Origin of the sequence: Salinicoccus sediminis (assembly GCF_000986795.1) — a bacterium.
GTDB lineage: Bacteria > Bacillota > Bacilli > Staphylococcales > Salinicoccaceae > Salinicoccus > Salinicoccus sediminis.
Genome location: NZ_LAYZ01000002.1, coordinates 228,929 through 286,599 on the forward strand (window position 1 = coordinate 228,929; position 57,671 = coordinate 286,599).

General features: G+C 46.7%; 56 protein-coding genes and 4 pseudogenes (2 of these 60 running past the window's edge). 32 read left to right on the plus strand and 28 right to left on the minus strand.

Annotated features, from left to right (window positions below):
• Positions 1 to 1,045, plus strand: partial view of an amidohydrolase gene (locus WN59_RS04900; RefSeq protein ID WP_046513529.1) — the 3' portion only. Its footprint begins 227 nt before the window's first position; 1,045 of the gene's 1,272 nt are visible here — the last part of the coding sequence; its start codon lies off the left edge, out of view; it ends in the stop codon at positions 1,043 to 1,045.
• A 48-nt stretch (positions 1,046 to 1,093) separates the two neighbouring features.
• On the opposite strand, the gene WN59_RS04905 is transcribed toward WN59_RS04900, so the two are convergent.
• The gene (locus WN59_RS04905; protein WP_046513532.1) at positions 1,094 to 2,437 is read right to left on the minus strand and encodes a YjiH family protein; all 1,344 of its coding nucleotides are present in this window, start codon (positions 2,435 to 2,437) and stop codon (positions 1,094 to 1,096) included.
• 115 nt (positions 2,438 to 2,552) lie between these two features.
• On the opposite strand from WN59_RS04905, the gene WN59_RS04910 reads away from it, so the two are divergent.
• The 4 genes from WN59_RS04910 (at position 2,553) to WN59_RS13880 (ending at position 5,300) form a co-directional block, all read left to right on the plus strand.
• On the plus strand, positions 2,553 to 3,716 hold the full coding sequence (locus tag WN59_RS04910; RefSeq protein ID WP_046513535.1) for an aminotransferase class I/II-fold pyridoxal phosphate-dependent enzyme: 1,164 nt from the start codon (positions 2,553 to 2,555) through the stop codon (positions 3,714 to 3,716).
• A gap of 176 nt (positions 3,717 to 3,892) precedes the next feature.
• The gene (locus WN59_RS13700) at positions 3,893 to 4,042 is read left to right on the plus strand and encodes a hypothetical protein (RefSeq protein WP_197073388.1); all 150 of its coding nucleotides are present in this window, start codon (positions 3,893 to 3,895) and stop codon (positions 4,040 to 4,042) included.
• 125 nt (positions 4,043 to 4,167) lie between these two features.
• Complete coding sequence (locus WN59_RS13875) at positions 4,168 to 4,263, plus strand: hypothetical protein (protein ID WP_269430671.1); 96 nt, start codon at positions 4,168 to 4,170, stop codon at positions 4,261 to 4,263.
• Entirely contained in the window at positions 4,260 to 5,300 is a 1,041-nt protein-coding gene (locus WN59_RS13880) for a sodium:solute symporter family transporter (protein WP_269430672.1), read from the plus strand. The genes WN59_RS13875 and WN59_RS13880 overlap by 4 nt, the downstream gene beginning before the upstream one ends.
• Before the next feature lie 115 nt (positions 5,301 to 5,415).
• On the opposite strand, the gene WN59_RS04920 is transcribed toward WN59_RS13880, so the two are convergent.
• The 7 genes from WN59_RS04920 to WN59_RS04950 are packed head-to-tail and all read right to left on the minus strand — an operon-like array spanning position 5,416 to position 11,851.
• Positions 5,416 to 6,267, minus strand: coding sequence for an SDR family oxidoreductase (locus WN59_RS04920; protein ID WP_046513539.1), 852 nt, complete (start codon positions 6,265 to 6,267; stop codon positions 5,416 to 5,418).
• Positions 6,264 to 7,337, minus strand: coding sequence for a mannonate dehydratase (gene uxuA / locus WN59_RS04925; RefSeq protein WP_046513544.1), 1,074 nt, complete (start codon positions 7,335 to 7,337; stop codon positions 6,264 to 6,266). The genes WN59_RS04920 and uxuA overlap by 4 nt, the downstream gene beginning before the upstream one ends.
• Before the next feature lie 18 nt (positions 7,338 to 7,355).
• On the minus strand, positions 7,356 to 8,372 hold the full coding sequence (locus WN59_RS04930) for a zinc-binding alcohol dehydrogenase family protein (protein WP_046513548.1): 1,017 nt from the start codon (positions 8,370 to 8,372) through the stop codon (positions 7,356 to 7,358).
• An 18-nt stretch (positions 8,373 to 8,390) separates the two neighbouring features.
• Positions 8,391 to 9,665, minus strand: a complete 1,275-nt coding sequence (locus tag WN59_RS04935) for a TRAP transporter large permease (protein ID WP_046513552.1) — start codon at positions 9,663 to 9,665, stop codon at positions 8,391 to 8,393.
• Positions 9,662 to 10,147: a TRAP transporter small permease gene (locus tag WN59_RS04940; protein ID WP_046513555.1), complete on the minus strand. Its 486-nt coding sequence runs from the start codon at positions 10,145 to 10,147 to the stop codon at positions 9,662 to 9,664. The genes WN59_RS04935 and WN59_RS04940 overlap by 4 nt, the downstream gene beginning before the upstream one ends.
• Positions 10,144 to 11,154, minus strand: coding sequence for a TRAP transporter substrate-binding protein (locus tag WN59_RS04945; RefSeq protein WP_052747275.1), 1,011 nt, complete (start codon positions 11,152 to 11,154; stop codon positions 10,144 to 10,146). The genes WN59_RS04940 and WN59_RS04945 overlap by 4 nt, the downstream gene beginning before the upstream one ends.
• Positions 11,155 to 11,176: 22 nt before the next feature.
• On the minus strand, positions 11,177 to 11,851 hold the full coding sequence (locus tag WN59_RS04950) for a GntR family transcriptional regulator (protein ID WP_046513559.1): 675 nt from the start codon (positions 11,849 to 11,851) through the stop codon (positions 11,177 to 11,179).
• An 88-nt stretch (positions 11,852 to 11,939) separates the two neighbouring features.
• Between WN59_RS04950 and allD the strand changes: the two genes are divergently transcribed.
• From allD to WN59_RS04965, 3 genes are all read left to right on the plus strand, one after another.
• On the plus strand, positions 11,940 to 12,953 hold the full coding sequence (allD, locus tag WN59_RS04955) for an ureidoglycolate dehydrogenase (RefSeq protein WP_046513562.1): 1,014 nt from the start codon (positions 11,940 to 11,942) through the stop codon (positions 12,951 to 12,953).
• A gap of 153 nt (positions 12,954 to 13,106) precedes the next feature.
• Positions 13,107 to 14,246 (plus strand): 5-methyltetrahydropteroyltriglutamate--homocysteine S-methyltransferase, encoded by a 1,140-nt coding sequence (locus tag WN59_RS04960; protein WP_408005388.1) that lies wholly within the window; start codon positions 13,107 to 13,109, stop codon positions 14,244 to 14,246.
• A gap of 137 nt (positions 14,247 to 14,383) precedes the next feature.
• Entirely contained in the window at positions 14,384 to 15,424 is a 1,041-nt protein-coding gene (locus WN59_RS04965; RefSeq protein ID WP_231577138.1) for a M42 family metallopeptidase, read from the plus strand.
• A gap of 48 nt (positions 15,425 to 15,472) precedes the next feature.
• Here WN59_RS04965 and WN59_RS04970 read toward each other — a convergent pair whose 3' ends face one another.
• The 6 genes from WN59_RS04970 to WN59_RS04995 form a co-directional block, all read right to left on the minus strand.
• Positions 15,473 to 16,855, minus strand: coding sequence for a DHA2 family efflux MFS transporter permease subunit (locus tag WN59_RS04970; protein ID WP_046513568.1), 1,383 nt, complete (start codon positions 16,853 to 16,855; stop codon positions 15,473 to 15,475).
• Between the two features lie 296 nt (positions 16,856 to 17,151).
• Positions 17,152 to 18,339, minus strand: coding sequence for a cation:proton antiporter (locus WN59_RS04975; RefSeq protein ID WP_046513571.1), 1,188 nt, complete (start codon positions 18,337 to 18,339; stop codon positions 17,152 to 17,154).
• A 44-nt stretch (positions 18,340 to 18,383) separates the two neighbouring features.
• A complete protein-coding gene (locus tag WN59_RS04980) occupies positions 18,384 to 19,301 on the minus strand; it encodes a DUF5996 family protein (RefSeq protein WP_046513574.1) in 918 nt (305 codons plus the stop codon).
• A gap of 116 nt (positions 19,302 to 19,417) precedes the next feature.
• Positions 19,418 to 19,870, minus strand: a complete 453-nt coding sequence (locus WN59_RS04985) for a hypothetical protein (RefSeq protein WP_046513577.1) — start codon at positions 19,868 to 19,870, stop codon at positions 19,418 to 19,420.
• On the minus strand, positions 19,867 to 20,673 hold the full coding sequence (locus WN59_RS04990) for a DUF3100 domain-containing protein (protein ID WP_046513580.1): 807 nt from the start codon (positions 20,671 to 20,673) through the stop codon (positions 19,867 to 19,869). Before WN59_RS04990 ends, WN59_RS04985 begins: the two co-directional genes overlap by 4 nt.
• A 25-nt stretch (positions 20,674 to 20,698) precedes the next feature.
• Positions 20,699 to 21,874, minus strand: coding sequence for an amidohydrolase (locus WN59_RS04995; protein ID WP_046513583.1), 1,176 nt, complete (start codon positions 21,872 to 21,874; stop codon positions 20,699 to 20,701).
• Positions 21,875 to 22,050: 176 nt separating this feature from the next.
• On the opposite strand from WN59_RS04995, the gene WN59_RS05000 reads away from it, so the two are divergent.
• Positions 22,051 to 22,467: a very short patch repair endonuclease gene (locus WN59_RS05000; protein WP_046513587.1), complete on the plus strand. Its 417-nt coding sequence runs from the start codon at positions 22,051 to 22,053 to the stop codon at positions 22,465 to 22,467.
• Positions 22,468 to 22,840: 373 nt separating this feature from the next.
• Here the strand turns inward: WN59_RS05000 and WN59_RS05005 are convergent, their stop codons facing one another.
• Entirely contained in the window at positions 22,841 to 24,115 is a 1,275-nt protein-coding gene (locus WN59_RS05005; RefSeq protein ID WP_231577119.1) for a MutH/Sau3AI family endonuclease, read from the minus strand.
• 153 nt (positions 24,116 to 24,268) lie between these two features.
• On the opposite strand from WN59_RS05005, the gene dcm reads away from it, so the two are divergent.
• The 7 genes from dcm (at position 24,269) to WN59_RS05040 (ending at position 31,729) form a co-directional block, all read left to right on the plus strand.
• A complete protein-coding gene (gene dcm / locus WN59_RS05010; RefSeq protein WP_046513591.1) occupies positions 24,269 to 25,507 on the plus strand; it encodes a DNA (cytosine-5-)-methyltransferase in 1,239 nt (412 codons plus the stop codon).
• A 184-nt stretch (positions 25,508 to 25,691) separates the two neighbouring features.
• The gene (locus WN59_RS05015) at positions 25,692 to 25,928 is read left to right on the plus strand and encodes a hypothetical protein (RefSeq protein WP_046513597.1); all 237 of its coding nucleotides are present in this window, start codon (positions 25,692 to 25,694) and stop codon (positions 25,926 to 25,928) included.
• Complete coding sequence (locus tag WN59_RS05020) at positions 25,891 to 27,897, plus strand: hypothetical protein (RefSeq protein WP_156172393.1); 2,007 nt, start codon at positions 25,891 to 25,893, stop codon at positions 27,895 to 27,897. Before WN59_RS05015 ends, WN59_RS05020 begins: the two co-directional genes overlap by 38 nt.
• On the plus strand, positions 27,881 to 28,744 hold the full coding sequence (locus WN59_RS05025; protein WP_046513603.1) for a hypothetical protein: 864 nt from the start codon (positions 27,881 to 27,883) through the stop codon (positions 28,742 to 28,744). The genes WN59_RS05020 and WN59_RS05025 overlap by 17 nt, the downstream gene beginning before the upstream one ends.
• Positions 28,737 to 29,510, plus strand: coding sequence for a DUF6339 family protein (locus WN59_RS05030; protein WP_052747277.1), 774 nt, complete (start codon positions 28,737 to 28,739; stop codon positions 29,508 to 29,510). The genes WN59_RS05025 and WN59_RS05030 overlap by 8 nt, the downstream gene beginning before the upstream one ends.
• Positions 29,511 to 29,692: 182 nt before the next feature.
• A complete protein-coding gene (locus WN59_RS05035) occupies positions 29,693 to 31,180 on the plus strand; it encodes an aldehyde dehydrogenase family protein (RefSeq protein WP_156172394.1) in 1,488 nt (495 codons plus the stop codon).
• 18 nt (positions 31,181 to 31,198) lie between these two features.
• Entirely contained in the window at positions 31,199 to 31,729 is a 531-nt protein-coding gene (locus WN59_RS05040; protein ID WP_046513611.1) for a helix-turn-helix domain-containing protein, read from the plus strand.
• A gap of 44 nt (positions 31,730 to 31,773) precedes the next feature.
• Here the strand turns inward: WN59_RS05040 and WN59_RS05045 are convergent, their stop codons facing one another.
• Genes WN59_RS05045 through WN59_RS05065 form a run of 5 tightly spaced genes read right to left on the minus strand, consistent with a single transcriptional unit; the run spans position 31,774 to position 36,089 of the window.
• Entirely contained in the window at positions 31,774 to 32,886 is a 1,113-nt protein-coding gene (locus WN59_RS05045) for a M24 family metallopeptidase (RefSeq protein ID WP_046513615.1), read from the minus strand.
• Positions 32,887 to 32,890: 4 nt separating this feature from the next.
• Positions 32,891 to 34,075, minus strand: coding sequence for an NAD(P)/FAD-dependent oxidoreductase (locus WN59_RS05050; protein ID WP_046513618.1), 1,185 nt, complete (start codon positions 34,073 to 34,075; stop codon positions 32,891 to 32,893).
• Positions 34,068 to 34,400: a (2Fe-2S)-binding protein gene (locus tag WN59_RS05055; protein ID WP_046513621.1), complete on the minus strand. Its 333-nt coding sequence runs from the start codon at positions 34,398 to 34,400 to the stop codon at positions 34,068 to 34,070. The genes WN59_RS05050 and WN59_RS05055 overlap by 8 nt, the downstream gene beginning before the upstream one ends.
• Positions 34,397 to 34,672: a (2Fe-2S)-binding protein gene (locus tag WN59_RS05060; RefSeq protein WP_046514337.1), complete on the minus strand. Its 276-nt coding sequence runs from the start codon at positions 34,670 to 34,672 to the stop codon at positions 34,397 to 34,399. The genes WN59_RS05055 and WN59_RS05060 overlap by 4 nt, the downstream gene beginning before the upstream one ends.
• A gap of 52 nt (positions 34,673 to 34,724) precedes the next feature.
• Positions 34,725 to 36,089, minus strand: coding sequence for a sigma-54 interaction domain-containing protein (locus tag WN59_RS05065; protein WP_046513626.1), 1,365 nt, complete (start codon positions 36,087 to 36,089; stop codon positions 34,725 to 34,727).
• A 140-nt stretch (positions 36,090 to 36,229) separates the two neighbouring features.
• Here WN59_RS05065 and WN59_RS05070 point away from each other — a divergent pair, with 140 nt between their 5' ends.
• Genes WN59_RS05070 through WN59_RS05090 form a run of 5 tightly spaced genes read left to right on the plus strand, consistent with a single transcriptional unit; the run spans position 36,230 to position 41,495 of the window.
• Complete coding sequence (locus WN59_RS05070) at positions 36,230 to 37,408, plus strand: NAD(P)/FAD-dependent oxidoreductase (RefSeq protein WP_046513628.1); 1,179 nt, start codon at positions 36,230 to 36,232, stop codon at positions 37,406 to 37,408.
• The gene (locus tag WN59_RS05075; RefSeq protein ID WP_046513630.1) at positions 37,405 to 38,406 is read left to right on the plus strand and encodes a proline racemase family protein; all 1,002 of its coding nucleotides are present in this window, start codon (positions 37,405 to 37,407) and stop codon (positions 38,404 to 38,406) included. The genes WN59_RS05070 and WN59_RS05075 overlap by 4 nt, the downstream gene beginning before the upstream one ends.
• 10 nt (positions 38,407 to 38,416) lie before the next feature.
• Complete coding sequence (locus WN59_RS05080; protein WP_046513634.1) at positions 38,417 to 39,166, plus strand: hypothetical protein; 750 nt, start codon at positions 38,417 to 38,419, stop codon at positions 39,164 to 39,166.
• 15 nt (positions 39,167 to 39,181) lie between these two features.
• Positions 39,182 to 40,630: a Na+/H+ antiporter NhaC gene (nhaC, locus tag WN59_RS05085; RefSeq protein WP_046513638.1), complete on the plus strand. Its 1,449-nt coding sequence runs from the start codon at positions 39,182 to 39,184 to the stop codon at positions 40,628 to 40,630.
• On the plus strand, positions 40,614 to 41,495 hold the full coding sequence (locus WN59_RS05090) for a dihydrodipicolinate synthase family protein (RefSeq protein ID WP_046514340.1): 882 nt from the start codon (positions 40,614 to 40,616) through the stop codon (positions 41,493 to 41,495). The genes nhaC and WN59_RS05090 overlap by 17 nt, the downstream gene beginning before the upstream one ends.
• Before the next feature lie 70 nt (positions 41,496 to 41,565).
• Here the strand turns inward: WN59_RS05090 and WN59_RS05095 are convergent, their stop codons facing one another.
• The gene (locus WN59_RS05095; RefSeq protein WP_046513642.1) at positions 41,566 to 42,753 is read right to left on the minus strand and encodes an RNA polymerase factor sigma-54; all 1,188 of its coding nucleotides are present in this window, start codon (positions 42,751 to 42,753) and stop codon (positions 41,566 to 41,568) included.
• 162 nt (positions 42,754 to 42,915) lie between these two features.
• Entirely contained in the window at positions 42,916 to 44,100 is a 1,185-nt protein-coding gene (locus tag WN59_RS05100; RefSeq protein WP_197073389.1) for an acyl-CoA dehydrogenase family protein, read from the minus strand.
• Positions 44,101 to 44,277: 177 nt separating this feature from the next.
• On the opposite strand from WN59_RS05100, the pseudogene WN59_RS05105 reads away from it, so the two are divergent.
• The 5 genes and pseudogenes from WN59_RS05105 to WN59_RS05125 all read left to right on the plus strand — a co-directional run.
• Positions 44,278 to 45,021: pseudogene (locus tag WN59_RS05105) on the plus strand (amino acid ABC transporter ATP-binding protein).
• 121 nt (positions 45,022 to 45,142) lie between these two features.
• Positions 45,143 to 45,862, plus strand: a complete 720-nt coding sequence (locus WN59_RS05110; protein ID WP_231577121.1) for a transporter substrate-binding domain-containing protein — start codon at positions 45,143 to 45,145, stop codon at positions 45,860 to 45,862.
• A gap of 33 nt (positions 45,863 to 45,895) precedes the next feature.
• Positions 45,896 to 46,618: an amino acid ABC transporter permease gene (locus tag WN59_RS05115; RefSeq protein ID WP_046513650.1), complete on the plus strand. Its 723-nt coding sequence runs from the start codon at positions 45,896 to 45,898 to the stop codon at positions 46,616 to 46,618.
• Positions 46,611 to 47,306, plus strand: a complete 696-nt coding sequence (locus WN59_RS05120) for an amino acid ABC transporter permease (protein WP_046513653.1) — start codon at positions 46,611 to 46,613, stop codon at positions 47,304 to 47,306. The genes WN59_RS05115 and WN59_RS05120 overlap by 8 nt, the downstream gene beginning before the upstream one ends.
• Positions 47,296 to 47,538 (plus strand): annotated as a pseudogene (locus WN59_RS05125) (MFS transporter); the annotation flags it as partial. The gene WN59_RS05120 and the pseudogene WN59_RS05125, both read left to right, overlap by 11 nt.
• A gap of 125 nt (positions 47,539 to 47,663) precedes the next feature.
• On the opposite strand, the gene WN59_RS05130 reads toward WN59_RS05125, so the two are convergent.
• Complete coding sequence (locus WN59_RS05130) at positions 47,664 to 48,839, minus strand: tripartite tricarboxylate transporter TctB family protein (RefSeq protein WP_046513659.1); 1,176 nt, start codon at positions 48,837 to 48,839, stop codon at positions 47,664 to 47,666.
• Positions 48,840 to 49,175: 336 nt separating this feature from the next.
• On the minus strand, positions 49,176 to 49,400 hold the full coding sequence (locus WN59_RS05135) for a hypothetical protein (RefSeq protein ID WP_046513662.1): 225 nt from the start codon (positions 49,398 to 49,400) through the stop codon (positions 49,176 to 49,178).
• A gap of 438 nt (positions 49,401 to 49,838) precedes the next feature.
• Between WN59_RS05135 and WN59_RS05140 the strand changes: the two are divergent.
• Both WN59_RS05140 and WN59_RS13820 read left to right on the plus strand, forming a co-directional pair.
• Positions 49,839 to 50,227 (plus strand): annotated as a pseudogene (locus WN59_RS05140) (flavin reductase family protein).
• A 107-nt stretch (positions 50,228 to 50,334) separates the two neighbouring features.
• Positions 50,335 to 50,628, plus strand: a pseudogene (locus WN59_RS13820) (adenylyltransferase/cytidyltransferase family protein); the annotation flags it as partial.
• Positions 50,629 to 50,784: 156 nt separating this feature from the next.
• Here WN59_RS13820 and glnA (WN59_RS05150) read toward each other — a convergent pair.
• On the minus strand, positions 50,785 to 52,119 hold the full coding sequence (gene glnA / locus WN59_RS05150; protein WP_017549783.1) for a type I glutamate--ammonia ligase: 1,335 nt from the start codon (positions 52,117 to 52,119) through the stop codon (positions 50,785 to 50,787).
• A 189-nt stretch (positions 52,120 to 52,308) separates the two neighbouring features.
• Positions 52,309 to 52,731, minus strand: coding sequence for a hypothetical protein (locus WN59_RS05155; protein ID WP_046513667.1), 423 nt, complete (start codon positions 52,729 to 52,731; stop codon positions 52,309 to 52,311).
• Positions 52,732 to 52,788: 57 nt separating this feature from the next.
• Between WN59_RS05155 and WN59_RS05160 the strand changes: the two genes are divergently transcribed.
• On the plus strand, positions 52,789 to 53,316 hold the full coding sequence (locus WN59_RS05160) for a GNAT family N-acetyltransferase (RefSeq protein ID WP_046513671.1): 528 nt from the start codon (positions 52,789 to 52,791) through the stop codon (positions 53,314 to 53,316).
• 69 nt (positions 53,317 to 53,385) lie between these two features.
• Here WN59_RS05160 and glnA (WN59_RS05165) read toward each other — a convergent pair whose 3' ends face one another.
• Positions 53,386 to 54,714, minus strand: coding sequence for a type I glutamate--ammonia ligase (glnA, locus tag WN59_RS05165; protein WP_046513675.1), 1,329 nt, complete (start codon positions 54,712 to 54,714; stop codon positions 53,386 to 53,388).
• 77 nt (positions 54,715 to 54,791) lie between these two features.
• The gene (locus WN59_RS05170) at positions 54,792 to 55,310 is read right to left on the minus strand and encodes a VOC family protein (protein ID WP_046513679.1); all 519 of its coding nucleotides are present in this window, start codon (positions 55,308 to 55,310) and stop codon (positions 54,792 to 54,794) included.
• Between the two features lie 186 nt (positions 55,311 to 55,496).
• Between WN59_RS05170 and WN59_RS05175 the strand changes: the two genes are divergently transcribed.
• The 3 genes from WN59_RS05175 to WN59_RS05185 form a co-directional block, all read left to right on the plus strand.
• Positions 55,497 to 55,937, plus strand: coding sequence for a MarR family winged helix-turn-helix transcriptional regulator (locus tag WN59_RS05175; protein WP_046513682.1), 441 nt, complete (start codon positions 55,497 to 55,499; stop codon positions 55,935 to 55,937).
• Positions 55,938 to 56,027: 90 nt separating this feature from the next.
• Positions 56,028 to 56,981: a ring-cleaving dioxygenase MhqE gene (gene mhqE / locus WN59_RS05180; protein ID WP_046513685.1), complete on the plus strand. Its 954-nt coding sequence runs from the start codon at positions 56,028 to 56,030 to the stop codon at positions 56,979 to 56,981.
• Positions 56,982 to 57,000: 19 nt separating this feature from the next.
• A protein-coding gene (locus tag WN59_RS05185; protein WP_046513690.1) for a VOC family protein crosses the window boundary here: on the plus strand, positions 57,001 to 57,671 show its 5' portion. It continues 223 nt past the right edge of the window; the window shows 671 of its 894 coding nt (coding positions 1-671); the start codon lies at positions 57,001 to 57,003; its stop codon lies beyond the right edge, outside the window.

Genomic DNA, 57,671 nt, shown 5'->3' on the forward strand with positions numbered 1-57,671 from the left:
TGTGGAGAAATATATGGACCGGGTATCCGAAGGGTATACCGGCATTGTGGCCACATGGGATACGGGGAGGCCTGGTCCTGCGATTGCCTACCGGGTTGATATGGATGCCCTGCCCATCTATGAGTCCGAGGATGAAAGTCATGTCCCGGTCCAGTCTGGCTTCCGCTCGCTGAACACGGAAATGCATGCATGCGGCCATGACGCGCATACATCGATCGGGCTTGGACTCGCCGTAAAAATTGCTGAAAATCGGGACCGGCTGAACGGGAAGGTCAAACTCATCTTCCAGCCGGCAGAAGAGGGGGCGAGAGGTGCCATCTCCATGGTGGAGGCCGGCGCAGTCGATGATGTGGACTGTTTCATCGCGACGCATATCGGCATCGGTGTCGAACAGGATCATTTTGTTGCATCCAACAATGGATTTCTCGCGACATCGAAGATGGATGTCCGCTTCAAGGGCGTCTCCTCCCACGCAGGCGGCAAACCTGAAGAGGGAAAGAATGCGATGCTGGCAGCCGCCAATGCCGTCATCAATCTGAATGCCATCCCGCGGCACTCCGGCGGCATGACACGGATCAATGTCGGGGAACTGCACGCCGGAAGCGGCCGCAACGTTATCGCGGATGAAGCGAAGCTTATGATTGAGACCCGTGGTGAAACATCCGGACTCAATGATTATATGAAAACCTGCGCTGAATGCGTCATCGAAGGGGCGGCCCGCATGTACCAGGTCGATTACGAAATCGAACTCGTCGGAGAGGGCATCAGTGCCAAAGGTTCTACTGAGCTCGCTGAAATCCTGCATGGATGTGCAAAGGAAAACGGGCTCACGAGCATGGTCCTGAGCGATGAATCTGCAGGGTCGGAGGATGCAACGTTCTTCATGGATGCCGTGCAGAAACAGGACGGCTACGCGACATACTGCGTCATCGGCACGGATCTTGCCGCCGGTCACCACAATGAACGATTCGACGTCAATGAAAAGAGCCTGTTGCAGGGTGTAGAGACCCTGTTCGCCTCTGCAGTGAAGCTGACCAATAAGTAGAAAGAAAAGCGCCCATTGATGTGGATCCACATCAATGGGCGCTTCTTTCTACAGCCCTACGAATATCCACGCAAACAGGTAGATGACGGGGAAGGATATGACGGTCCGCAGTACGAAAATCAGTACGAGCTCGAATACGGAGACCGGTATTTTAGATTTGAGCAGCAGGGCGCCGACTTCGGAGAAGTAGATGATCTGTGTCAGTGACATGACGGCAATCAGGAATTTCGTAAAATCGCTCTCAATGCCGGAGCCGATGACAGAAGGCAGGAACATGTCGGTAATACCGATGATGAACGCCGGTGCGGCAGCTGCGGCTTCGGGCACCTGGATCAACTCGAGGAACATCTGCACCGGGTAGCTCAGGAACGTGAATACCGGCGTGTATTCCGCGAGGACGAGTGCCATGGTCCCGATGGCGATGACGACCGGGATCAGGCCGCCGTATATGTCGATGACGTTTATCGTGCCGGCCTTCAGAAGTCCTTTCGGCCCGTCGCTTTTGGCTGTCCTTCTGTAGGCGCGCAGTTTGGCAGTTTCAAGCATGTTGTCCCCTTCGGTACGTTGGTCGACCCGACTGCCGGTCACTTCATAGTATGTCTCCTCCTTGACGGACAGCGGCGGGATGCGCACAAGTATCAATGTCGTAAACAGACATGCGATCGTCATCGTCAGGTAGAACTGCAGGAAATAGTGCTCGATGCCGATGACGGTGGCGATTACCAGGCTGAACGGTATGGACAGTACTGAGAAGTTCGTCGCGATCGTGAGTGCCTCACGCTTAGTATAAAATCCCTTCTCATACTGTTCCGTCGTGATCATGACACCGACCGGGCTGCTGCCCATCCAAGAGGCGAGCGCATCGATGGACGAGCGGCCCGGCACCCTGAATAACGGACGGATGAGGGGTTCCAGGAACGTGCCGACGAATTCCATCAGCCCAAAATTCATCAGCAGCGGCATCAGGAATGCGGCAAGCAGGAGCCATGTCGCAAGAATCGGCACGAGGGAGTACATCATTGTGCCGCCGGTCAGATCACTCGTGATCGCCTCCGGTCCGAAACCGGTAATGACCATGACTGCAATGACCGCACCGGTGGCTCTGAGAATGAACCAGAGCGGGCCGAGGACGAAGATGCCCTGCAGCTTCGGCGTATGGCTGAACAGGTTTTTATTCATAAACGTGCCGTATATTGTAATGAGCAGAAAGACAACGATGGCGATTGTCGTGATTGCGGGTATCGCCCCTTCCAGGTTGGCAAGAATGCCTTCTGCCATAATGCCCAGTATGATCGTCCACTGGCCGCCGATGCTGACGGGTACGATGAACAGCAATAGGGCGATGAATGAAATGGTCCATGTCTTTACTTTGGTCGCTGTATCAAATTGCATAATTAACCCTCTTTTATGTATTAATATGAATAATTCAATGATAGAGGAGTGCAGGGGAAAAGTCCATAATATTCTGATATAATTGGAAAGGAATATTTTTGGAAAGAGGGATAGCATGCCGAAAGCGAATAGAAGAATGCAGGACATCGAGGTGCCGGGCACCCGCCAGTTTGCCAACCGGGTGGAGGAATTCCCGGACTGCGTGGATCTGACGCTTGGCCAGCCGGATTTTGAAACACCGCAGCCGATCAAAGAGGCTGCCATCGACGCCATCAATACGCAGTCGATGAAGTATTCCCATAATACGGGGCTCTACGCACTCAGGGAGGCCATCAGCAACTATTATAAAGACCGGCACGGTGCGCATTATGATCCGAATGGCGAAGTGCTGGTGACCGTCGGCGGCAGTGAGGGCATCGACGGAGTCCTCCGGGCGATACTCGATCCGGGGGACGAGGTGATTGTTCCGGCCCCGACGTACCTCGGGTATGAACCCATCATCGAACTCTCGGGGGGCATTACGAAATTCGTCGATACGACAGATACCGGGCTGATTGCCACGCCTGAACTCATCGAGCGGAACATCACGGAGAAGACGAAAGCTGTCCTCCTCAACTATCCGACCAATCCGACCGGTGTCACGTATACGAAGGAGCAGATGGACAGGCTGGTGGAAGTTTTCAGGAAGTATGACATATTCGTCATCACTGATGAGATATACGGGGAGAACACGCTGGAAGGCGACCATATCAGCCTGGCCGGCTATCCGGAGATCAAGGAGAAAGTGCTCGTCATCAACGGGCTCAGCAAATCGCACGGCATGACCGGATGGCGGATCGGATATGTCACCGGCCACCGGCAAATCATGGAGGAAGTCACTGCAGTCCACCTCTATAATACGATATGTGCCAGCCTCCCGAGCCAGTATGCAGCCATCGAGGCTCTGAAGCACCAGCTGCATGTGCCGGGGGAGATGAACAAAGAATATATCAGAAGACGTGACTATATATACGACCGGCTGACGGGTATGGGCCTCGAGGTCAAAAAGCCCACGGGCGCATTCTACATCTTCCCGTCGGTGGAAAAGTACGAACACGACTCATTCAAATTCTGTACGGAACTGCTTGAAACCGTCCAGCTCGCCGTCGTCCCCGGCCGTTCCTTCTCGGAATTTGGAGAAGGCCATATCAGACTATCTTTCGCATGCAGCATGCATGAGCTCGAGGAAGCGGCGGACCGTCTGGAAAAATACCTCCATATGTTAGAAGCGGCAAAATGAAATATGTCAGATCAGGCAGATTGTGATGCTATTTCACATTCTGCCTTTTTGTGTTTATAAAATTTTAAAGAGATGTTATACCGGTTCATAATAACATAATAGTGAGAAAATTCTTTAAAAGGGAACCGTAGGGTTCCTATCCTATATTTGTTTTCAAAGATTTTGGGAGAGGGGATATGCATGGGTGGATTTCCGCTGACTGGCTGATCATGATTGTACCGCCGGTGCTGATGATTCTTTCTGTAGTGCTCTGGTATGTCAGGGAAGTGAAGATGGAAAAACTGGAAAATGAACTGATAAGGAAAAATGATCCAGAAGGTGAATGAAAATGAGCCACACAGGTATATTGGTCATTGTCATTTTGTATCTGCTGTTCCTGCTTGCTGTCGGGTTCTGGTAATCGAAGGCGAGCAGTGCAGGTTCTTCAGAATATTTTCTCGGCGGGCGGAAAATGGGGCCGTGGGTCCTGTCGATGAGTGAAAAGGCGTCTGAAAGCAGTGGTTTCATGACTGTCGGCCTGCCGGGTGAAGGGTTTCCACCGGCATGAGTTCCGTCTGGAATGCTGTGTCGGCCGTATTCTCCATATTCAACTGGTTCTTCTTTGCGAAACGAATCAGGCGCCTGTCCGAAATATTAAAATCAATCACCATCCCGGACCTCCTGTCGGCAAGTTTCCAGGATCATTCACATGTGATGCGTATGGTTTCCATTGTCGTCATGACAGTTTTCCAGACGGTATACGTCTGTGCCCAGTTCGTGGCATTTGGCGTCCTCTTCGAAGTCGTCCTTGGTGTCAGCTTCTCCGTGGGTGTCATTGTCGGCGGCATCATCACCATCATCTACACGATTCTGGGTGGTTTCTTTGCGGTGGCACTGACCGACTTCATCCAGGGGTTTCTCATAGCATTTGCGCTGTTCATACTGCCGATTCTGGCAATCATTGAGATTGGAGGATTCAACCGCATGGGTACGCTCCTCGATCAGCCCATGGAAACTGAATTTCTGCAGCCGTTCTTCGGCGAGTCACTGCTGACGCTTGCCGGACTCATCGGCAATCAGCAGATCATGGCAACCGGCGGCCTGACCACAATGTGCCATCATCGGAACGGGATGACGCGGCTGGAATATGGCGAACCGCTTTTCATCTGCCACTGCGGCACGGCCCGGTTCAAAAGTTTCTATCCGGGGTTTGACAGGACCCTTTTTGTCGGAGAGGTAAACAAGGAAGCCCAAAAACTGCTTGAAACCGCAGAGAAAGCCCAGGCAGCCGCTCTCAATGAAGTGAAACCAGGCGCCGTGGCCGAAGATGTCCATCATGCATATGCGGAGGTCATCCAGAGTGCGGGCTACCCGATACCATTTCGGGCAGGCCGGTCGATCGGCTTCTCAGTCAACGAAGCGCCCCAGCCTGCATATGGGGACAAGACGAAACTTGAGAGAGGGATGACATTCGCAGTCGACGGCGGCGCCGACGGCAAGAACTATCGCGCGCAGGTCGGCGACAGCATACTCATCACGGAAAATGGTTTTGAATTTCTGACCCCGTTCACCAAGGAGCATTCAAAACTGATGGTTGGGAGATAGGTAATGTACAGATCGGTTAAGCTACAGTTTTAATTGTCTGGGGAACAAAAACAGGCCGCAGTAATAATTCTGCGGCCTTAATTCATGAAACGGTTACCGGGTTTTGGTTACACCTCTATACTCCTGAGTACGCCATGAATCCACCGTCAACAGGCACTGTAATACCTGTGACAAACTTCGAAGTATTTTCATCGGCCAACCACAGAAGGGTGCCAAGCAAATCTTCAGGTTCTCCGAAACGTCGCTGAGGGGTATGGGAAACTATTTTTTCAGCTCTCTCAGATAATGAACCGTCCTCCTTCAATAATAAATCCCGGTTTTGTTTGGTGAGGAAAAAACCTGGTGCAATAGCATTTACCCGGATTCCTGCCTCTGCAAAATGGACTGCGAGCCATTGTGTGAGGTTATCTATTCCGGCTTTAGCGGCACTGTACGCCGGGACTTTTGTCATAGGTGACGGGGCAGACATGGAAGAGATATTGATGACTGTTCCACCACGATTTGTCATCTCTTTACCAAACACCTGTGTTGGAATCAACGACCCCACCAGGTTCAATCTGAAGACATGGTCGAAACCTTTAAGTTCAAGGTCAAAGAATGATTTTAAAGTATCATTCTCAGCGTCGCCATTTTCAAAAGTTTCCTTGTCTGTTATGGCATCGGGATGATTTCCTCCGGCACCGTTGATCAGGAGGTCGCATTCCCCGAGCTGCTCTTTTACTGTTGCATATGCTTTTTGGACACTTTCTTCATCCAGAACATCGCATGCAACTGCGATTGCCCTGCCCCCTCCATCTGTAATTTCATCTGCAATTTCCTGACCGTTCTTCTGGTTTCTGTTCAAGATGGCTACATTCATCCCCTGGCGTGCAAGTTCTTTCGCCATTTCCTGGCAAAGAACTCCGCTTCCTCCTGTAACTACAGCATTCTTACCCATAAGACCTTCAAATTCAGGCAGCAAAATCATCCAACTCCTTTCCGTTTTTCCAATTCATATGCGTCCCACAGTCCCCACAGGTACATGATGCCCAGTGCACGGTCATACAGTCCATATCCGGGGCGGCAGTCTTCATCCCACAGATGACGTCCGTGGTCAGGGCGTACATACCCTTTAAAACCTGCTTCATGATATGCTCTCACGACATCATCAATCGGCACTGATCCGTCCCGGGAGCGATGGGACGTCTCGATGAAGTCCCCGTTATCATAGGTTTTTACATTCCTGATGTGTGCAAAAGCGATCCGGTCTGCAAATCGTCTGATAATATGAGGGATATCGTTTTCGGGATTTGCCCCCAGAGAGCCGCTGCACAGTGTCAGGCAATGGGATGGGCTATCTGAAATTGAAAGATATCTTTCAATCGCACTTTCACTGTTTATGATTCTCGGCAGGTTGAATACCGACCATGGTGGATCGTCGGGGTGGATGGCCATTTTGATGCCTTCCTCTTCAGCCACCGGCAGGACTTCAAGCAGGAAATGCTCCATGTTTTTCCACAGTTGCTCTTCATCAACAGTTTCGTATGCCCTGAATGAATCTTCAATAGTTTTGAGCCTTTCAGGTTCCCATCCGGGCATCGTGTAGCCGGAGTCGGTTGTCTGTTTGATGAGTTCGTCCGGGTCCATATTTTCCACTTTGGATTTTTCATAGAACAGGGCAGTGGAGCCATCTCCCAGTTCTTTGAATAAATCTGTTCTTGTCCAGTCGAAGACCGGCATGAAGTTAAAGCATACTACCCTGGCTCCTGCTTTTGCCACATTCCGCAGACTGATCTTGTAGTTTTCAATATATTCATCTCTTGAGGCTTTTCCGAGCTTTATGTCTTCGTGGACGTTGATGCTCTCGACCACATCCAGATGGAAGCCGTGGGCATCCGCCTGCTTCTTGACTTCCATCACTTCCTCTTCAGGCCAGACTTCACCGGCCTGACGGTGATGCAATGCCCATACTACGCCCTCAACACCTGGAATTTGCTTGATCTGTTCTAATGTTACGGAGTCGTTTCCTTCCCCATACCACCTAAAGGTCATACGCATGTCTTATCAGTTCCTTTTCTAAAATGTAAGTACAATTTTCCTTACTGCTTCAGGATTGTTTTCGAGTAATTCAAAGGCATCATGAATCTGATCCATGGAATATCTTTGGGAAATGATCTGTGTCGGATCGATTTCGCCACGTCCGACCTGATCTATCACTTTCGGGAATTGATGAGTCTGCAAACGTGACCCGGCCACTTTCAATTCTTTTTTGGTCAACAGTAATGAAGGAATGGATGAAGGCTGCTCATTGAAGCCTAAAGTAACGACTCTGCCTGCGATTGATGCGAGTTCGACAGCCTGTTGGAATGTCTGAGGGAGCCCAACGGCATCGATAACTACATTGGCCAGTTCTCCATTCGTCAATCTGTTGATTTCTTCTTCAGCATCGACTTCATTAGGCTGGATGATTGCATCGGCACCGATGGATTTGGCGTAATCCAGCCGGTTCTGATTGAAGTCAGAGATGAAAACTTTGGCGCCGCGTTGTTTGGCCTGCAGGAGACAGGCAATTCCGGTTGGGCCGGCACCGATTACAAATACGGTATCACCTTCCCTTACTTCGCCTCTGTAAGTTGCCTGCGCGCCGATGGTCATCGGTTCCATCAAGGCAGCTGCTTCTTCAGAGACGTTCCCGGGCACTCTATGCCAATTATTCTCGTCTGCTTTCAGATATTCAGCCATTCCCCCGTCTCTGTGCACACCGAATACTTCAAGGGAATCACATACGTTAGGCTGGCCATTTCTACAGGCGTAGCATTCGCCGCAGTATGTGATGGGCTCCAATGCTACAAGATCCCCGGGTGCAAGGGAAGTGACCGCTTCTCCGACCTGTTCAACAATGCCGGAAACTTCATGTCCGATGACCCTTGGATATGAGGTGAAAGGGTTGCTGCCATGGTATATGTGGACATCAGAGCCGCATATGCCTACATTTTTTATTTTCACTATAACCTCGTCACCTTTTTCAATAACGGGCTTTTCAAGTTCAACAATATTCAGCTGACCTGGTTTTTCTACTTGTATTGCTTTCATTCTTGACACTCCTTATCTTTATTCGAACAGTCCTGGCAGGAATAGTGATAATGATGGTACAAAAGCGACAATGATCAGTACGATGATGGCAATGACGAAATATGGAACAAGCTCTTTGACAGTAGTCATGATCTTGACGTTGGCAAATTGAGAGGCGACGAACAGGCACACACCGACAGGTGGTGTTGACAGGCCGATCATCAATGCCAGTACCATGACAATACTGAAGTGGATTGGATCCATACCGATGCTGTCAGCAATTGGCAGCAGCACAGGGAACAGAATGACGATTGCTGCAATTGTTTCCATAAACATGCCGACAATCAATAGCAGGAGTATCATCAGTAATGTAATCACTACTGGATTTTCGGTAAGGGAAAGTATGCCATCAGCGACAAGGATAGGTACACCTTCTGCAACCAGAATCCATCCGAATGTATTCGCAAGAGCTACAAGGATCAGGATGGATGCAGTGGTTCTCAGAGTGTCCATCATGATTCCCGGGACTTCTTTCAGATCGAGTTCCTTATATACAAATTTACCTACTATAAAGGCATAGAATACTACCACAACTGCCGCCTCAGTCGGTGTGAAATATCCGCCGAGGATCCCCCATAAAATGATGACGACCATGAGCAGTGCCCAAAAAGCACCGAAAAAGCTTTTGCCGACTTCGGAGACTGAATGCCTGCGGCCTTTAGGATATTGTCGTTTTACAGCAATCAGGTATGTAACGAGCAAGAATCCGAGTCCGAGAACAACACCCGGTATTGCACCGGCTACAAACAAGTCGCCGATGGAAATGCTTGCGAGCGTACCGATAATGATCATCGGCAGGGAAGGAGGGAGCATCGGACCGACTGTGGATGAAATCGAAGTGACAGCCGCTGAAAATCCGGAACCGTAACCTTGCCTTTTCATAGCGGGTATCATGACAGAGCCGATGCTGGCCGTATCTGATAACGCAGTTCCGGAAATGCCCCCGAATCCCAGGGATGATGCAACGTTTGTCAACGCAAGACCGCCTCGAATATGTCCTACGAGAGCGTTTGCAAAATCGATGATACGGTTTGTGATACCGCCGGCATTCATCAGGTTACCCGCCAGAATGAAGGCTGGGATAGCTAACATTACAAATGAATCCAAACCGGCAAACATCGTTTGGGGGATGACAGTGACCGGCACACCGGCAACTAAAAGGTAAACCAACGCTGATAAACCTAAACTGAAAGCGATGGGCACGCCTGCTGCGATACAGAATAAGAATATACCTACTACAAGTAACGCCATCATATGTCGTCCACCTCATTTCTTGGTTCGTTCTTCTGGTAACGGTCAATTATATAAACGATTGAATATACGAAAAGCAATAATGCCAGTATAGGAATTGACGCATAAATATAGACCATATCTACACCAAGGGTGGGCGCGTAGAAATCCACACCAAGGCTCGTAAATTGTATTCCATAGATGAACAGGAAGATTGAAAATACCATAATGAAAACGGCAATGACACTCTCATAAATCCTCTCTGCATTTTTAGACAATGACGTTGGCATCATATCCACAGTGATGAATTCACTTTTTCTTAACGCCACCGGTGCAGCCGTTACCATGGAATAGACGAACAAGTACCTTGAAAGCTCCTCTGTCCAGGTGAATTGATATGGGAAGTATCTGCTCAGAATCTGAGTGACTACCACTATGAGAAGAGCTGAAAAAAATAACACAGAAATGATCCCAAGGATTTTATCAACGCGGTTCATCATTTTCATTCGTCACTACCCCCTTTTCCACTTTCTACAATTTCCTGGTAAAGTTCCATCTGTTCCTCACTGAAATACTCTTCAAGAGCCGGTTGCATAGCTTCACGGAAAGCTTCCTGATCAACATCACTGTTAAATTCAACACCTGTTTCTTCAAGCTGATTACGGACATCTTGAGCCTCTTCTTTCATTAAATCCTGGGAGAATGCCTCGGCTTCGGCAGCCGCCTCTTTGACTTCAGCCTGCTGGTCTTTGGGAAGGGCTTCCAATTGTTCTGAGCCGACAACTACATAGATCCAGGAACGGACATGCTCGGTTTCATTGATGTAATTCTGCACTTCATAAAATCCATTACTCATTATCAGGTCATTCGGGTTCTCCTGACCGTCAATTACACCCTGTTGCAGACCTGTGAATACTTCACTTAAGCTCATAACCTGTGGCTGGGCACCTGCCTGTGACCAGGATTCCAGGAAGAGGGGAACGTTTGGTATGCGCATACCGAAACCGTTCAGGTCTTCTGGTGAAGAAATAGGGGTATTTGATGTGAGATTACGGGGCTCCCGTTCCATATAAAACAACGGTGTCAGGCCGATATCTTCATCTATTTCCTGCTCAATCTGTTTGCCTATGGGTCCCTCAATCACTTCCCTCATATGTTGCTGGTTGTCAAAAGCGTAAGGAACAGCCAGCATGACGGCATTCGGTGACCATACTTCCATGGATTCACCTGTGATGGTAAGATCCGTCGCGCCATAACGTATGGAATTGATGTTATCGACTTCACTGCCCAACTGGCTGTTGGGATAAATTTCAATTTTCACTTTACCGTCTGTCTTCTCTTCAACACGCTCGGCGAATTCGACTGCTGTCCTGTGCCAAAGATGGTTGGCGTCGGAAATGTGGGTCATTTTCCAAGTGGTAACGTCATCTTCGTTCGCTGTGGCATTTTCTTGAGAGCAACCGCTTACAAAAATGAGACATAGCAGAATGAATAAAGACCATTTTTTAACCATTTATCTAAACCTCCATTTTCTATCAATTGAAGTAATCAGGATATGATTCCTTCAGAGCTTTCTGGTCGTATATCAAAAGAGCAAGGTGTTCTCTCATGAGCTGTTCTGCCTGATCGGGGTTTTTTGCTTTGATGGCTGCAACCATCTCTTTATGCTGATCGACAAGTTTCTTCCAGTTAAGTTTCATTGCCAGGCTGAGTTTTCTTAGACGATTGGAGTGAGTATCCATTTTCTGGATCACTTCCCATACTCTCGTCTTCCCGGCACCTTCAGCAATCAGACGGTGAAATTCCTTGTCCAATATGAACAATTCATTTTCATCATCGTTGTCTCTTGCAAATTTCTGGTACTTCAAATTTTTTTCAAGTTTTTCTATGTATGAATGAGAGAAAGATTCACATGCAAGACGAATGATGCCCGCTTCCGCCTGTTCTCTCAGAAAACGTGCATCTTCGACATGATTCAGGTCGATAAGTGATATATATGAGCCTCTTTGTGGAAGAACAGTCAGCAATTCATCCTCAGTCAATCTCAAAAATGCTTCTCTGACCGGCGTTCTGCTTACTTCCAATTCCTCAGAAATTTCTTTTTCAGAAATCGTTGCGCCGGGGGGCAGTTCCAAAGATACAATCGCATCCCTCAGTGTCTCATATACAAAATCACGCGTAGAATTTTGGTATTTGGTCCGATTAAGCATCTTTTTCCTCCTTTCTGAAAATTCATTCTACCACACTACCATGCAAGTATGCTAGTATTAATTAAAACGCTTACAGGAGGAATGCTTTATGATAAGAAAAGACGAATTGAAAGATATGGCGCGAAAGGTATTTGAGAAGTACGGGCTGTCAGAGGAAATTTCCGAAACAATTGCAGATGTGCTGGTCCATGCAAATTTAAGAGGGGTGGACTCCCACGGGGTACTCAGGGTTGAGCATTATATCAAGAGGATGAAAGAAGGCGGTATAAACATTGCTCCCGACTTGAAAGAGTCGAACAGTTCGGCCTCGACCAGCACCATTGATGGGGATAACGGTTTTGGCCATTACATATCGAAAAAGGCAATGGAAAGCGCAATAGCTAAAGCGAAAACGGAAGGCATAGGAGCAGTTGCTGTCAAAAACAGCAGTCATTGCGGTGCACTATCTTATTTTGTTTCGCAGGCGACAGATGAGAATCTGATAGGGGTAGCAATGACTCATGCAGATAAGATAGTAGTGCCTTTTGGGGGTTCAGAGTCCTTTTTTGGAACAAATCCTATCGCCTTCGGTTTTCCTGCAGATAAGGAAGAACCGGTGATTCTGGATTTTGCGACAAGTACAGTCGCATTGGGAAAAGTGCTTAACGCAAAAGAACAGGGGAAAAGTATACCGAGCGGGTGGGGAGTGGATGAGGACGGCAGTGACACGAACAATCCTGATGAAGTAGCTGCGCTTACGCCATTCGGAGGACCGAAAGGTTACGGCCTTGCGATGGTGGTGGAGATCTTCACCGCATTATTGACCGGGGCGGCATTCGGTCCGCATATTTCCAAGATGTATGGGGACTACGATAAAAACCGAGAGCTTGGACATTTCTTCATGGTCATTGATCCTGATAAATTCGTAGCAATTGATACATTCGCTTCACGACTTGATCAGATGATCAAAGAGTTGAGAGAAGCACCTCCTGCAAAAAACGTGGAGAGAATATATGTGCCTGGAGAGATTGAGATGATGAACGTCAAAGAGCGTACAGTCAATGGAATCCCAATTTCTGATTCGATTATTGGTTACTTAAGAAAAGAATTGAACAGGGAGTGACAAGAGGAAAATATCCTTAAAATATGCATGCTCAAACAACGATGAATTTTCGACATAGCCAAAAGCTATAACGAACCATGAATATTAACAGTTATCTTATATCATTTGTTCTGTGCTAATCTGTAGCTATATCAAAATTACAAGGAGTGGTTGATGATGACAGTAGCTTATGAGACAGGCAGACGGACTGAAACGCCATTTAGATTTGATAATGTGGGGAGCTTCCTGCGACCTGATACATTGAAGGATGCACGGAAGAGTTTTGCGGCAGGAACTATTTCCCGGGAAAATCTCCAGTCCGTGGAAGATGAGGTGATTAAAGACTTGATTTCAAAACAGAAGGAAGTGGGCTTGAAGGCGATCACGGATGGGGAATTCCGCCGCTCCTGGTGGCACCTTGATTTTATGTGGGGGCTGCAGGGTGTCGAAAAAGAGGACGTCGATAAAGGCTATCAGTTCAAGGACGAGGAAACCCGCGCTGAAACGGCGAGGCTGTCCGGCAGGATCAGCGGTGAAAATCATCCTTTCATCGAACATTTCAAATTTGTGAAGCAGTTCGAGGAGGAGGGTGTGGTCGCAAGGCAGACGATTCCGGCACCGGCACAGTTCCTGACGGAACTGGAGCGTCCGGAGAATAAAGCCGCAACTGAAGCAATTTACCCCGATAGGAACGAACTGCTGGAAGATATCGCAGCAGCTTATCAGACATTCATCAGGGAACTGTATGAAGCGGGATGCCGCAACCTGCAGATTGATGACTGCACATGGGGGCTGCTCGTTGATGAAAACTTCTGGAAAAGCCTCAGTGATAATGTATCGGTCGAGGACCTGAGCCGGAAACATGTAGATCTCAACAACAAGGCGATTGAAGGCCATCCGGAAGACCTCACGATCACTACACATGTATGCCGCGGCAACTACCACTCGACATGGGCATCATCCGGTGCATATGATAAAGTGGCTGAAGTTTTATTCGGTGAAGAGGATGTAAAGGCATACTACCTCGAGTTCGACACGGAACGTGCCGGCGGATTCGAATCACTGGCCAAAGTGAGCGACGGGAAACTGGTCGTGCTCGGTCTCTTCTCATCCAAGTTCCCTGACCTTGAAGACAAGGAAGAAATCAAAGGGCGCATTGAGCAGGCATCGAAATATATCCCGAAAGAAAGGCTGTGCATCAGCCCGCAATGCGGGTTCGCCTCGACTGAAGAGGGCAATATCCTCACAGAGGAGGAACAGTGGAAAAAGCTTGCACTCGTCCGGGAAGTGGCTGAGGAAGTATGGGGTAAATAGAAAGGCAATCGATCAGAAGTGATGGGCGGAAACCTGTCACTTTTTTTAGTATGCGGATGATTGTGATATATTTTAGGTGTGGGATTTTATTATCAGAGGATAAAGAGGGGAGGGAATGGACAAATAGGAATTTGTCCATACATATCGATATGTTCAAAACTGACGAAACGGTTTCAACCCTGACGGAGCTGCTCAAGATCAACAGTCCGTCGGGGTATACAGAAAACGCGGCGGCCTGGCTTGAAGAGACGATCCGGGGCATCGGTTATGAAACGGAAATGACACCGAAGGGCAATCTGATGGTGAGTGTCGCAGGGAAAAATGAGTCAATGACGCGCGGATTGAGTGCGCATGTGGATACGCTCGGACTGATGGTGCGTTCTGTGAATGATGACGGTACGCTGTCGCTGACGAAATTGGGCGGTCCCCTGACACCGACACTTGATGGTGAGTACTGCGACATCATTACACGGCATGACGGGGTCTATACAGGCACTATCCTGTCGAAGTCGCCGTCGATCCATGTATATGAGGATGCCGCCACGAAGGAACGTGATATAGACGGTCTGGTCGTGAAGATTGATGAACGTGTGAGCAGCAAAGAGGATGTACGCGGCCTGGGCATCCGCAATGGTGACTTTGTTGCCTACGACCCAAAGGTCATGGTTACGGATTCAGGCTTCATCAAATCGAGGTTCCTCGATGACAAAGCCTCCGTCGCCATCCTGGTCAGTGTACTGAAGGCATTGAAAGAGGAGAGCATCGTCCCTGAGACGAATCTGAAGTTCATCTTCTCGACCTATGAGGAAGTGGGACACGGTTCGGCGTGGATCCCCGGGGACATTACGGAATTTCTGGCAGTCGACATGGGCTGCATCGGCATGGATCTGGAATGTACGGAATTCGATGTTTCCATCTGTGCCAAGGATTCATCAGGTCCATACGATTATGATATGACGACAGGGCTCATCAATCATGCAGAGCGCAATAATCTCAGTTACGCCGTAGACATATACCCGATGTACGGCAGTGACGCCTCTGCGGCACTTCGCGCCGGTGCGAATATAAAGGCGGCACTGATCGGTCCGGGTGTCGCCAGCAGTCATGGCATGGAGCGCACGCATACGGATGCGCTGAAAAACACATTCGAACTGGTAATGGAATATATCCGGAATTGACTTAAGAGGACCACAGCCGTGATTGGCGGTGGTCCCCTTATTTATAATCTATATGTGTCTGTTCTCCCTGATCAGCATTGTCATCAGGAAACCGGCAAATGCGAGCACTGCCATGACGCCGAGGGCGTAGCTTGTACCGGTGTATGTGCTCTCCGCCTGGGGCGCATTCATCAGGGCGACGGTGATGCTGATGATCGATGTCAGGATGATGATGCCGAAAGCCATGGCGAACTGCCGCACGGTGTTGACGATGGCCGAGCCGTGCGGGATGTCTTTATCATCGAGCTCTGACATGCTGACGGTGACGAGCGGCATGAGCGTCAGGCCGAAGCCGGTCATGAACAGGCAGAAGTGCACCATGATCCAGTAGGGTGAGTCATCCATGCCGACTGTGTTGAGCAGTACCAGGGAGAACGTCGTGCACAAAAAGCCGATGATGGCGATGGTTTTGCCGCCGTAGCGGTCATACAGGCTGCCGGAGATGAACGTGATGATGGACAGGATGACGGTCCCCGGAACGAGCAGGAAGCCGGACAGGAAGGCGCTCGTCCCGAGTGCGCTCTGCGCGAACATCGGCAGGATGGTCTCCGTCGACAGGAGCAGCATCATATTGATGAAAATCAGGATGATCGCGAGGGTGAAGGTTCTGTTGCGGAACAGCGACAGGTTGAGCACTGGTGTGCCGATGTTGAACTGCCGGCGGGTGAAAAGCAGCACGCCCACAATGCCGGTGATCAGCGGAAGGTATGACATCGGGTCGAGGAAGCCGTATACGCTGATGTTGCTGAGACCGAATATGAATAATGAGAATCCGGCCGCAGACAGCATGACGGAACGGATGTCGAGCTTTGTCCGCTGCTGTTCGAGTACATTCTTCATAAGGAAAATGGCCAGGATGAAAGTGATCAGGATGAACGGCAGCAGCACCCAGTGTAGCGACCGCCAGTCGAGGTAGTCGATGATGATTCCGGAGATCGACGGGGCGGAAGCGGGTGCCACATTTGTCACCGCACCAAGCAGCCCCATCGCAAAGCCCCGTCTGTCATATGGAAATACAATCAGCAGGATGGTCTGGATGAGCGGTAATATGATTCCGGCACCGATGGCCTGGATGACCCTCGACAGTATCAGTACACCGAAGTTCGGTGACCAGCCGCCGATGATTGTGCCGGTGAGCAGACATGTGATGGCGATGATGACAAGTGTTTTCGATGAATAGGTGGTCGACAGGTAGCCCGACATCGGGATGAAGACGATCGTCGTCAGGATGAATGCAGTCGTCAGCCACTGTACCTGTGTGGCGTTAATATCGAACTCTGCCATTATGGTGGGGAATGCTGTAATGAGAAGGAACTGGTTGAACGTCAGTAAAAAAGCTGCGGCAATGATCACCACAACGACGCCTTTGCTCTGCACTTTTTCCTCTGCCATGTGATGCCTCCTCACCGGAATGATTTCATATACATTGTTGCATACTGGCAGGCTCCGGTCAAAGTGGCTAAGCCCGTCGTTTTACAGCGGAACGGCTTATATTTTATAATGAAGATAAAGGGAGGTTTTACATGCCCGGAGGATTGATTCTCGGACTGAGTGTCGCACTCGCAATAATCATGAGCTATGCGATAAAAGATGATATAAAACACCACAGAAAAAACGGTCATTATTAATTTTATAAGATATAAAAGAAGCCCCGGATCGAATGATTCGGGGCACTGTCGTGAATCTGACTATTTCACAATTTTTTTTGACAGCGGTTTGACACCGAGGCTCTGGACGACGAGTGAAATGAGCACAGCGGCGAATGACAGTGAGATGATCATATCAAGGTCACCCGTGTTTTGCGAATAGAGCGTCAGTATCAGAAAGACGGACATCGTCCCTTTCAGACCGGCCCAGGCGATGAGGGCCGCCTCCTTCTGGTTGATCTCATGGCGCCATTTTGGGAACGCCTGGGTAGTTCCGGCAACCAGTATATAGCGGATGACCATTGACAGGATGAAAATGATGATGACGAAAATCCATCCGTCGAAAATGAGGAATTCAGCCGACTCGATGCCGATCAGGAGGAACAGAAGTGACAGGATGCTCGCTTCCGCAATCTCCCAGAAACCATCCAGTGACTCTCTGAAGTGTTCCTCCCTCTCGCTGCTTTCATACTTGAAGGAGAGCATGACTCCGGCAAATACGGCCGCAAGCACGCCGGAAGCGCCGATGTATTCGGTGATGTTGAAAGTTCCGTATGCCAGTATGATGCTCAGCATGACCTGGTATTTGCGGTCATGTGTCACATTGACCACCTTGCCCATCAGCCAGCCGAACAGTATACCGAGGCCGGCACCACCGATCGACACGAGCAGGAATTCACCCAGGAATGTGCCGATGCTGAAAGCCCGGCTATCTGCCAGCATGCCCGCCAGGGTGGTGAAGATGACGATGCTTGTCCCATCATTGATCAGGGACTCGCCTTCAACCACATCCGCTATCTTTTCGCTGCCGACCGATTTCTTGATGATGGAGACCACAGAGACCGGGTCCGTCGGTGTGAGGATTGCTGCGATGATCAGGGATTCAAGCAGTGAGAGCGGGATGAACGGCCCGCTCAGCAGATAGATGGAAACCCCGAGAGCGGCCACGGTGAACATGATGCCGAAAACCCCCAGGAAGCTGATGATGCCGGCATTCTTTTTCAATCCGTCAGCCGGTAGCTGATAGGCGGAAGTGAACAGCAGTGCAGGCAGGAACAGATGATAGATCATGTTCCCCGTCACTTCAACCGATGAAAAGAATGGTATGAAGGACAGTCCGATGCCAATGAGTACGAGGACGGTCGGCACTGGGAAATTATCCTGTTTCTGATCGATGGTAAATACGATGTAGCCGATCAGCAGCAAAATCAGTATATGTGAAGTTTCCAATTGCCGCACCGTCCTTTTCTGTCAGTCTTGGAATCCATTCCTGTCTAATCCTGGACGTCACCGTGCTGGTTGTCCTCCATCTTCAGCGGCTCCTTGCAGTGGTTGAAGCCTTGCCATTTCAGATGGTCGAACGCGCCTCTGAAGGAGGATTCGAGGAACTGCTGCACATTTTCAGCTTCCCCGCCGTCCATGCCGTTTTTCATTTCATAGAGATACTCCGCCATATCGGCTGAAAAATAGCTGCCTTTTGGGAATGTGTCATCGGTAGCAGGCGCTTCATCATCCACGAAGGGATAGGGAAGTGTGAAGAATGTGGGATATTCGAAAGTGTCATCCCCCAGCCAGAAGCCGAACTCGATCATATGCTCATCGAAAGCGGCGCGCTCGATCACTTTGCTGTCGTCCGGGAAGGGCTCGAATTCATTGTGGATGAGGATGCAGGATACATCGAACGTTCCCCAGAACAGGCCCGGATACACTTTCCGGTGGCGGAGCGGTGCGAGGAACTTCATCTCAGCATCCCGTGCAAACTGGAACCATTCGAGGACAATATTCGCGACGTGGTCGTTATAGTGGTGATGGCCGATGTCATCTTCGAAAGGCGTCTTGAAGTCCATTTCCTGCGGCTTCGTATTGATGTAGAGCTTCAGTCCCTCTGCAGCGGCGGTGTTGATGATCTCCTGGTAATACTCGCTGATCGGCTTGCCGCTTGCCATTTCGATGTGTGTATCATGCGTCCCGGTTTTGATGACGATGATCCCCCGCGACAGGTCCGCCTCGATTTCGAAGTGTGCATCCCCGCGCCTGAGCAGGCCGGTGGAGAACCCGCGTGGTGTAATGTCGAGGATCACATGTGCCCATTGTGGTTCCTGTGGCGCATATTCAAGCTTGATCTTGCCGAGAATCTGAGAAATCAGCTGGAGTGTCGTAATCTCATTCTTATATTCAGTATAGAATCCCATAAAAATTCACCTCTTAGAGTCAGAATACCCTTTTGAAGCCACGATATTCTCTCCATTTACCATAAAAACCGCCCGGACTGTCAACAGACAGCCCGGGCGTAAATCCATCAATGTCATTATACGATTCCCTGGATCCTGAGAATGATTTCGGCGACGATTGCAGATCCGAGGTATGTACCGAGGAGCACCAGCATGCCGATGATGATGGTCTTCCAGCCGAGCTTGGCAAAGTCGGCCCATGAGTTGCCGATGGAAATGCCGGCATATGCGAGTATCGGCGTGGTCAACGCGAGCAGGTTCACTTCCGCGGTCCATGCATAGAGCGTTTCCGCACCCGGTACGCCGGGAATCGTTACCAGGAATCCGAGTATGCCGATATAGGCGATGCTCGGCACTTTGAAGGGCAGGTAGTGGTGGATGACCATGCCCGCCAGCACGATAGCCATCAGCGTGATGATGCCGGGCAGGGCGGTAAGCGGCATGACACCGTAGCCAATCATGTTGCCGATGAGTGTCAGTGCACTCACGATGGTGAGGGTCAGTGTCCAGTCAATCAGCTTCTCTTTCATTTTTCCACCCCTTTACCCTTTGACTTGATCTTCATGACAAGCGAGTAGTACTTTTCCGCCAGCGGCAGTGCGATGAAGAGACTCATGTAGAGTCCTGTCACCGATGTAAGCAGGTTGCTGGCGCCCGAATAGGCGGTGATGATGTCGCTCTGTTCCGGGAACATCGATACAAGCGGCCCGAGTGAAGCGGCGGTCATGCTTCCGCTGCCGATTCCGGTCGCCATGGCGAATGATAATGGACTGATCGGCAGCAGGGAGGCGAGGAGTCCTGAAGCTAGCCCCATGAAAATCGCCCCGAAAATCGTGCCGAATATGTACATCGCAACCACACCGCGACCTTCAGGCGAGGAGACGCCGAACTTCTCTGAGATGAGAGCGAGGTTCGCCTCACGTCCGATGGAGTGGGTCATGCCTATCGTTTCACGCTTCAGTCCCAGAAAGATGGCTACCGGCAGTGCGATAAGCACTGTCGCGATGTTCCCGATTTCCTGCAGTATGAGTGCAGGCCCTGCCTCTATCAGTTCAGGCAGGGCAGGTCCCGCCTCGACACCGAACTTCGCAATCAGCAGCGTGACGGACATGAAAACCAGTGTCTCCGCCTTTTTGGACTGTGCCTTATTGATCAGCGGTGTGAAGAATGTACCGAGTCCGATGACTACGGCGTAGAGCATCGGCAAAAGCAGGATGACACCCGCCCCGATGGCGATTTCATAGGTGCCGATCAGTTCAGTCAGTATCACGATTCCAAGTACGACGGCATGCAGCCGCCAGTCTTTCCACAACCCTCTTGGTTCATTGCTCATATTATGCACCCTTTCATGGTGACCGTCAGTTGTTCTCCATGTATTCAACCGTGGATTTGGCCAGTATTTTTGCTGCGATCAAAAGAGACTCCTCATTGATGTCGAACTTCGGATGGTGGTGGGGGAACGGATCCTCCACACCGTCAGGCTGGGCACCCGTGAAGAAGTACGTCCCTTTGACCTCCTGGAGGTAGTAGGCATAATCCTCGCCGCCCATGATCGGATCGATCTCCTTCACTTCATTGACGCCGGGGACCGTCTTCGCCACATCCCTGACGAATTCCGTCTCTTCCTTGTGATTGACGAGCACCGGGTAGCCTTTCTTGTATTCATATTCAAAGTCAGCATCCGACAGATGACATGTCCCTTCGACGACACGACGGATCTCCCGATCCATATGTTCACGGACATCCTCTTTCAGAGTACGCACTGTACCGGAAAGTTTCGCGGAGTTCGCAATGACGTTATACGGGCCCGCAGCCTCGAAGTTGCAGACGGACAGAACTGCAGAGTCGAGCGGGTTCACACGGCGGCTGACGATCTGCTGGAGATTGTCAACGAGCTGGGAGGCGATCAGGATGCTGTCCTTCGTATCCTGCGGCATCGCACCGTGACCACCCTTGCCCTTGATCGTGATTTCAAATTTGTCCGCCGCAGCCTGAAGCGCATCCGTACGGTAGTTGATCTCGCGGAACGGCGTCTGCGCCTGCAGGTGCGTGCCGAAAATCACATCCACACCATCAAGGCACCCGTCCTCGATCATCGCCTTGGCACCACCCGGCGGCAGCTCCTCGGCATGCTGGTGGATGAAGACAACATTCCCCTTCAGTTCACCCTTCATCCGGTTCAATACCTTCGCCACACCAAGCAGTGTCGCAGTATGGCCGTCATGACCGCATGCATGCATCACACCCTCATTCACAGACTGGAAAGGAAGACCCGTATCCTCCTGGATCGGCAAAGCGTCAAAATCCGCACGCAGCGCAACAGTCGGGCCATCAAGCCCACCTTTTAAGTAGGCAACCACACCATTGCCCCCAACACCCGTCTTCACCTCATGACCAAGATCATTGTGGAAATCCGCGATGAATTTCGGCGTTTCAACCTCCTCGAAAGACAACTCAGGATGCTTATGCAGATGTCTCCTGATGTCCACAATCTCATCATATATGGTGTCCAAACTTGAAAATAACTGTTGCATGTTTAACGTCCCCTTTATAAGTTGATGGTTTGCTTATAAAAAGTATATAGGGAGAAAAAAGAACAGTCAAAATATTCTTTGAATTATGGTGGGATATCCAGGAAAGAGTAAAAATTAGGGGTTCATGAAGAGGGTATATAATAATATAGATTTTATGGGTTGAAGGAGGAATGGTCATGGCCGATATCATGACTTCCGAACAGAGAAGAAGGACAATGAGTAAAATCAGAGCCGTTTCCAAATTGGAAACTATGGTTTCGAATGAATTATGGAGGAAAGGATACCGTTTCAGGAGAAACACAAGGGGAATGGTGGGTACTCCAGATATATCAATCAAGAAATACAAAGTCGTCATATTCATAGATTCATGCTTCTGGCATCAATGTCCGGTCCATGGGAATATGCCAAGGACAAACGTGGAGTTTTGGGAAAGGAAATTCACCAGAAACAAAGAACGGGATCAAGAGGTGGATCAATATTATAAGGAGAGGGGATGGAATATAAAAAGAGTATGGGAACATGAGGTGAGGAATGATCTGGATGAAGTTGTTTCAGATCTGGCTGAGTTTAAAGATGAATCTAAAAGGAATTGAACTTATAGTTAGTGAGCTTCTGTTCACGATCATGATTAAAGAGAACGATGTGTATGGCAAAATGAAAGTGCAGAGCTTTGCAATGTAGAAATGCAGAGGTCTGCACTAATTTAATTTGGTGTAGACAATTTTCCTGGTCCGATGGCGTATTTTTTCAAGCTGATAATTTCCCTTTACGAAAATCAGATAAAGTCATGATTGCTGAGCAAGTTATTGATGACTGTGCCTTTTATCCATAGATTTTGCCGATACATAGTGACATTGTTTATAGTCAGTGGTTTTTTAGATGAATCGGTGCCTGTTCCCCTGAAAAATATATCGTATTCCGAACCTTTCGGGAAGTTTGGAGCGGTACTGGCTATACCATTCTTGTTTATAATCTGCTCGCCACTTTTTTTGTAACAGGTTCATCAATCAATTTATCATTGAATATCAAATCCCGTACGATATTCCAGACACACTCGACGTTATTATATATGAAATCATCAGAGAAGTTCACTCTCTTGAACCCTTTGAAGACATTTTCTGAAAGTGGTGCTTTAGTATAAGGTTCTTCAAAAATTATGAATAAGAAAGGGTTTGTGAAGTATGCATGTAAAGATGAATCCTCGAAATTCAAAGTTTTATCCAGCCATTCATCAAATTCTATTGCCATAAGTTTGGTGTCTTCTGTCCTGTATCCTTCTACGGTCTGCCGGATGGTCTTGACTGTCAGTCCGACCTCTTCAAAAAGTTTGACTTTGGATAGTTTCTTTTCACTGGATTCAAACATGGACAGAACAATTTTTTCGCCAATCGCCTTATCGTAGTCGTTGTTATTGGAAGATTTTTTCACATCAATATTCAAGACTTCTACTATTTCATCTAATGTCATCCCCTGATAATGCTGTGTTAATGATTTCAACTTATTATCAAAGTCTCTGAAGGATAATATTTCTTCATCCAAATCCTCGAGTTCATTACTGAAGTACCTGTCCACGATGGTAGATACAACATTTCTCTTTAGTCTGAACCTGGGCCTGTTTGGCCATTTTGGCGATGTATCTATGAACATAAGCTGGTCCCTTAAGGCGCTTGAAAGCGTGGGGTACATTTCTTCAGGATCATCATGATTTTTATGTATATTGGCTATGTAGTCTTTTACTATTGCCCAGTCATTCTCAAGGATTTTCCTCTCTTCTTCAGGAAATTCGAATATCTCAAACCCCTTGATATAAAAATCTGCATAATCTGAGACGGTCACTGTTGATTCAGAATCGTAATGATAATAGATTAATAATAATTTCTCTAGTTTATTCCAAAAATGAGAAGTGTCAAAGTCCTGGTTTACGATTGTTTCTGGTGATACAGCGGTAATGGTCATAGGCTCTTTGGCTTCGAATTTCTTAGGTGATTTTTTTGAGAAACGAATACCAGTCGTTTTCACTTCTATTTCTTCGCCATCTACAATTAAGTCGGGAGCTTGGTAGGAATTGGCAGGAAATCCTATGACTGATTGCTCAATGACATCCCCTGCTATCCCTGTAACTTTTTTATGATTTTTTACCTTTTCAAAAACTCCTTTCGAATCTACATCGCCCAATGTTTTATTAATGACGGAATTCAGTACACTTTCCAATTCTTTTTTTGAGATTTCATAGCTATCCATAGTGCACCACCTATAATATATGTATAAAATAATTGGAACAAATTTTGAATTTTTTTTCAAGTTCTGTTCCTGGATTATATACTTGATCACAGAGTGTTACTATGATATAATATTTAGATATAATATAAGCTTTGAAGTGGGGGCAAATGCATTTTGAGGAAATTGAAAGTTGCAGAACTTTTTGCTGGTGTAGGTGGATTTCGCCTTGGACTTGAGAATACAAAAATGAATAAATTTGAAGTTACTTGGGCAAATCAGTGGGAACCAGGCAAAAAAGTACAACATGCATTTGATTGCTACTCCACAAGATTTGATACAGGGATACACGTCAATGAAGATATAGCTGAAGTGTCGGATAAGGAGATGGCCGATACGAGTGCTGATCTGATAGTAGGTGGATTCCCTTGCCAAGATTATTCAGTAGCGAGGTCACTGAATGGTGAACTCGGGATTTCGGGTAAAAAAGGGGTCCTGTTCTGGCAGATCACCCGATTCATACAGAACACAGTTCCGAAATATGTACTATTGGAAAACGTGGACCGTCTGTTGAAATCACCTTCCAAACAACGTGGCAGGGATTTCGCCGTCATGCTTTCTACCCTTAACGAATTGGGATATGACGTTGAATGGCGTGTCATCAATGCTGCAGAATATGGGAATGCACAAAGACGCAGAAGGGTTTTTATTTTTGCGTATAGAAGAAATATGGCATACGGAAAAGCGATGAGTGACGTATCGCCGAAATCTTTGATATATAAAGAGGGCATGTTTGCGAAGGCATTCCCAGTTGAAGGGGAACCATTTAAAAACAGAGAAGCTGAAACAAGCATTTCCAGTGATATTGTAGAAGTGTCGGATAACTTCTCATTTGAATTTTATAATACCGGAATCATGAGGAATGGTGGAATAACGACAATTCATACAGTGCCGGTTTCAGAAGAAGCGACACCATTGAAGGAAATCATTGAAGCGAACTACGATGAGAAATATATCGTAGAAGGAGCAAAGCTGGATAAGTTCAAATATCTGAGGGGCCAAAAGCGTGAAGAGCGGACTGCTAAAAATGGGCATAAGTATTTCTATACTGAAGGTGGCATGAGTGAAACCGATGATTTGAACCTGCCCGGCAGGACAATGCTGACAAGCGAAGGGTCAGTGAACAGAAGCACACATCTGCTGAAAACCGATGATAATTATAGGACCCTGACTCCAGTAGAGGCAGAAAGATTGAATGGCTTCCCTGACAATTGGACAGACACAATGCCAGAAAGAACGAGATATTTCTGCATGGGGAATGCGCTAGTAGTTCCTTTGGTAACTAGGATGGGGAACGAGATAGAGAGAATAGATATAGAATACCCAGAAAATATAACTCAAATAGAATTGTTATGATTATTGTTAACTTTAACAATCCGTGTGGAAAAAATTAAAATAATATAATTATAACAGGAGAGATGAATCATCTCTCCTGTTTTTTTGTCATATAAAACTAGAATATGTGTTATAAATACATTATAATTGTTATATAAAATATATATAGTATTAATAATTAAAATATAGAACAGAAGGTGATTATTTGGAGAACAAACATGATAAATTCATTAGATTAGCAGAGCATAGGACTAATGATGTTTTAAATAAACTAAGATTAATAGGAAATTTGTCGAATAAGAAAAACTATAATTATAGCTCCGAAGAAGTGAATGAGATTTTCAATGCTATAGATTCTGAATTGAAAAAAACTAAAAACATGTTTGAATTAGAGAGTGAAAAAAATGATTCGCAATTTAAATTTAGAAAAGGAAAAGGTTGAAAATATGAAAAAATGGAAATTTCCAAATGGAAAAGATCTCACTCCCTCGGGACACAATAATACTGCTATAGAAATGTTTCTGGATAATATCATAAACTCCTTAACTCGAGAGGTAGTGCAGAATTCATTAGATGCTCATAATCCAGAAATGGGTGCTCCGGTCAAAGTGACGTTCAACGAGTTTTTAATTAGCAAAAATGATATCCCTGGTTATGATGAAATTAAAGATTTTGCATTACCGAGAGCCATAGAAATGTGGACGGAACATAACAATGAAGACACATTGGATTATCTAAGTAGATTTAATGAAGTCTTGACTAGTGGCAATATTAAAGTGCTTAAAATCAGTGACTATAATACAAGAGGATTGAATCAAAATAGTTATGAATCCTTGGTCATTGGAAATGCTTATTCTGTAAAAGAGAATGCAGATTCCGCTGGAAGCAAAGGAATCGGTAAAGCGGCCCCATTTGCTGCTTCTGATTTAAGAATGGTTTTTTATAATACAGTACCTACCCACGATGTAATAAAATCAGTTGGCATAATGAATTTTGTTTCATTCTTATTTGAAGAAAATGAAAACCATATTACTCAAGAAAGAGCTTCCTTCATTTTAAATGATAAAGATTTTATACCAGAACAGACTACTTTTGGTTTGAAAAAAAGAGCGGAAGATGAATATGGTACAGATTTATTTATTATAGGGCTTAAAGAACTAGAAGACATGGGGACCTCTATTCTGCTTTCTGCTATAAATAATTTTCTCATATCAATTATCAAGAATGAATTAGAAATTGAAGTTGGAGAAGTAGTGTTAAATAACAATAGTCTTGAAAAAATTTTGAAAAACCTTACGCAAAAGGAGTTAAAAGGTCATGAAAGAGCCATTCTTTCTAGCACTTTGAGCTTTTATGATGTAATGACCAATGAGAACACTATTAAATTGAATTTAAATGAAACCTTTGATCAATTTTCTTTCATTGAAAACCGAGAGGATGCTACGTTATTTCTTTTGCAACATAGCGATGCTACTCGAACTGTATTGCAAACACGTAAAGCAGGCATGAAAATTTATGAAAGGAACAGAATAAGCGGAAGCATTAATTTTACTGGTGTATTTAAAGCAGATGGTAAAGAATTGAACACATTACTTAAAGATATGGAGAATGCGAATCATAACATTTGGAGCACTGATAGATTAAGAGGTAGTAGAAAAGCCGAAGCGGAAAAGTTTTTGAAGGCATTATATAAGTGGTATAAAGAAAGCGTAAAAGAAGCATATGAGACAACAATGGAGGATGATATTGAAGCGTTTGGTGTGAAAGACTTGCTACCATTAAGAGAACAGGAAACTCAAGAAAATGATGAAGAATCAAGAGATTCAGGAATCATAAATAAAATCAGCAATATCTATATAGACAGGAAAAGTCCTAGTAATCAAGTGAAAAACGGAGAAAGGGAGGAGGAAGAGGTAAAAGAAGATTTAGAACTAACAGGGGTCGGCTTGGGAGATACGTCAGGTCCGGGAAGTAATCGTACAGGGGAAGCTGGCGGAAACTCTCCTGGAAATGAATATGGTTTTGGAGAAGCAGATGGTAATACGGGACCCGATGAGTCTGGTAGTACAGCTGTGATAAGCAAAAGAAATAAAATTTCTGTTTCAAAGAATGTTAAAATGAAAGTGTTGGAAAGAGATTCTAAAAAAGGAAGGTTCAAACTAGTAGGTAAATCAGATAAAAACATTGATAAGTGCCGGATAGAATTGAGCTCAATTGGTGGTGATGGCAGAGCATTTCCAATGACATTATTAGAGGTCGCTTCTGAAATGGATGAAAATTCTGCCACTATAGAAAATAATGATATCTTGATCACTAATATAAAGAAAAATGAATATTTTAGAATTAATATAGAAATCGACAGTAAAATAAGAATAAAGATGGAGAGTGTAGTCTATGAGATTAAAAGCTGACTTATTTCCTTATCCGGTGTTAAATTCAAATCTCGATGACTTCAATAAAAGTTCATTTAAAGCCTATATTACATCGGAAAGGAAAAATGACTCCCAAATCGAATTGAATATAAAGTTTGAATTGTACGATGAAACTATTATGGGTTTGATAAGGTCAGGTAAAGCGGCCTATTCTGTCCATTTAGAAGGTCAGTCATCAAGCTATAGAAAGGTTTTTACTTTGGGTAAAAATGAAGACTATATCAGTGTAATGATTTCATCTGACCAAGTGAATGGTAAAATTGAAGCGAACATGATGGTCATTGCCATAGAGGAAATTTCTAATTATAGTAATCCCAATTTCAATGATGAATTCTATGGAAAAGACTTTACCGTGAAGTCTATACACAAAGGAGATATTTTGGCTTTTGATGTAATGGCAGAAATAAAGTTGGAGTTTTCTAATAAAGAAAATCCTAATGCAAAATCGATGATAAGGATAGCAGCAAAAGAACAAGAAATGATGAGTGTAGACATTGACGGTGATATCATTAGAGTATACTTGCCTCTAAAAGAGCACGAAGCTTATAGCTATCTCTCTCAGATGGATGATATAAGACAGAGATTACTATTAGCAACAATAGTTTTACCTGCTTTAAGTTATACAATTGAAAGAGTGAAAGACCAAGAACAAGATGAAAATCTGGAGTGGTTCTTGACCTTGAAGGAAATGCTAAAAAAATTGAAAATAGATATAGAAAAGTTAAGTAACTATAATTCTTTAGAGATTGCACAACAACTCCTTGATTACCCATTCAAGAATACTTTATATAGCTTTTATGATTCAGAGGTGGATTATAGTGGATAAATTACCATATGTTACTGATGAGTTTTTAGATGAATATAAAACAAATTTTAACTTACAATATTTGTCGTTCTATATTAATGAAGATTATGAGAAGATTTCAAGTATTTTCAAGAAAGAAGAAAATATTAGGTATAGTTCAAAAACTTTTGAATTTATTCCTCTCGAAAATGAAACGGAAAACCCCGAAGCTGCCTCTCGAAATATAAGATTAATACGGAAAAGTTTGGGGCATCTAACGGTTGCAGAAGCAGAAAATGAAAAATTATGGGTGGCATTGGAGAATACTTTTTATTTAAATTATCATCTAGATCAATTAAAGAATGCCCCTGAAAAGAGTATTGAAGCTAGGACAGTGTTTACGAGGTCGAAAAAAAGATCTTTAGTTTTAAATAACCTTTCACTTTTGTGGTGGATTGGATATTATATGTATGATGAATCCAACAGAGAAAATCCTTATCATTACGCAGATTATTTTGTGAAAAATAGTTATCGAGGAAACTCTGTAGCTTTTTTATCAAGTAATATAGTGTCTAATAAGGAGTTGGTATTAGGCGTTTTGGCAGCAATCATGGAGTTGGAAAAAAATAATGGAATGATTGTGAATAGATATTCATATACCAACTCTAATAAATTGCTGAATCAGGTTTCCGGAGTAAGTGTAATCGACATATTAAATCGTCATGATATAAAAGAAATAATAAAAGATAATCTATTGAATATGGACAAAATAAGGGTGGAAAAGAAAGTCGTTCCTGTCTCCCAATAATTATATTAAAACCTGAGGACTGATTTCTCAGGTTTTTTGCTGCTCATTTTTTCACACTGTGTGAAAAAATGATTGCTTTCTCCCAATGCATCATCTAGAATATATTTAACAGAATATTTAAAACTCTATTTGTTAGCGTTTTCTAAAATTATTATTAATTAAACAAAAGGAGATGGATGGGTATGGCAATTGCAGATCTGAAGCAGCGTGTTAATGAGTTCCTTGATGGTGAAATGGGATTGTATATAAATGGAGAGTATGTGCAGTCTCAAAGTGGTAAGACGTTTGATGTCTTGAATCCTGCGACTGAAGAGAGGATTGCGCAGGTAAGCGAGGCGGATGAGTCTGATATCGATAAGGCGGTCGCGTCTGCGAGGGAGGCTTTTGACGAAGGGGAATGGACGAAGATGGAGCCTGCTGACCGCTCGCACCTGATCTATAAATTTGCAGGTCTTCTTGAGGAGCACAGGGAGGAACTGGCTCAGCTTGAGGCGCTGGATAACGGAAAGGCATATCAGCAGGCGCTTGAGGATGATGTGGACGGTACGGTGCAGCATTTCCGTTATTATGCCGGCTGGGCTACGAAGATTTCGGGCAAGACGCCTAATGTTTCTCCGGATTATGTGACGTATACCGTTCATGAGCCCGTCGGGGTGGTCGGGCAGATCATTCCATGGAACTATCCTCTGGCGATGGCTGGATGGAAACTTGGTGCTGCACTGGCTGCGGGTTGTACCATTGTGCTTAAACCGGCATCTGAAACGCCACTGTCGATGCTGTATGCTGCGAAGTTATTCAAGGAAGCAGGATTCCCTGATGGTGTTGTGAATATTGTTCCAGGTGCGGGCAGTATCGCAGGTAATGCTCTGGTTACACATCCTCAAGTGGATAAAGTGGCATTTACGGGATCCACTAAAACAGGTGGTTCGATCATGAAGAAGGCAGCGGATGATATCAAGAGTGTAACACTCGAACTTGGCGGGAAATCTCCTGCCATCGTGCTTGAGGATGCAGATCTTGAGACAACGTTGGATGGCATCTTTGATGGAACAATGTATAACTCGGGTCAGAATTGCAGCGCAACAACGCGTATTTACGTCCACAGGAATTTATATGATGAAGTGCTTGAAGCTCTTAAGGAGAGAGCGGAGAAGACAGTTGTAGGACCGGGTCTCGATGATGATACGGAGATGGGACCATTGGTTTCTGAGAAACAGCTGGATACTGTCCTCGGCTACATTGAAAAAGGGAAAGAGGAAGGGGCAAGGCTGCTTACCGGTGGCGCCCGTAAGGGTGATAAAGGCTACTTCGTTGAACCGACAATCTTCGCGGATGTTGAAGATGATATGACGATTGCCAGGGAAGAAATCTTCGGGCCTGTAATGTCAGTGTTCGTATTTGATGAAGTCGATGAAGTGATCAGGCGTGCAAATGACAGTGAATACGGTCTCGCTGCAAGCGTATGGACGGAGAACATTAAAAAAGGCCATTACATCGCAAGCAAACTTGAGTCGGGTACTGTTTGGGTGAACGATTTTGGACTTGAACTGGAAACAATGCCTTTCGGCGGATATAAGAAATCCGGTATCGGCAGAGAAATGGGCGGAGATTATGGTATTTCCAACTATGTTGAAGTGAAGAGTGTATTTGTTAATATCAAACAGGACTAAAGCGTAAGAAGGTGCAATATGGATGATACGTTGGGCAGTGAACTGAAGAAAGTACGAAAGGGTAAAAGGATGACCCTGCAGGAATTGAGTGATAAGAGTGGTTTATCCATCAGTTTCCTGTCACAGGTAGAAAGAGGGCTCAGGACACTGACTTTTACGTCGCTCAGAAAAATCTCTGAAGCTCTGGAAGTGAATATTAATTTCTTTTTCGATAATGGTGGTACAAGCATCAAAAAGAAGATCAATAAGCAAAAAGCCGATTCCGGAAATTTTTCCTATACAAGTCTGGTGGGGCAGATGAAAAATCCGGATTTCACTCCAGCAATCATTGAGCTGAGTGCGGGAGAATCACAGAAAGTGCCGTATACCCACAGCGGTCAGGAATTTGTATATGTATTATCCGGGCAGCTGGAGGTTGAACTGGAAGGGACGAAAGAAACACTGTACGAGAATGAATCCATCCATATCGATTCCTCATTGGCCCATCACTGGTATAACGATACCAATGAGGTAACGGTATTGCTTTTGGTGTCATCTAATCAGAATTGATCAAGGCATGAAAAAAGGTGCGCTCTTAATTTGAGTGCACCTTTTTACAGTTCTATGATCTGCAAGCCTCTCGGGAAGGTTGTCAGCAATTCCGCTTCTCCGTTTTCATTAATATAGACTTCCTCTTCGATGCGAACGCCGCCATATCCCGGGATATAGATGCCGGGCTCAATCGTGAACAACATGCCTTTCTCAGCAATATCTTCATTGAGGTGATGGATTGACGGGGCTTCATGGACTTCGATGCCGAGTCCGTGACCGACGCGGTTGTTGAAGTATTCACCATATCCATTTTCTTCGATGACGTTGCGTGCGGCGATATCGAACTTTTTTAATGGTACGCCTGCTTTGACTGCATCGACCCCCGCCTGGGTGGATGCTTTGACGATATTGTAGATCTCTTTTTGCTTGTCGGAGGCTTCACCGATGATGAATGTCCGGGTGATGTCCGAACAATACCGGTCACGGGTGATCACTCCGAAATCGATGAGCAGGAAGTCTCCATTCCTCAGCTCCCTGTCCCCGGGTGTACCGTGTGGCAAGGCCGCCTTTTCCCCTGCAAGGACCATAGTGGAGAATGAAGGTCCTCCTGCCCCGTATTTCTTCATAAGGTATTCGAATTCCGCCACTAGATCTGCTTCCGTCATCCCCTCTTTGATTGTTTTGAGTCCGTCTTCGAGCACTTTTTCAATGATGTTCACCGCTTCTTTCAAACCTTCTATTTCCTCACGGCTTTTGAATGCCCGCTGATGATTAATGACAGGTTGGATATCGATGAATTCAGCATTCGGAAATGTTCCTTTCAATCCATTATGATGCGCTACAGTCACTACGTTCATTTCGATGCCGATTTTCGCTGCTTTTTCTTTTATGTTGCTTTCAATGATTGTAAAAGGGTCCTGTTCATCGGATATCGGGATGATGAAATCCACCTTGGCGATACCCGCTGCAATCTCCTTATCGAGTGCAGGCAGGAAAAGATAGGTTTCTTCAGATCCAGTATCGATGAAAAGCGACATATAACGCTCATGTGGGTCTGCATAAAATCCGGTGAGATAATAGATGTTCGACGGGTCGGTGATTACAGCCATCCCGGTATTTTCATTTTTCAGATGTTCCGTCAGTGTGCTGATTCTTTTGAAGTAGTCGATAGTCATATAGTTAATTCATCTGCCTTTCTTTTTCGATCTCCTTCCACATCACCTCCACTGTCTCTCTCCCGTGGATCAGGTCTTTGTGGAATTTCACTTTTGCGTTCTTTCTTTCGTTGTTGATGCTTGCAAGTGTGCATATGGCTGCTTCTTCGTCCCCGAGTATCCGGTGGGCTGCGAGCTGTCCCTGGTACATGGCGACTTTGGCGTTTTCTATGCCGGTTACGTTGCCTGCGACATATAGATCCGGGAGTTCTGTTTCCATCATCTCACTGTGAAGCGGGACATACCCGCCGAGGGGTTCTGAATATACGTGCCTGAGGTCGAGCAAAGATCCGATTTCACTGAGCGGGGCGAGTCCGTCTGATATGCAGACGAAGTCGCACTGGATTTCTCGTTTCCTGCCAACGGGCCTGCCTTTAGAATCGGTCTTCTGCATTGTAACTGACTCCACTTTCTCTGTACCGTTTATACGGATGATCTTCTCCTTGATTGAGATTGGAAGCCCCATGGCTTTGACGCCGCCTTTAGGGAACAGTTTCAATGCTGCGGGATGAAGCGGCTTTACTCTGCCGGCCACTCTCGTTCCGAATGAAATGAACTTTGAAGGGGCGGAATTGCCGAGTGAGACAAGTGTTTCGAATGCGTCTTTAGGTGTCTGGTCGTTGATCTTATTTTTCGGCGGCAGGCAGATTTTCGCAACTTCGATATCCGTATAGCCGAGCTCCATGGCGATGACCATGGATAATGGATTGATGCCGATGATGACGCCTTTATTACCCGGTTTGACCCGGCTGAAATTGGTGAGCACCTGGGCGGCGCCGACGGTCATGACACCGGGCAGATCCCAGCCGGGGAGGGGTGTGGATTTCTCCCGTGCGCCGGTGGCGATGATCAGTGATCTGGACTTGAAGACGCCTGCTGTCGTATGGACGGTATAAATGTCATCAAGTTCCACATTGTACACGGAGGTGCTCAGTCGGATTTCACTCTTCCCCTCTGTCTCCATGATCAGCCGGCGGGCGATTTCAAGCCCGTTCCACCATCTGCCTTTTTCTTCTTCGTAGAGCTGTCCGAGGAGTCGGCCGCCTGCATGGAAGTATTCATCCAGAACCAGCACTTTCTGACTTTCCTGCAGTATTTTTGCGGCACTCAGCCCGGCCGGTCCTGCACCGATGATGATCGTATCAAACATGGCTGTCATCTCCTTTCACCAGATGTGGCAGTTCTGTCTGCTGTTTGACACTCATGCCTTCTTTCACTGGTGTCAGGCATGCTCTCTGGTTCTTTTCTCCGCCGATGGTGACGCGACACTCGGAACAGTGGCCGATGTTGCAGTAGAGGCCTCTCGGTTTGCCGTCCTTTTCATGGGTTCTGAGTGTTCTTATGCCGTTGGCGAGCAGGGCGGCTGTCAGGCTTTCCCCCTCCACACCGTAAATGGTTTCTCCGTTCCATTTGAAAGGGACAAATTCGTGCCGGATGGCCCCTAGTATTTTATGATTCAGTATCCGTTCTGTCATGATTCGCCCTCCCCTGAGAGTTCTTTCAATGAAATGGTCCGGATTGGCGGCTGTGATTTCAGATGCACATAGCCGGGAGACGCGTCATTCTGATCCCCTGTCAGCTTTTCGAGGAACGGCCCGCATGTACGCGAACCGCAGAATCCCATGCCTGCCCGTGATTTCAATTTGAGTTCCCTTGAATTATTCGTTCCGTTCTCCATTATATTTATAAGATCTGAATAATAGACATTTTCACATCTGCATACGACAAAATCGTCTTCCTGCCTCATATGGAACACCTCTTTTTCCCTTTTATCCATCAGTAAGAAAAAAAGATGCCAGCTACAGCCCGAATCTCTTCACTTTGGCATAAAGGGTAGGGCGGCTGATGCCGAGTGCTTTGCTGGCTCTCTCTACATTCTGGCCATTCTCCTCCAGCACATGCCTGATATAATCCGCTTCGATCTTTTCCACGTAGTCTTTCAGTTCCAGTTCTTCAGTGACCGAGGGCAGTGTGGCTTGTTTTGCATCTTCGCCGACTTCGGTCAGATACTGGTCGAAAATCTCGTTATTCAGTGCTTCCTCATTCGAGAAGATGACCAGTCTTTCGATGACATTGATGAGTTCCCTGACGTTGCCCGGCCAGTGGTATGCCTTCAGGTGGTTGATCAGCTGCTGGTTCGCATATTTGACGTCCGTTCCATATTTTTCAGACAGACTGTACAGATAGTAGAAAAATAATGATTCGATGTCATCCGGCCGTTCCCTGAGCGGCGGTATGTGGATGTTGACAACATTGATCCTGTATAACAGATCGGATCTGAAATCGTCAGATGCAAGCAGGTCGGCAATCTTCCTGTTGGTGGCCGAAACCAGCCTGAAGTCCGCCGACTTCTCTTTGTTGCCGCCAAGTTTGAAGTACTGCTTTTCCTGGAGCACCCGGAGGAATTTCACCTGCATATCAAGCGGCATGTCCCCCATCTCATCGAGAAATAAAGTCCCGCCTTCTGCGAGTTCAATCTTCCCTTTGTTGCCTTCCCGGTTCGCTCCCGTGAACGCCCCTTTTTCGTACCCGAAGAGTTCAGACTCGAACAGATGGCTCGGAATGGCACCGCAGTTGATCGGGATGAACTCGCCTGATACGTCGCTGGTATCATGGATTGATTTGGCAAAGAGTTCTTTGCCGACACCGGTCTCTCCGGTGATCAGTATGTTTGCATTCGTCTTCGCCGCTTTTTCAATCCGGGTTTTGACATGTTCTATGACGGAACTCTTATATATGATATTCCTGAAATTACCATTCTTCAGCTGTTTCATGTTATCGGAGAGGACGCTGACTTTATTCTTCAGTGTCTCAATCTGCTCCTTCTGGCGCTTCTGTTCGGTAACGTTGACTTCGGAGACGATGGCGCCCTCAACTTCCCCGTCGATCAGAATGGGCATGGACTTTATATCTACATATATATTGTTTGTCGCCTTATGCTGTTTTTTTACGATTGTCTTATTATCCCTGAGTGATTCCAGCATGACCAGGTGTTCTTCCCTGAAGACTTCCGTGATCTTTTTGCCGATGACATATTCATTGCTCATGCCGAAAATCTCTGCAGCCCTGTCGCTCCAGTAGATGACGTTCTCCTGTTTATCGATGATCGTGAACGAATGATTATGGAAATTGATCAGTTCTTTTATAAGCGCCTTCTCCAGCATTTCTAACATCCCCTTATTGTTAAATTACTAATAATAATTATATAAATATTTACAGAGTTAATCAAACTTTCTAATAATTTAAGTTTTTAAGGCTGGCATCCTTTTTTCTTAGTAGTAATTGAAGGAGGTGGGGTGATTCATTGAACAGAGACATTTACGATGTATTGATCATAGGCGGAGGAATCATTGGCGCAAGCATTGCCTACTATACGGCGAAAACCGGATTGAAGGTGGCTTTGCTGGAAGGGAGTACGCTCGCTTCAGGTACGAGTTCCAAATGCGATGGGAATGTGCTGCTGATCGATAAGGAACCCGGGTTCGACAGCCGGATGGCGATAAAGAGCCAGGCTCTGATCAGCGAGCTGTCCGGAGAATTGGAAATGAAGTTTGAATTCCGGGATCCCGGCAGCATCTTCCTGTGTGCGGATGACGATGAACTCGAACAGGCACATGAGTGGGTGGACCTGCATAATGCTGAAAATGGTGAGGATGAATTTTTCAGGAAACTGACGAAGGAGGACCTGAAAAATGACTCCAAATATTTTTCCGATCATCTTGTCGGCGGCATCGAATGTACGAACGATTCGACGGTGAACCCTTACATGCTTACTTTTGCACTGGTCCACCAGGCGAAGAAATATGACTTTTCATTATTTGAGAACACCCCGGTGACGGATGTTGAGCAGACGCATGATGGGAACTTCAAAGTGTTTTCCCACGGGGATGTATTCAAAACGAGGAAGGTCATCAACGCCGCCGGTGTCCATGCCCCGAAAGTTGCGAATATGGTCGGCATGGATGTTCCGATCAAACCGAGGAAAGGTCACATTCTTGTGGCATCCCGCTCGGAACTTATGGGAACGCGTAAAATTCAGGAATTCGGCTATCTGATGACGAAGTTCGGCAAGGAACGCAAGGCATCGAAGGAGATGAACGACTACGGCATCGCGCTCGTCCATGAGGCGACCGAGAGCCAGAATTTCCTGCTCGGAAGCAGCCGGGAGTTCACGGGTTTTGACACAAAAGTGGATCATAGGATCATCCAGCTTATCGCCCGTCGGGCCATCGAATATTTCCCGCAGATGAAGGATATGAATATCATCCGCAGCTATGCCGGCCTCCGGCCGTGGACGCCGGACCATCTGCCCGTCCTGTCCGAAACGAAGATTCCGGGCTTCTACATTGCAGCCGGGCATGAGGGAGACGGCATCGGGCTGTCGGCAATAACCGGACTCTGGGTATCCCAGATGGTGACAGACTCACTCGAGGACGACATCAGTCCGCTTGACATCAACAGGTTCAGGGAGGTGCACGCATGAATCAAAACAGCAAGCAGTTTATCACACTGGATACCCATACCGGCGGAAATCCGACACGTACTGTCCTGGCCGGAATGTCGGAGCTCGCGGGGGATACCATCCAGGAAAAGATGCTCGACATGAAAGAGAACCATGATCATATCAGGAAATTCCTTGTGAATCCGCCGCGGGGCCATGATGTCATGAGTGGTACGATTCTGCTGCCGGCTTTGCGGCCGGAAGCGGACTACAGTGTGATATTCATAGAGACGGGCGGCTATCTTCCGATGTGCGGACATGACACGATCGGGACGTGCACTGCTTTAGTCGAAATGGGATATGTGGAGCGGCAAGAACCGTTTACATCCGTCGTGCTTGATACGCCTGCGGGTGTCGTTGAAGCAAAATGCAAAGTGGAAAACGGTAAAGTTGAAGAAGTAACTTTTGTCAGCACGGAATCCTTTCATTTAAAAACGGTCGATGTCCTGTTTGAAGGCCGGAATGTAAGGTGTGACATAGCGTACGGCGGTAATTTCTACGGGATCATCAGGGCGGAAGATTTAGGCTTGTCACTCGATATCGCAAATTCCGAGGGTATTGTGGCGGCCGCAATGGAATTGCGGGATGTCATCAACAGTGAACATGACGTCAGGCATCCTGAATATCCCTTCATCAATAAGCTGACACATATGGAATTGTATGAAGAGGGAGAGGTGGTCAGGAACACTGTGGTCGTTCCGCCTGGCGGTATCGACCGTTCACCGTGCGGGACAGGCACTTGTGCGAAAGTCGCGACTTTGTATAAAGAGGGCAGGATCAGTGAGAATGATCTCTTTATTCATGAAAGTATTACAGGATCACAGTTCAAGGCACGGCTCATCAGCTCTAAAGAAGAAAATGGCATCACATTCAACAAAGTGTCGATTACCGGTTCCGCCTGGATCATGGGCAGGCATGATTTTTATATGAATGAATCAGATCCATTACAAAATGGCTATTTGCTGATACCGGATATATAGGGGTGAAAATATGATTGTGAAAACAGTGAACAGCTATGACATCCACATACATGGCCAGCTTCTGCGGGTAATTGAAAAAAACGAGCTGAGGGCGGGACCTGAAGGATTCGATGTAAAAAAATTGCTTCTGAACGAGCCGAGAGGAAGTAAATATATGAATCTGCTGATTTTTCATGAAGATGAAGTTTCGGGAAGTTTGACAGTCACTCTTGATTCAATCACCGGTATTGAAAACGAAGATGTTCTGTTGAAATCATTTGTTTCATCATTGGTCGACCGGGGCCGGATTGAAAAAAAGGAAAGCTACTCTCTGGACTTCAACGGCCGAACGAAGAAATATGGCCAAAATGAGCTCATTGAAACGCCATTATATGAGGTCGGTTTGACTGATGGTTTATATGAAGTGAATCACAAAAAGATAAAACTGGTGGAAACCGGGCTGCATATGGATATTCAATATATTACTTCGATCAAAAAGGAAATTGAAAAACTGAATGACAGTACTTATGATTATCTGATTTTAAACAATGAGGGGAAACATGCAACAGCGAATAAGAACAATGATATCCTGCCTTATCCAATCATAGAGGTGATTTCTCTTTTAAACAGAGAAGCGAGACCTGAGGGAATAACAACATTGAATTGGGATGATATCAAAATCCAAAATGGCAAGTTCAAACATACATATCAGTTGATATCGAATTCACAGTTCTACATCGATCACACTGATATATATACAGAAGGGTTTGTCATTAAATAATTAAGGGGGATTAATATGACAAAGAAAAAGAAACTGCCGAGTCTCGGTGTCTTGCTCACGATACTCGGGCTGTTTGTTGTCATAATGTTTGGTTTTATAGTTATTTTGAAATTGCCGATACAACTGGCTCTACTTGTAGTCTGGTTTGTGATACTGGGCTTTGGGGTGTACCTTGGCCACAATTATCTGGAAATGGAAAAAGGACTTTTAAAAGGTATCTATGAAGGCATGGGGGCAATTCTGATACTTATTGCGGTCGGCGCCCTGATCGGTTCCTGGATTGCCGGCGGGGTAGTGCCGACGATGATTTATTATGGTTTGAATATTATCAGTCCAAGTATCTTTCTGATGGCTGCCATGATTATTTGTGCGATTACTGCACTTTCCACAGGGACTTCATTTGGTTCTGCAGGTACAGCGGGTATTGCGATGATGGGTATCGGGGAAAGCTTCGGGCTTCCGACTTATCTAGTTGCGGGAGCAGTCATTTCCGGGTGCTATGTAGGAGATAAGATGTCGCCCTTGTCAGATACAACTGTAATGACAGCTTCGCTCTCAAGAGTGGATCTTTTCAGGCATATTAAGTCCATGTCATTCGTATCGATACCAGCGTTTATAATTTCAGCGGTTCTTTACTGGATTGTGGGTGCAGTCATGTACGATGGCCGGGGGGATCTGTCGATTGCTGAAAATACACTGACAGGTCTGGAGCAGAATTTCAATGTGTCATGGATGATGCTGATTCCAGCAGTGGTAGTCATCGTTATGCTGGCGTTTAAGTTGCCGTCAGTTCCAGTCATCCTATTTGGTGCATTACTGGGCAGTTTATGGGCGACCTTGTTCCAGGGCTACGGATTCATAGAAGCGATCCAGACCTTATATTCAGGCAGTGAGCAGAGTACGGGCATCGCATTTATAGATAATCTGCTCAACCGAGGCGGAATCACATTCATGCTCGAAGTCATCCTACTGATCATTCTGGCTTTGGGCGTTGGAGGTTTACTTCAGTCAATCGGTGCATTTACAGTGATTGGCAACCTGTTCGCCAAATGGGCGAACAATACCGGAAATCTTACGCTTACAACGATGCTGGCATCATTCTTCGGTGTATTCTTTGGTGGGGCAGCCTATGTTTCTTTACTTACCGGCACCAAAATCACAGAAGAGAACTATAACCGTAAAAATGTCAGCCGCACACTGCTGTCAAGAAACGTTGAAGCCGGAGGAACAGTAACCACTCCCATGGTGCCGTGGTCTGATGGCGGTGTTTTCATGGCAACCACGCTCGGCGTAGCGACATTAGCGTACCTGCCATTTTTCTGGTATGGATTTTTAGTGATAATAATTTCACTGATATACGGTTATTTCGGATTATTCATAATGGAGAAAGATGATCATGAAAAAGCGAAGGATGAAGATCATGAAGAAAATGGAGGATATGAAACCTATGAAAAAACAGTTTGAAGGGGCATTCCCCGTACTGATCACACCGATGCATGAGGATTACAGCGTGAATTACAACGGAATGAAAGAGAACGTCCAGTATTATCTGGACCAGAACGCGGCCGGGATTGTCATCGTCGGCAGCACCGGCGAGTTTGCTTCACTGGACGAGGCAGAGAAGAAACAGATCGTGGAGCTGGTGGGCCCGATGGTGAAGGATACCGATACGAAGCTTTTGGTGGGCATCGCCGACGAGCGGACAAGCAAGGTCATCGAGTATGCGAATCATGCGGAAGACAATCATGCGGACGGCCTGCTGCTCATCAACTCCTTCTATCAGACGCCGACGGAGGAAGAGGCGTTCCATCAGTTCAAGGATGTCAATGACCAGGTGACAAAACCGATCATGATGTACAACAATCCATTCACTGCAAATATCGATCTGGAAAATGAAACGATTTATAAGATTGATAAAGAACTCGATAAAGTGCAGTACATCAAAGAGTCCAGCGGGGACATCCGCAAAGTCCGGGCCATCGCAGATAATGCGGATCTTGTACTGTTCTGCGGCTCGGATGATCTGGCATTCGAATCATTCGTGCAGGGGGCGACGGGCTGGGTGTCCGTGGCAGCCAACATTGCACCGAACAGCGCGGCCAAACTGTATGAGCTGGTGAAGGCCGGCAAGTACGATGAAGCGAAGGCACTCAATAAAGATCTGCTGCCCCTCTGTGAGTTCCTGGAGGACTCCGGCAAGTATGTTCAGATCGTCAAAAAGGCGATGGATCTGAAAGGTCTGAACGGCGGGCCGTCCAGAAAGCCGCGCCTGGGGCTCACCGATGACGAGGTCAGTCAGCTGAAGTCCCTGATGGAAAAACTGGATTAGCAACGCACAGAGCACTATCCCCGTATGACACATAGAGAAAGGAGTAGTCCGTTCCCCTTGGACTACTCCTTTAATTTTGACTTAATATCTCATTTTTATATTTGTTCACGGTTCTTCTGGAGAGATTCACACCAAGTTCTCCCAGTTTCCTTGAAATTTTACTGTCCGACATTTTTTCAAACCCTGAAAAATTTCTGATCAGATGCATCGCATAGCTGACGGAGGTGCCGTTGCAGCATTTTTTCGACAATAGAGACTTGATCGGCAGAGTCCCCTTCGATGTAGCGATGAATTTGTTGGCGAGAAGCCTGCTGATTGTGGCGGGGCTCAAAGAAGTCGACTTGGCTAGATCATTCTGGTCGAGTGGGTTGAGGTAATCGGCCTCGCCCATCAGAAAAGATTTCTGTGTGTTCGCAATGATTGTCAATACACTGCTCAGATACATTTTCCTGGCATTCAGAATCGAAGCCAGTTCTTCGTAATCCTGCCTGTATTTCTCCATCTTCTTTTTGAAATCCTTGTCATCCGGCTGTACTTCAAATGGTTCGAATGTGATGCAGTCAGACAGATAGTCGTTGATGCTGATACTGAAGGTATTTCTATCCATGGAGATGGTGGCATCCGGTTCCAGATATTCAGATTCTCCTCCATCTATCGGGGAGAGGATGCAGCACTCAGTGATGAGCTGGACATACGCCAACAGCTCATGCCTGGCATTGTTCTCGAGAAAATCAAAATTGCCCCTGTTGATGGAGTCGAGGTTCGACATGAATACGTTGAATAGTTTTTCATCATATATACCTTGATTTTTTAATTGAAAAGCCAGGAAATCATAGACATCTGTGCATCCGATCCCCTTATCCTCGTATGCTTTCAGCAGCTCCAGCAGTTCATCTACTTCTCCGGGAGGCGCACCGGAGATGCTAGAAACCTCTTTTGGATGCGCTTCCAAAAAACCGGATGGACTCAGAGAGTGCAGAATGAATTGCATTGTTTCCCTCCTGCGGTCATCGAGCGTACAGTTGAAATGGGTGGACAGTTCGGAGAGGATGCCCGGGGAGTCTTCGCTTCTGGATGAGATGGCGGAGAGCGGAAGTTTATCTTCATCTATGTAGACCAGCGGATTTTCATCACATTTGTTTGTAATGTAATCATTCAATTCACGCCTGTCGTACTTGAAAACGCTGATGGAATTATAAATGAAATTATTCAATGAAATACCGAGTTCATTTGCAACAAATGTATCCAGATTTATCATTTTGAATGCCCCCTTTGCGCTGTATGAAGTGTTTAATACATAGTAGCACAGGATTTGGAGGTATTCTATATAACAAAACAAATTATGTGAAAATTTACAATGAGTTAAAAATTGAATAATAAAAATCCCGGGAATGACGAATCATTCCCAGGTGCCCGGATTTCACTGTATACCACTTGTTTCTCTTTCTGTGTCCTTAATACGCTCGATCGATCCCTTGGCGAGTCCGATGATGACCATGTCGTCCATCGGCGGGTTGTGGAGTCCTGCCCGGACGTTCCGGTAGTGCCGCTGAAGTTCATTGTCTGCAGAGAGGCTTTTCGCTCCGACGACTCTCATGGCAAGGTCGACGGCTTCGACTGCCTTGTTGACGATGGATGTCTTGACGGCGCCGAGTTCGCTGCCCATCTGCTGTCTTGCATCTTCGTCACTTTCATCCCATTTTCTTGCTACGGAATAAAGGAAGTGTTCCGCCTCGAGAAGCATCAGTTCAACGCGGCCGAGCTTTTCCTGTACATTGGGCAGTTCTGAAATGGTCCCTTTGATGCTGTTGGGGGAATAGACTGATGCAAACCTCACAGCAGCTTCCTGTGCTGCGCGTGCAATGCCGAGGTAGCATACCGGTATGTGCAGCAGCCACCCCGCCGGTGATTTCCTGCCGGGTGTCCTGAAGGAGACGAGGTCTTCTTCCTCCACTTCGACATCATCCATTATGAAATCATGGCTGCCGGAGGCCCGCATGGCCACTGAGTTCCATGTTTCATCGACATGTACGCCTTTGAGATCGGTATCCACGACGAAATTTCCGACTTCACCCGTCTCTTCGATGGTGGCACTGACGACAGCGTATTTAAGGATGGGGGCCAGTGTGGCAAATGTCTTTTTGCCGTTGAGGATGTATTTGCCGCCATCCTTCCGGGCGGACGTTTCAGGTCTGCCCCCCCTGGTCGGGCTCCCTGTTGCGGGTTCCGTCGCAAGATTATTGATGAGTGCTCCGTTTTCAATCACATCCTCCGCAACTTTCCGGTATTTTTCCTCATCCCAGGACTTTTTCTCTCCAAGGTCCATGATGATGCCCATGTGCCAGCCGATTGACAGGGCAGTCGCCCCGTCATACTTGGCGATGATCTCCTGATGTTTCAGCATTTCCCATAAAGAGATGCCGCCACCGCCGTACTCTTTCGGGATGGTCACCTGCGGATAGCCGATTTTCTTCAAGGCTTCGAAATTCTCGAAGGGGAAGGTGACATTCTCATCATGCTCCCTCGAAGTATCACTGAATCTGCTGGCTGTCTCCTCCATGAGTTCCAGCCGTTCTTTCATATCAATTTCCTGTAATGTACCCACATTATGACTCCTCTCAAAAACCCACAATTATACTATGAATTATTCTATTATTACATTATTCGACATATGATTTCAATAGACGGGGTTTGATCAATCCCTACTTAACAAGTAGGTTATAGAGTTTATAATGAAGCGTATATTTAAATTGTTCAGGATACATATACAGCGGGTGACATTATGCTTAGTTTAAGAGATCTGAAATTGTCATTTGATGGCAGTCAGGTACTGGATGATATCAATCTTGATGTGAAAAAGGGTGAAGTCGTTAAACTGATCGGCCCCAGCGGCACAGGGAAAACGAGTCTGATCCGGTGCATCAACCTTCTTGAAAGGCCGGACAGCGGATTTATCTCCCTTGGTGGCCTGGACTATGATTACAGCAGGATCAGTAAAAAGGAGGCGCTGAACCTCAGAAGGAAAACAGCGATGGTATTTCAGCAATACAACCTTTTTAAAAATAAGACGGCGATTGAAAACGTGATGGATGCCCAGATGGTTGTGCAGAAAAAATCCAGGAAGGAAGCCTATGAAAAAAGCATGCAATAATTGAAGAGGGTGTGACTCGAAGCAAAAGTGGATGCGTATCCCAGCCAGCTGTCCGGTGGACAGCAGCAGCGTGTCAGCATTGCCAGGGCGCTTGCAGTGGAACCTGAAGTCATACTTTTTGATGAACCGACTTCAGCGCTGGACCCTGAACTGGTCGGCGAAGTGTTGAAATCCATCGAGGAAGTGGCGAAATCAGGCATGACCATAATGCTGGTGACGCATGAAATGTCGTTTGCACGGGATATATCAGACAAGATCGTGTTCATGGATAAGGGCCGGATTGCTGAATCGGGCACCCCGGAAGAAATTTTCAGTCAATCGACTAACACCAGGACACAGCAGTTTTTGAATAAATTCTATACAGCTGTTCATTAAGGACGGGAGAATAGATGATGAAAAAATTATTATTGTTTACAGCACTCGCAGGAGCGCTCTTGCCGGCTGCGGCAGTGAGGCTGAAGGAAATGCCACAGCCGATGAAAATGGAACAAGAACAGTGGAAGTGGCTGTGCCTTCGTCATCGAAACCACTCAGCTATACGGGTGAAGACGGTGAACTGACCGGCTATGAAGTTGAAATCTTAAAAGAAGTCGACGAGAAACTGGAAGACTATGAATTCAATATACAGGGCACGAGTGACAGTGCAGCAGAAATCGGTCTGAATACCGGGCAATATGACATGATTGCACAGGGACTGATCCTGTCTGAAGAGCGTGAAGACAGTTATCTGATTCCATCTGAACATAACGGCTTCAGCCTTATGAAAATCTATGCGACCGGTAACATGGACGGTGAGATTGAAACACTTGATGATCTTGCAGGGAAAAAAGTGGCACCTGTGACACCGACCGGAGGGGTCTTCAACTTGTTGACAGCCTACAACGAGGGGCATCCGGATAATCAGATTGATTTCGAAACGTCCGACGGCGGCACCCCCACTTCCGACCGGCTGAAGCAAGTCGATACGGGTACATATGATGCATTCGTCAATCCTTCCAATCTCGGGCAGGATGAAATTATCGAAGAGGGTGGACTGGACATACATATAACCGAACCCGTTGAAGTGAATCTGACCTATTTCATGATTCACGACTCCGATGAAAATGCCGAGCTGAACGAACAGGTCGGGGAAGCTCTGGCGGAACTGAAAGGTGATGGGATATTGTCCGATATTTCCAATGAGTTTTACGGAGAGGGCATCTTCCAGTACGAATAATTTACGGACGGCGCATGGATAGGAGGGTGAATAGTGGATCTTCAATATATGATCGGAATCCTGCCGGAATTTCTATCGGTCATCCCGGTGACACTGCTCATCGTAGTGGTCTCAGCAGTTGCCGGGTTTTTATTGAGCATATTTGTGGCAGCAGTGAGGATAAAGAAAGTGCCGGTGCTCAATTTCATGACCGACCTGTATATATCTTTTACAAGAAGCATCCCCATTCTGCTGCAGCTGTTCCTGTTCTTTTTCGGGATTCCGGTGTTCCTCCAGATGCTTGGATTCAATGTAAGCAATATAAGTGCGGTGACGGCTGCAATCGTCTGCCTGATAATATATAACGGTGCATATATGTCGGAGGTGATCAGACCGGCATACATGGCAATAGAAAAAGGGCAGCATGAAGCGGCGGACAGCCTCGGATACAATGGACTTCAGAAGTTCACCAGGATAATCCTTCCGCAGATGACGCCCATTGCTCTGCCGGGTCTGGGTAACGCACTCATCCATCTGATCCATGACAGTTCTCTCGTGTTCGCCATCGGTGTCGTGGACATCATGGGACTTGCGACCATCATCAGTTCAGGGTCATTCGGCATGCAGCAGGTGGAGGTCTTCCTGACAGTGGCATTCATCTATTGGGGCATATCATTCGCCTCAGAGCAGCTCATCAGATATTTGGAAAAGAGGAAGAGGCGAGTGCTCAGAAGGACCGGTTATGATATGACGAGGGAGGCAGGATACAATGTTTGATATCATGACAGTCTTCGAAAGTCTGGTTGAAATCATCAAGGTCGTACCCAAAACACTGCTTCTGGCATTGATCATTCTCTTACTGTCATTCATGCTCGGTGCCATACTCACTTATATCCAGAGCCTGAACATCCCTGTCATCAAACAGATCCTCGATGTGCTGCAGTCATTCCTCAGGGGAACACCGAATGTAGTACTTCTGTATCTGGTGTATTATTCGCTGCCGCTGGCCGCTTCGTATTTCCTGTCATTATTCGGTGTGGCTTTCGACCCGGCATCCCTGAATTCCGCCGCTGTTGTCATCGTGACCTTCAGCATCTGCTATTCAGTATTCCAATCAGAGATTATCAGAGGCGCTCTGCACTCACTGGATAAAGACCAGATAGAAGCGGCACAGTCGCTCGGATACAGTACGACACAGACGTTGAGGAAAGTCATCGTGCCGCAGGTGATGACAGAGGCATTGCCCGACACCATGAACGCATTTCTGATCATCATCAAAGCATTGTCACTTGCATTCCTGGTGACCGTGGTCGATATCTTCGCCCAGGCAAGGCTCGTCGGGGCACAGACATTCAGCTATCTGGAAGCCTTTGTCGCCGCAGCACTCGTGTTCTGGGCAATCTGTGGGCTGCTGACGTACCTGATGAACAGACTGGAGAATAGAATGAGAAGAGGATATGTTTAGAAACAGGATTAGAAAAGAGGCTGGGACAAATGTCCCAGCCCCAGTTGCAGTGCAATGGCTGGCAAACTTCACAATCACTTCCTTCTATCCATTCATGATGGAAATGAGCAGTTCAATGACATACGGCTTCTACGCATTGATGTGTGTCTTTTCCGGAGTCTTCGTCTGGAAGTTTGTCCCTGAAACAAAAGGCAAGACACTCGAAGAACTGGAAGCGGTTTGGGTGAAGTAAAAGTAGCACAATTCGATCAAAAAAAGAAGGATTGCCATGCCTGATGAGGGTGATGGCAGTCCTTCTTTTTTGCTTGAATTATCTAATGGATATAAGAAGGTGTTTGTAACACAGTAACTTTACAATCAGTCTTTCTGCTTATCTTCTTCTCTCTTCTGTCTCATCTCATTCTGCCTCTGTCGCTGGCGGTAGCCATACATGCTGTCGAGAACAACACTTTCATTCTCGAACACGGAACCGAGTGCACCGATGATTGTGGCGATGCTGGTGGCGGTCCATGCGATGTAGAAGTACTTAGCCGGGCCGGTATCAGTCTGAAGTTGTGATTCCAACTGTGCACCTGGAATGAACAAGAACGTGGTCAGGGAAAAGAGTATGAATAACAGTAAATAATACATGACTACTGCGAAAAGCAGCGAGAAGAATGTCGTTGCATTATATATTCTCCGGATGAACGATGCTTTTTCATCTTTTTTGCCTTCCCACAGATTATGGGCAATGATGATCCATCCGACGAGTGCGAGAATGGCAATGACCATCAGAAGTATCAAACGAAAATTCGTATAATAACTGCTGAGGGTCCATAGCGTAGGGAATACCAAAGCATAAGCACCAGTGGTGAAAGCTATGACAAGAACTTTTATGAACGCCGGGAACATTTCCCAGGGGCGGTTTGCGTTCACCATGCCGGAGACGAGACGGATTGTGCCCCTTGTACGCGACCCGGCTATGAACCGGACATTGATGCTTTCATCCTCCTGTGTTGTTTCACGTTTCAGCGGAAATATAGATTCAAAAAACCGTTTGCCCATCAGGCGGTCTGATCTTTGTCCCCGCACTTCATCATATTGACCTTCATCTTTACTCTGTATTCTTGATTCAGCGTCTCTGCGGTCAGAAGAAGAACTGCCGTGATATATTTCATTCATAAGCTGAAGGATGCCTTCCCGTATTCTCTTGTACAAGGGAGTCATTCCGAGCCCGGGGAGACTGATTATTCCAACATTGTCATCATTCAAAACTTCAGCAATGACAGTTTTTTTACCACTGAAGAGAGGGAGATCAGTAAGTGCGATTGAATAGTCCCAGTTCTTATCTTCTTTTGTGCTACGAGCTCTTTTAAGGATTTCCCTGGAATCATTCGTTCCCCCCGTCAGAGTATCTTCGAAGGGGATGACTTCCCATTCATAATCATCTTTAACATAATACTTGAGAAGTTCGGGAAGTTCCTCTTTCAAATCTTTGACCATCCTTTTTGCCAATCCTGGTGCCGTAATCAACCCTAAAGTCTTGGATTCCATATAGTACCTCCTTTTCTTGTATTTTCAACATATCTTTTTATAACCTGTTTTTGTTGACGTTATGGATGATTTTAAATGATTTAAACATATAATTAAACCATTATGCCAAAAAATTCTTTGTATCCGCTTATAGATATAATTAAGGACTGTAAAACTGTACCCAATCCTCAGCCCTTGACGGGTAAGGGCTGAAAAAAGCGCCGCCCCAAATTTTTTAAGTGTCAAAAGAACCATGAAAATACTGAAGGAGTGCTCCTTATGACTACTATACGACAAGACAGCTTTATAGCGTTCCAAAATTGTATGACAAAGCACCCACCCAAAAATTTGATGAGATTATTGGCGGCAGAATTCCTTCTGAAGCGATGGTTCCCGTTTAGTGACGAAATTGAACGACACTTTAGAACGTTCTTCTCCTATACTTGCAATCAATTCGCGCTTTAAATCTGACAGGGCAGGGACCGGTATGCTGACCATCCGGTCGTGGAACATCTTCCTTGTCTGTTCCTTCGGCATCTCAAAAACATCGCGTAATCTGTTTTTCTTCGGTATCATACTCATCCCCATGCACTCCTTAGGTTTGAAATAGCCCATGAATCATCCGAAAATTCGGAAAAATATCATATTTCATGCTAATAATTATCATAATTTGCTATTTATCATAGGTTATAAATAACGCAGCCGGATGATAGCATTTAGTTAACCTATTCAGAAGTGCTTCAGTCACAGTACCTTAAACATCATTCATTTTGGAATCGATTTCATTATAAGAGTTCAGCGCATTTTTTGCAAACAATTATCTGTAAATTCAGAATAATAATGTTGGATTACATGATTGGCAGCACGGAAACTGAATGGATTCATATGACGTCCGGAAACCGGGCACTCAATAGTAAGGGGGGAAATTATAATGGATGATCGTCAGTTCAGGAATGCAATGGGAAATTCGCAACAGGCGTGAACGTTATCGCAGCAGAGGTGGAAGGTGAAGTGTATGGCATGACTGCCAATGCATTCATGTCGGTGTCACTGGACCCGAAGCTTATCGTCATTTCAATCGGGGACCAGGCGAAAATGCTGGACAGGATCCGTCAGAGCGGAACGTTCTCGGTCAACGTCCTGTCCTGTGAGCAGCAGGAGGATTCCATGCGGTTTGCCGGACAGAAGGAGTTGAAGATCAATTTGAATTCGACTGCCTGGGTGAGGCGCCGGTCATAAAAGATGCACTGTGCCAGCTGTCATGCGAAGTATACAATGAGCACACGGAAGGGGATCATGTGCTGTTCATCGGCAAAGTGAACGATCTCGTACTGAAAGAGGGGGAGCCGCTCATCTTCAACTGCGGCAAGTACAGAAGGCTCGAAGCGCTGGAAGCAGTGGCGAAATAACGCCGGATATGCAGGAATTTCTCAAAGGGGAGGCGGATCAGATGGAAATCATTTATGTTGATGATATGAATTTGAAGGCATGGCAGCGTAAATCCAGTAAAAATGTGATGCCACTCGGTTTTTTTGACGGGGTGCACCGGGGACATCAGAAAGTGATCGCAGAGGCAAAGCGGCAAGCAGAAAAACGTGATGCTTCACTTGATGTGATGAGCTTTTTCCCGCATCAGAAGACCGTCATTTCAAATGGAAAAAAGCGTGTCGACTATCTGATGCCGCTTGAGTAAAAGGCGCGTGTGCTTGAGAAGATGGGGGTCGACCGTTTCTATACCGTAAAGTTTACGAAGGTATTCGCTTCCCTGGGTCCCGGCGAATTTGTTCGGGAATATCTGGAGAAGTTGGGCACCGTTCATGCAGTGGCAGGCTTTGATTTCTCCTATGGCTTAAAGGGGCGGGGGACAGTTTTAAAGCGACTTTCGAGGGTCTCGGTGAAGTGGAAGTCATATTCTCATAATGAATGCAAAACTCTCCCGGAATCGATTCCGGGAGAGTTTAATGTGTCAGTAGTTCTTCAAATATTCATCGATTTCCCATTGGGAAATCTGCGAACTGTAGGCGTTCCACTCAACCAGTTTGTTCTTATGGAACTGCTTGTATATGTGTTCGCCCAGTGCATCCTGGATCACTTCGTCTTCCTTCAGTGCCTTGAGCGCGGTATAGAGTGTCGTCGGCAGGTCTTCCACATTTTCGATCTCGCGTTCTTTTTGGCTCATCTTATATATATTCTGGTTGACCGGTGTATCGAGGTCAAGTTCCTGACGGATGCCGTCGAGTCCGGCCTTCAATACCGCTGCTGTGGCGAGGTAAGGGTTGGCTGACGGGTCGAGCGACCTTACCTCAGCCCTTGTCGCCGGTCCTCTGGCAGACGGGATTCTGAGGAGCGGCGTACGGTTCCTGCCGCTCCATGCGATATATTTTGGTGCCTCGAATCCGGACTGGAGCCTCTTGTATGAATTGACCAGTGGATTACAGACCGCCGTGAACCCTCTTGCATGATCGAGTATGCCTGCCATGAAATGCCTCATATCAGCACTCAGGCCGAATTCATCACTGTCATCAAAGAATACATTCGTACTTTGCTTGAACAGGGAGACGTTGAAGTGCATTCCGTTTCCGGCAATGCCATAGAGCGGCTTCGGCATGAACGTTGCATGCATATGGTGTTTGCGTGCAATCGTCTTTGCAACAAGCTTGAAAGTCTGTATGTTGTCGCATGCAGTCACCGCATCTGCATATTTGAAGCTGATTTCATGCTGGCTCGGGCCGGCTTCATGGTGTGACATCTCCACCTCAAATCCGATCTCTTCAAGTGTCCTTGCAATCTCCTGCCTGCAGTCCTCACTGGTGTCGATCGGTGCAAGGTCAAAATAACCGCCTTCATCATTCATCTCAGTTGTCGGATTCCCTTCGCTGTCCAGCTTGAAGAGGAAGAATTCCGGTTCGGGCCCCAGGTTGAAGGAAGTGTAACCCATATCCTCCATCTCCTGGATGACCTTTTTCAAATTCGATCTCGGATCGCCTTCAAAAGGCTGGCCGTCGATATCATATACATCACAGATCAATCTTGCGGATTTTGCATTATCATCCGACCAAGGGAAAATCCTCCAGGTGTTGAAATCAGGTTTAAGGTACATGTCAGACTCTTCCACCCGGACAAACCCTTCGATTGAGGATCCATCAAACATCATTTCACCATCCAGTGCCTTGCCCAGCTGGGTCGTCGGTATCTCCACATTCTTGATTGTCCCCAGAATATCGGTGAACTGCAGTCTGACGTACCTCACATTCTCTGATTCAGCAATCCTTAAAATGTCATCCCTTGAATACTCATCCATATCTTTAACACGCCCCCATATTATTGAAGATATTGTACACTTAAAACTTTCGAGCGCACAAATACTTATATACCCATTAGCCTGTTTCCATCCTTATAAACATTTTACAGGAAAAATTTAAAAACTGATGAGAATAAAAGAATCCAATGCTCCGGCTTTCGTTGTTATACGTCATGACAACAGGGATATTTAGAGAATATCAGGGACTTCCTTGAAATCCACCAGCTTCAGGATCTCCTCCCTCAGCTCGTCGGTATCACCTGCAGGTGAGATGTTTCCCTTGATCTTGTATATTTCACCGTTTTCGTAGGTGACACTCATTTTGAATGAATTGCCGTCATCGACGGGTGAACTGTTATCCTTGAAGTTTTTAAAGTCATAATTTCTGAAGAGGGTTTTGATTTTCTGGGGGTGGACTTTGTATTTGTATATCACACTGGCCGGCAGTGATTCATTGTCATCATATGGATAGCAGCGTCGTGAAAATTCGATTTTGATCAGTCCTCTGGCGGAGATACAGGTTCTGTGTATCAAGTATTGTTCTATATGACCATAGGATGTCTCAGACACGTAGTAAAAAGATTTCACGGGGTTATCATGTATACTTTTCAAATTTCATCACCTCTGTATAATAAGGTTTATAAAACTGTTTGGGAATGGGGAATCAGCATGGATGTTAAAATCAGACCGGAAACACCGGATGATCACAGGGAAATTGAGGAACTGGTAAAGGCTGCTTTCACGAGCGGGGACAGGAACGACCCTGATGAGCATCACCTTGTGAACAAACTTAGGAAGACGGATGCTTTCATCCCGGAACTGTCACTTGTGGCAGAGATGGATGGCTCAATATTGGGGCATATAATGCTCTCAAAGATAGCGATAGAAGAGGAAGGCAGGACGACCGGCTCACTTGCGCTCGCGCCTGTCTCCGTAGCCCCTGCCTGGCAGCATAAAGGGATCGGCGGTAAGTTGATACGTGCTTCACTGGAGAAAGCCCAGGGGTTGGGATATCAGTCGGTGGTTGTCCTCGGGCATGACAAATATTATCCGAAGTTCGGCTTCAAACCGGCCAGCGGGTGGGGGATCCGCGCGCCGTTCGATGTGCCTGATGAAGCGTTCATGGCGATTGAACTTGTTGACGATGCGCTGGATGATGTCCGGGGGACTGTACAGTATTCGGAACCTTTTTCTTGATGAAAGTATAAAGTATAAAACAGCGGAACCTCCGAAGCTTCATGGGGATTCCGCTGTTTTCTCCTGTTCCTAGTACTGTCCCAGATATTCATCAATTTCCCATTGTGTAATCTGGGAACTGTACATGTTCCATTCGATGCTTTTATTCTCATGGAACTGTTTGAAGATGTGGTCGCCGAGCGCTTCCCTGATGACATCGTCCGCTTTCAGTGCTTTCAATGCCGTGTATAGTGTGGATGGGAGATCTTCCACGGTTTCCTTTTGTCTGGCACTCATTTCATAGATGTTTTCGTCGATTGGATTATCGAGTTCCAGCTTGTTCTGGATACCGTTCAACCCCGCTTTCAGTATGGTAGCCGCCGCCAGGTAAGGGTTTGCCGAAGGGTCGAGGGACCTCACTTCCGCGCGTGTCGATTGTCCGCGGGAAGGCGGGATTCTCAAAAGGGGAGAACGGTTGCTGCCGCTCCAGGCGACATATTTCGGCGCCTCAAAACCGGACTGCAGCCTTTTATAGGAATTCACGAGCGGGTTGCATATCGCGGTAAATCCTCTGGCATGGGCGAGCACACCTGCCATGAAATATCTCATGCATGGGCTGAGGCCGAATTCATCGTTTTCATCATAGAACGCGTTGTCTCCGTCTCTGAACAGTGATACGTTATAGTGCATGCCGTTGCCGGGGATGCCGTACAGCGGCTTCGGCATGAATGTGGCATGCAGATTGTGCTTGCGTGCAATCGTCTTCGCTACAAGCTTGAATGTCTGGATATTATCAGAAGCGGTCACTGCATCGCTGTATTTGAAACTGATTTCGTGCTGGCTGGGCGCCCCTTCATGGTGGGACATTTCGACTTCAAAGCCCATGTCTTCAAGTGTCAGCGTAATGTCCCGACGGCAGTCTTCACCGAAATCAATCGGCTGCAGGTCGAAATAGCCGCCGTTGTCACTGAGTTCCGTCGTGGCATTGCCCTCCTTATCCAGTTTGAAAAGGAAAAACTCAGGCTCCGGCCCAAGATGCAGGTCATCATAGCCCATATCCTGCATCTCACCCACAAGCCTCTTAAGGTTGGAGCGCGGATCGCCGGAAAACGGTGTGCCGTCGATGTCGTATACATCGCAGATCAGCCTGCCTGCCCTGGCATCATCCGACGACCAGGGGAAAATCAGCCAGGTATCAAGGTCGGGCTTGAGATACATATCCGATTCTTCCACACGCGCAAACCCTTCGATGGAGGAGCCGTCAAACATCATCTCGCCATCCAGCGCCTTGCCGAGCTGTTTGAATGGAATTTCCACATTCTTTATAGTGCCCAGTATATCTGTAAACTGAAGTCTTATATATCTGACATTCTCATCTTCTGCAATCCGTAAAATATCCTCTTTCGAATATTCACCCATTAAATAAGTTCACTCCCAAATGTTCGTATATTAGGTGTATTCCCTGTAGAGTATATGCAAAACGCATGTTTAGAAGATTATTCAGGAACGAACACTTCCGATTCACTGTCTTTTGGATAGTAGTAGCCGTTCGGCAGTGTCTGCAGTTCAATCAGGCTGCCCCACGGTGTCCTGAAATAGACGGTGCCATTGCCTTCTGTGTCCTCATATCTCGTGTTCTGGTGTATTTCCGACAGAGGCTCTCCGCCTGCGGCTTTCATTTTTTCATAAGCTTCATCTATGTCATCCGTATAGAACGAGAGGTGGGTGTAGCCGTGGTCCCCGAGGCCCGGCGGCCGGTCGGGGGATGCATTTTCAAGCTGGAACATTTCTATGTTCGGCCCGTTGCCGATGACGATCATCCGCTTCCTTGTTATTTTGGAATCTTCCGGTATTCCGAGGAATCTTTCGACTTCACTCCCGCCTCTCGGCGGATCTTGCGGCGTCTGGCTGTCATACGCCACTTTCGCATCCAGCCCCTTTTTGAAGAACTCTGTTGCTTCGTCTATATCTGGGACGGTTAATCCGATGTGGTTCATGCCTCTTACTATGCCCAATTCGTCCACTCCTTTCATTAAAACAGTGTTCCCTCTTTGCCCGCTGATCATGCTTAAAATAAATCTCAACAAATATTTTTAATTACATACTTGCATTTTGTAAGTTATTGCCTTATAATTACATTAGTTTCAAATATATTAAATTTAATATAATTAATTTCGATTTAATTTTGGGGAGGTGCAGAGATGGAAGAAAAAGACCCACGCATCAAGGCGTTTACAGTTTTTATCAAATCGTCCCAGTCGGTGCAGAAGCTGATCAAGCAGGATTTCCTGAAAAAGGAGATCAACCTGAATGAGTATGCGGTGATGGAGCTGCTGCATCACAAGGGCGACCAGCCGATCCAGTCGATCGGCAAGCGGGTGCTCATGGGCGGTGGCAGTATCACTTACGTCATAGACAAGCTTGAGGACAAGGGCTTCCTGTACAGAAAGCCGTGTCCGGAGGACCGCCGCAAGATGTTTGCCTGCATCACGGATGCGGGCAGGAAGTACATGGAAACCCGTGTGAAGGAGCAGGAAGCGCTGATTAACACCATTTTTGATGAATGGGATGACAGTGAAGTCGAAGATGCGATCAACCTCCTCAAACGCATCGGCATACACGCAGAAAGTCTGTTGAAATAAGCTGGTGCCTGAAAAGGACACGGGCTTTTATAAAAGTGATTATCTTGAATTCGAGATAATTGGACAATAATTACAAAGGAGTTTTTATCAATGGCAAATGAACTGCTTGGAATCCACCACGTTACAGCAATGACGGATAACGCAATGAGAAACTATGATTTCTTTACAAATGTACTTGGAATGCGACTGGTCAAGAAGACGGTCAACCAGGACGACATCCACACTTATCATACATTCTTCGCGGATGATGTGGGTTCGCCCGGTACGGATATGACATTCTTCGACTTTCCGAACAATCCGAAAGGTACGCCGGGAACGAACTCGATTTCAAGGACGGGTTTCAGAGTGCCGGATGATGCCGCACTTGAATACTACAGGGAACGTTTCGAGGAATTCGGCGTGAAGCATGACGGCATCCGGGAGCTCTTCGGCAAAAAGGTCCTTCCTTTCGAGGAATCTGATGGACAGAGATACCAGCTGTTCTCCGATGAAAACAACGAAGGTGTTGCACCAGGAAAACCTTGGAAGAATGGTCCTGTGCCGGAAGACAAGGCGATATACGGTCTTGGTCCGATTGAGATCACAGTCAGCTACTTCGAGGATTTCCAGAAAGTGCTGACCGATATATTCGGTATGAAACCGCTCATAGAGGAAGAGAATGTGACAGTTTTCAACGTTGGTGAAGGCGGCAACGGCGGGCAGGTCATTCTGAGGAAGGACGAAACAACTGCCGGCCGCCAGGGTTACGGCCAGGTGCACCACGTATCATTCAGGGTGAAAGACCACGACGCAATCAAGCAGTGGGAAGCGAAGTATGACGAAATCGGCATGGGACATTCGGGCAATGTTGACCGCTTCTACTTCGAAGCCCTCTATACACGCGTTGGCCACATCCTCATTGAAGTTTCTACAGATGGCCCGGGATTCATGGATGATGAGCCTTATGAAACGCTCGGTGAGAGTCTTGCACTGCCGCCATTCCTCGAGCCGAAACGTGAATATATCGAAGCGCAGATCCGTCCATTCAACACGAAACGCTCATAAATAATGGAGGTAAATCAAAATGGAACCAATCAAAAGGATCCACCACATCACGGCAATCGTCGGCGATCCGAACGAAAACCTTAAATTCTATCGCGATGTGCTGGGTCTCAGACTGATCAAGCAGACCGTCAACTTTGATGATCCGGGCGTCTATCACCTGTACTTTGCCGATCATGACGCAACACCGGGCACGGTCATCACATTCTTCCCCTGGCCGAATGACAATTATGGCCGCAAAGGGAGTGGCCAGGTCGGCAGGATCGCCTTCAGAGTGCCAAAAGGCAGCCTGAGCTCCTGGAAGGAGCATCTGGACAATCACAGTATTAATACGAAAGAGACCCGGCTGTTTGGCAGGGAGACCCTCGAGTTTGATGATGTACACGGGCTTGAGCTCGCCATCGTCGAAGGCGGCGAGACTTCCGATGTCGATAAGATCCTCGGATTCCACGGGGCGGTGCTGTTGTCAGGAAACCCGGAAGGGACGAAAGAACTCCTGACCAAAAAGATGGGACTGAAATCCCTTGATGCCGAAGGCCAGAACCAGCACTTCGAAACCCTCGGTGAAGAGCGGCACCACATCATCACGGCCATCCCGCCGATGGCGCCGGGCCGGTTCGGCATCGGCACTGTCCATCACATCGCATGGTCCGTGCCGGACCGCGAAACACTTGAATCATGGCAGTCCGCCCT

Bases quoted from the DNA above. Each gene is read 5' to 3' on its own strand.
- WN59_RS04950 (WP_046513559.1), bottom strand. From the start codon at position 11,851: ATGCTTAATCGGACCAAATACCAAAATTCTACGCGTGATTTTGTATAT.
- WN59_RS04930 (WP_046513548.1), bottom strand. From the start codon at position 8,372: ATGAAAGCAATACAAGTAGAAAAACCAGGTCAGCTGAATATTGTTGAA.
- WN59_RS04990 (WP_046513580.1), bottom strand. From the start codon at position 20,673: ATGAGCAATGAACCAAGAGGGTTGTGGAAAGACTGGCGGCTGCATGCC.
- WN59_RS05175 (WP_046513682.1), top strand. From the start codon at position 55,497: ATGGAAGAAAAAGACCCACGCATCAAGGCGTTTACAGTTTTTATCAAA.
- WN59_RS13700 (WP_197073388.1), top strand. From the start codon at position 3,893: ATGCATGGGTGGATTTCCGCTGACTGGCTGATCATGATTGTACCGCCG.
- WN59_RS05055 (WP_046513621.1), bottom strand. From the start codon at position 34,400: ATGACAGAACGGATACTGAATCATAAAATACTAGGGGCCATCCGGCAC.
- WN59_RS04985 (WP_046513577.1), bottom strand. From the start codon at position 19,870: ATGAAAGAGAAGCTGATTGACTGGACACTGACCCTCACCATCGTGAGT.
- WN59_RS05060 (WP_046514337.1), bottom strand. From the start codon at position 34,672: ATGAGGCAGGAAGACGATTTTGTCGTATGCAGATGTGAAAATGTCTAT.
- WN59_RS05020 (WP_156172393.1), top strand. From the start codon at position 25,891: ATGATTCGCAATTTAAATTTAGAAAAGGAAAAGGTTGAAAATATGAAA.
- WN59_RS04940 (WP_046513555.1), bottom strand. From the start codon at position 10,147: ATGAAAATGATGAACCGCGTTGATAAAATCCTTGGGATCATTTCTGTG.
- WN59_RS05025 (WP_046513603.1), top strand. From the start codon at position 27,881: ATGAGATTAAAAGCTGACTTATTTCCTTATCCGGTGTTAAATTCAAAT.
- WN59_RS05095 (WP_046513642.1), bottom strand. From the start codon at position 42,753: ATGATAAATCTGGATACATTTGTTGCAAATGAACTCGGTATTTCATTG.
- WN59_RS04970 (WP_046513568.1), bottom strand. From the start codon at position 16,855: ATGGCAGAGGAAAAAGTGCAGAGCAAAGGCGTCGTTGTGGTGATCATT.
- uxuA (WP_046513544.1), bottom strand. From the start codon at position 7,337: ATGCGTATGACCTTTAGGTGGTATGGGGAAGGAAACGACTCCGTAACA.
- WN59_RS05120 (WP_046513653.1), top strand. From the start codon at position 46,611: ATGTTTGATATCATGACAGTCTTCGAAAGTCTGGTTGAAATCATCAAG.
- WN59_RS05005 (WP_231577119.1), bottom strand. From the start codon at position 24,115: ATGGATAGCTATGAAATCTCAAAAAAAGAATTGGAAAGTGTACTGAAT.
- WN59_RS05065 (WP_046513626.1), bottom strand. From the start codon at position 36,089: ATGCTGGAGAAGGCGCTTATAAAAGAACTGATCAATTTCCATAATCAT.
- WN59_RS04935 (WP_046513552.1), bottom strand. From the start codon at position 9,665: ATGATGGCGTTACTTGTAGTAGGTATATTCTTATTCTGTATCGCAGCA.
- WN59_RS04920 (WP_046513539.1), bottom strand. From the start codon at position 6,267: ATGATTTTGCTGCCTGAATTTGAAGGTCTTATGGGTAAGAATGCTGTA.
- WN59_RS05130 (WP_046513659.1), bottom strand. From the start codon at position 48,839: ATGGAATCCAAGACTTTAGGGTTGATTACGGCACCAGGATTGGCAAAA.
- WN59_RS05045 (WP_046513615.1), bottom strand. From the start codon at position 32,886: ATGACTATCGACTACTTCAAAAGAATCAGCACACTGACGGAACATCTG.
- WN59_RS05075 (WP_046513630.1), top strand. From the start codon at position 37,405: ATGAATCAAAACAGCAAGCAGTTTATCACACTGGATACCCATACCGGC.
- mhqE (WP_046513685.1), top strand. From the start codon at position 56,028: ATGGCAAATGAACTGCTTGGAATCCACCACGTTACAGCAATGACGGAT.
- allD (WP_046513562.1), top strand. From the start codon at position 11,940: ATGATAAGAAAAGACGAATTGAAAGATATGGCGCGAAAGGTATTTGAG.
- WN59_RS05135 (WP_046513662.1), bottom strand. From the start codon at position 49,400: ATGAGTATGATACCGAAGAAAAACAGATTACGCGATGTTTTTGAGATG.
- glnA (WP_017549783.1), bottom strand. From the start codon at position 52,119: ATGGATGAGTATTCAAGGGATGACATTTTAAGGATTGCTGAATCAGAG.
- WN59_RS04910 (WP_046513535.1), top strand. From the start codon at position 2,553: ATGCCGAAAGCGAATAGAAGAATGCAGGACATCGAGGTGCCGGGCACC.
- WN59_RS13880 (WP_269430672.1), top strand. From the start codon at position 4,260: ATGAGTTCCGTCTGGAATGCTGTGTCGGCCGTATTCTCCATATTCAAC.
- WN59_RS04905 (WP_046513532.1), bottom strand. From the start codon at position 2,437: ATGCAATTTGATACAGCGACCAAAGTAAAGACATGGACCATTTCATTC.
- WN59_RS04945 (WP_052747275.1), bottom strand. From the start codon at position 11,154: ATGGTTAAAAAATGGTCTTTATTCATTCTGCTATGTCTCATTTTTGTA.
- WN59_RS04980 (WP_046513574.1), bottom strand. From the start codon at position 19,301: ATGGGATTCTATACTGAATATAAGAATGAGATTACGACACTCCAGCTG.
- WN59_RS05035 (WP_156172394.1), top strand. From the start codon at position 29,693: ATGGCAATTGCAGATCTGAAGCAGCGTGTTAATGAGTTCCTTGATGGT.
- WN59_RS05000 (WP_046513587.1), top strand. From the start codon at position 22,051: ATGGCCGATATCATGACTTCCGAACAGAGAAGAAGGACAATGAGTAAA.
- WN59_RS13875 (WP_269430671.1), top strand. From the start codon at position 4,168: ATGGGGCCGTGGGTCCTGTCGATGAGTGAAAAGGCGTCTGAAAGCAGT.
- WN59_RS05040 (WP_046513611.1), top strand. From the start codon at position 31,199: ATGGATGATACGTTGGGCAGTGAACTGAAGAAAGTACGAAAGGGTAAA.
- WN59_RS05050 (WP_046513618.1), bottom strand. From the start codon at position 34,075: ATGTTTGATACGATCATCATCGGTGCAGGACCGGCCGGGCTGAGTGCC.
- WN59_RS04995 (WP_046513583.1), bottom strand. From the start codon at position 21,874: ATGCAACAGTTATTTTCAAGTTTGGACACCATATATGATGAGATTGTG.
- WN59_RS05160 (WP_046513671.1), top strand. From the start codon at position 52,789: ATGGATGTTAAAATCAGACCGGAAACACCGGATGATCACAGGGAAATT.
- WN59_RS04960 (WP_408005388.1), top strand. From the start codon at position 13,107: ATGATGACAGTAGCTTATGAGACAGGCAGACGGACTGAAACGCCATTT.
- WN59_RS05080 (WP_046513634.1), top strand. From the start codon at position 38,417: ATGATTGTGAAAACAGTGAACAGCTATGACATCCACATACATGGCCAG.
- glnA (WP_046513675.1), bottom strand. From the start codon at position 54,714: ATGGGTGAATATTCGAAAGAGGATATTTTACGGATTGCAGAAGATGAG.
- nhaC (WP_046513638.1), top strand. From the start codon at position 39,182: ATGACAAAGAAAAAGAAACTGCCGAGTCTCGGTGTCTTGCTCACGATA.
- WN59_RS05090 (WP_046514340.1), top strand. From the start codon at position 40,614: ATGAAAAAACAGTTTGAAGGGGCATTCCCCGTACTGATCACACCGATG.